Origin of the sequence: Minwuia thermotolerans (assembly GCF_002924445.1) — a bacterium.
In the GTDB taxonomy this organism is placed as follows: domain Bacteria; phylum Pseudomonadota; class Alphaproteobacteria; order Minwuiales; family Minwuiaceae; genus Minwuia; species Minwuia thermotolerans.
In genome coordinates this window covers 54430-109581 of record NZ_PIGG01000068.1, presented here as the reverse complement: position 1 = coordinate 109581, position 55152 = coordinate 54430, and the positions used below count along the sequence as shown (strand labels likewise).

Genomic DNA, 55152 nt, shown 5'->3' with positions numbered 1-55152 from the left:
GCCATCGCCATCGGCGGCGGCGGGCTGATTTCCGGCGTCGCCACCGCGTTGAAGGCCCGCAACCCGAGTATCCGCATCATCGGCGTCGAGGCCGAAGGCGCGCCGACCCTGAAGCGTTCGCGCGACGCCGGCGAACTGATCACCCTGGAGAAGATCACCACCCGCGTCGCCACGCTCGCGCCGCGGCGGTCGGCCCAGATCAATCTCGACATCGTCTCGCGCCTGGTCGACGACATCGTCCTGGTGTCCGACGAGGAGATGATCGACGCCGCGCGCTGGCTCTGGTCGCAATGCGCCATCGCCGCGGAGATGGCTGGCGCCGCCGGACTCGCCGCCGTGCTGCAGCGCCGCTTTCCGTGCCGCGCCGACGAGAAGGTCGGCGTCCTGGTCTGCGGCGCCGGCACCGACGGGATGCCGCGCTAGATCAGGACCAGAGCGAGCCCGAGCAAGGCGGATATTCCCAGCACCGCCAGCATCCCGAGGCGCGCGCCGAACAGCAGCGCCGCGCTGAGCGCCGCCAGCGCGATCACGCGCCAGTCGACGCTCGCCAGGTCGGGAGTCCACAGGCGCAGGGCCCCGTGCTCGACGGCCTCGACGTCGGCGAAGGCGATGTGCAGGAAGAACCACAGCGCCAGGTTCAGGATCACGCCCACGACCGCCGCCGTAATCGCCGAGAGCGCGCCGCGCAGCCGGGGCTGGTCCGAGATCCAGTCGATGAAGGGCGCGCCGGCGAATATCCACAGGAAACACGGCGCGAAGGTCACCCAGAGCGTCACCGCCGCGCCGGCGACGCCGAGCCAAAGCCCGCCTTCGCGCCAGGCGGCAAGAAAGCCCACGAACTCGGTCACCAGGATCAGCGGACCCGGTGTCGTCTCCGCCAGTCCGAGCCCGTGCAGCGTCTCCTCGGGCGTCAGCCAGCCGAAGGCGACGACCACATCCTGCGCCATGTAGGCCAGCACCGCATAGGCGCCGCCGAAGGTCACGACGGCCAGCCGCGAAAAGAACGCGCCGATGTCGGTGAGGATTGGCTGGGCGCCGAAGGCGTGAAGCAGCGCGAAGGGCGCGAACCATATCAGCAGCCAGATCGTCACCGTGCCCGCCAGACGCCGCACCGCCCCGGGCCGTGCGGCGGGCGGCGGCTCGTGGACTTCGCCCGAGCGATCCCCCCGCAGCCAGCCGAATGCAGCCGCCGCGAGCACGATCAGCGGATAGGGCAGGTCCAGGAAGAAGATCGCGACGAAGGACGCGAGCGCGACAGCCCAGCTCGCCGCACCGGCCAGCGCCCTGCGGCTGATGCGGACCAGCGCCTGCACAATGACAACGGCGACCGCGGCGCCGACGCCCAGAAACAGCGCGGCCACAAGCCGGAGATCGCCCCATTCCGCGTAGATCATGGCCAATGCCAGCACCACCGCCGCGCCGGGCAGCACGAAGGAAAGGCCCGCCGCCAGACCGCCGGCGACGCCATGCAGCCGCCAGCCGGCATAGGTGGCGAGCTGCATCGCCTCGGGCCCCGGCAGCAGCATGCAGAAGTTGAGGCCGTTGAGGAACGGCCGCTCGCCGAGCCAGCCGCGCTGCTCGACGATCTCGCGGTGGATAAGTGCGATCTGGGCCGCCGGTCCGCCGAAGGAGAGAAGCCCGATCCGGAGCCAGACGCCGAGCGCCTCGGCGAAGCCCGGTCCGGTCGCGCGTTCGCTCGGCATTGGTTCGGCTCCCCGGGGACGCGCGATCGAGAGCTGACTGCTACCCAATTCCCGTGACAGCGGCAAGGCAATGACTTCCGTCGCCAGCCGATCAGGCTTACATGGCTCGAAGCCGCCATGGAGAAGAACCGATGAACCGGACCGACGAACCCGCCGTGGTCGAAAGCTGGAACGAGTGGGATCCGCTCCGTCACGTCATCGTCGGCCGCGCCGACGGCGGCTGCATTCCCCCGCCCGAACCGGCGCTGGACGCCAAGGTGCCCGAGGACAGCGACATGCGCGGCCAGTGGGGACCGCGCTCGCAGGAGACGGTCGACCGCGCCAACGAGCGGCTCGACGCCTTCGCGAGGCTGCTGGAAAAGCGCGGCGTCCGCGTCGACCGCCCGACGCCGATCGACTTCAACCAGCCCATCGCCACGCCGGACTGGCGCACCGAGAGCATGTTCGGCTGCATGCCGCCGCGCGACGTGCTGCTGACCGTCGGCAAGGAGATGCTGGAAGCCACCATGTCCTACCGCTGCCGCTGGTTCGAATATCTCTGCTATCGCCCCCTGCTGCAGCGCTACTGTGAGGACGATCCGGCGATGCGCCACGAGGCGGCGCCCAAGCCCCGGCTCACCGACGCCGACTATCGGTCGGACTATCTGTCGGAGCGGATAGGCGTCGAGAAGCGGCTGAAATGGACGGCGGAGAAACACTTCGTCACCACCGAGGAAGAGCCGCTGTTCGATGCGGCGGACGTGCTCCGCTTCGGCCGCGACCTGGTGGTCCAGCATGGCTTCACCACCAATCTGAAGGGCATCGACTGGCTCCGCCGGCACTTCCCCGATCACCGGGTCCATGCGGTGAACTTCCCCGGGGACCCCTACCCGATCCACATCGATGCGACCTTCACACCGATCCGCCCGGGGCTGATCCTGAACAACCCTGACCGCCGCCTGCCCGATGACCAGCGCGGCCTGTTCGAGCGCAATGGCTGGGAGATCGTCGACGCCGCGCGGCCGGCCCACAACAGCCCGCCGCCGCTCTGTTATTCATCCGTGTGGCTGTCGATGAACGTACTCGTGCTCGACCCGAAGACGGTCTGCGTCGAGGCCACCGAGGTCCACCAGATGGAGCAGCTCGACCGGCTGGGCATGGAAGTGGTCCCGGTCGATCTGCGCGACGCCTACGCCTTCGGCGGCGGCCTGCACTGCGCCACGGCCGATGTCCGACGCGAGGGCGCCCGCGAGGACTACTTCCCGAAGGGATGACGCCGGCAGAAAATACGCGTTCGACCTTACGTGGCGGTAAACCGTTTGCCTTGAAGACACCGCAGGAATGGGCAACATTGCCCTCACAGAACAACACCCGGGAGACGCCGTCATGGACCTCAATTTCGCCGCCGAAGACGAGGCTTTCCGCCAGGAAGTCCGCGACTTCCTCGACAAGGCCTTCGACGACGAACTCCGCGCGGCGATGAAGAAGACCCGCGCCGGCTACATGCCCAAGCACCTGCACATCCGCTGGCAGAAGGCGCTGCACGAGAAGGGCTGGGCCACGCCGCACTGGCCGGTCGAGTATGGCGGCTGCGGCTGGACGCCGACGCAGAAGTACATCTTCGACGCCGAGATGTCGGCCGCCGGTGCGCCGATCACCATCCCCTTTGGCCCGCGCATGCTGGCGCCCGTGCTGATGAAGTTCGGCTCCCAGAAGCAAAAGGACGAGTTCCTGCCGAAGATCCAGTCCTCCGACATCATCTTCTGCCAGGGCTACTCCGAGCCCGGGTCCGGCTCCGACCTCGCCAGCCTGAAGATGAAGTGCGAGGACAAGGGCGATCACTGGCTGCTGAACGGCTCCAAGATCTGGACGTCGGTCGCCCAGTACGCCGACTGGATCTTCTGCCTGGTGCGCACCTCCAACGAGGGCAAGCCGCAGGAGGGCATCTCCTTCGTGCTGGTGCCGATGGACGCCGACGGCGTGACCGTCGACCCGATCATCACCGCCGACCTGCCCGAGAAGGGCTATCAGGAGGTCAACCAGGTCTTCTTCGAGGACGTGAAGATCCCGAAGGAGAACATGGTGGGCGAGCCCAACAAGGGCTGGACCTACGCCAAGTACCTGCTGGAGTTCGAGCGCGGCGGCACCTACAGCCAGGGGCTCAAGCGCGGCATGGAGAAGGTGCGCCAGATCGCCTCGGAAGAGCGCGAGTTCGGCGAGCGCGTGATCGACGACCCGGTCTTCCGGAAGAAGATGGCGGACGCGCAGTCGCTGATCCACGCCATGGAGTTTACCGAGCTGCGGGTGCTCGGCCGGCTGTCGCAAGGCCAGAACCCGGGCCCGGAGAGCTCCATGATCAAGTGCCGCGGCTCGGAACTGCAGCAGCTCGTCTCCGAGCTCGCCTTCGAGGCCGCCGGCATCAAGCAGGCGCCGTTCCAGCCGCTGAAATGGGGCTCCAACGAGCCGCCGATCGGCCCCGAATGGGCCTCAGGCGTCGGCCCGCGGATGTACAACTACCGCAAGGTCTCGATCTACGCCGGCTCCAACGAGATCCAGCGCAACATCATGGCGAAGCTGGTCCTGGGACTCTGATTTCCCGTGCTTGAGGGAACCGGGAAGTAATGGAATCACTTCGGCGTCCCGGGACTTGACCCCGGGACCCAGTTCTTCGGTTCGCTCGGCGCCGGGATCAGGTCCCGGCGCGGGCAATGAGGGGCGGGCACGTTTCTGACGCTCAGCCGCCGGTCCACTTCCGGGCTTCGGCGAGAATGGTGTCGTTGAGCGGGATCGGCCCGTTGGCATCGAGAAAGACAACCGTGCCGGTCGCCGTGGCGACGCAGACGCCGTCCTTGAAGATGCCCTGGCCCACGGTCATCGAGGTCCGGCCGATCCGCGCGATGCGGGTGCCGATCTCGACCTCGCCGGGATAGTGCGTCTCGCGCAGGAAGTTCACCGTCACCGAGGCCGCGATGAAGCGCTCGCCCGGCCCGCAGAGCGGATGGATATGCCGGCGCATCAGGTCCAGCCGGCCGGTCTCGGCATAGGCCGCATAGGCCACATTGTTGACGTGGTTGGCCATGTCGGTGTCCGAGAACCGGATCCGGTCGGTCATCCAGTGCGGATAGCCGGCCCGGTCGGTCAGGTCCGGCAACCCCTCGGGACGGTTCATCAGACCGTCCAGGTGGAACCGGAGTTCAGCAGTTCCTCGATCGAGTTGATCTTCGCCGAGGATTTCGCCACCTGGAGCTGCTCGCTCACCGCGGCGTCGTAGGTCTTGTCGGCCGGATTGTCGTAGAGCACGCCGATGGCCACGGGGAAGTCCGGGCGGTCCATCGCCGCCAGCATCTGCGCCAGCATGTGGTTGGTCTGGTCGTGCACCAGGATGTCGTCCTCGGTGACGCCGTCCTTGCCGAGCTCCGCGACGGAGAGCTTCAGCGTCTTCGGATCGAGGCGCAGGCCCTTGTCGTTGTCCTTGCCGAACAGCAGCGGTTCGCCGTGGCGGACATGGATCTGGGCGTCGCCGGCAATCGCCTTGTCGGTGATGTCGCCGAAGACCTCGTCGTTGTAGACGATGCAGTTCTGCAGGATCTCCACGAAGGACGTGCCCTTGTGGGCATGGGCCTGCTGCAGGATGCCGGGCAGCTCCTTCTGGCCGCGGTCGATACCGCGGGCGACGAAGCGCGCGCCGACGCCCAGCGCCATGACGCAGGCTGACAGCGGCGCGTCGATGGAACCCGCCGGCGTCGAGGGCGAGCGGGTGCCCAGCCGCGAGGTCGGCGAGGCCTGCCCCTTGGTCAGGCCGTAGATCTCGTTGTTGAACAGCAGGAAGTTCACGTCGACGTTCCGCCTGAGCATGTGCATGACGTGATTGCCGCCGATCGAGAGCGCGTCGCCGTCACCGGAGACGATCCAGACGTCCAGTTCCGGATTGGACAGCTTGATGCCCGTCGCGAAGGCCGGCGCGCGGCCGTGGATGGTGTGGAAGCCGTAGGTCTCGATGTAATAGGGGAAGCGCGCGGCGCAGCCGATCCCGGAGACGAAGACGGTCTTCTCCCGCGGCGTGCCGATGTCGGCCAGCGCCTTCTGGACGCCCTTGAGGATGGCGTAGTCGCCGCAGCCCGGACACCAGCGCACTTCCTGGTCGGTCGCGAAGTCCTTGGGCGTTAGCTTGATGGCTGTCTGCTCGTTCATCTTCTTACGCTCCTTCGCCATCGAGCGCGCGGCGGATGGCGGCTTCGATCTCGCGGATCTTGAAGGGCTGGCCCTGCACCTTGGTCAGAGGCTCCACGTCGAGCACGTACTCGGCGCGCAGCACGGTGGAGAGCTGCCCGGTGTTCAGTTCGGGACAGATGACCTTGTCGAAACCGCGCAGCAGGTCGCCCAGATTGCGCGGCAACGGCCAGATGTGGCGCAGATGGGCGTGCGCCACCTTGTAGCCCTGTTCGCGCATGTTGCTGACCGCGCGGGAGATGGCCCCGAAGGTCGAACCCCAACCGATGATCACCAGATCGTCGTCCGCCTCGCCCTGCTCCAGCGCCTGTTCGGGAATGAAGTCGGCGACACGGGCGATCTTGTCGTGGCGCACGTCGGTCATGCGCTGATGGTTCATCGCATCGTAGGAGATGTGGCCCGAATCGTAGTCCTTCTCGATGCCGCCGATGCGGTGCATCAGCTCGGGCGTCCCGGGCACGGCCCAGGCGCGCGCCAGGGTCTCCTTGTCGCGCAGATAGGGCGAAAAGCCTTCGGCCTTCTCGTGGAACTTCACCGGAAACTTCTCGTAGGTGGAGAAGTCCGGAATCTGCCAGGGTTCGGCCGCGTTGGCGATGTAGCCGTCGGTCAGCAGCATGACGGGTGTCATGAACTTCACCGCCAGCCGGCAGGCCTCGATCGCGGCGTCGAAACAGTCGCCCGGGCCGTGCGCCGCCACCACCACCAGCGGACTGTCGGCGTTGCGGCCGTAGACGGCCTGATAGAGATCGGACTGCTCGGTCTTGGTCGGCATGCCGGTCGAGGGGCCCGCGCGCTGCGAGTTCACGACGACCAGCGGCAGTTCGACCATGATGGCGAGGCCGATGGCTTCGGTCTTCAGCGCGATGCCGGGCCCGGAGCTGGAGGTGATGCCGAGCTGTCCGGCATAGGAGGCGCCGATGGCCGAACAGACGGCCGCGATCTCGTCCTCCGCCTGGAAGGTGGTGATGCCGAACTGCTTCAGCCGCGAGAGCGTGTGCAGCAGCGACGACGCCGGCGTGATCGGATAGGAGCCGAAGAACATCGGCAGTTCGGCGAGCTGCGCGCCGGCGACCAGGCCCCAGGCCAGCGCCTCGGCGCCGGCGACGTTGCGGTACCGGCCCGGCTCGATCTTCGCCTGGGGCACCTGATAGCCCAGGATCTCGCCCGGCAGTTCCACGGTCTCGCCATAGGCGTGCCCGGCGTTGAGCGCGGCGATGTTGGCCGCCGCGGTCTCGGGCTTGGACTTGAACTTGTCCTCGAGCCAGTCGATCGACGGCTGGCGGTCGCGGCCGTAGAGCCAGTAGATCAGCCCCAGCAGCCACATGTTCTTGCAGCGCAGGCCGTCCTTGTTGCCCAGACCGAATTCCTTCACCGCCTCCAGCACCAGCCGTGAGACGTCGATCTCGATGACCTCGTAGCCGTCGAGGGAACCGTCTTCCAGCGGATTGCTGTCATAACCGGCCTTGCGCAGGTCGCGGTCCTTGAAGGTGCCGGCGTCGACGATGACCAGCCCGCCATCGCGCAGGCCGTCCAGGTTCACCTTCAGCGCCGCCGGGTTCATCGCCACCAGCACGTCGGGCTGGTCGCCGGCTGTCAGGATCTCCCGGCCGCCGAAATTGATCTGGAATGCCGAGACGCCGAAGGTGGTGCCGGCCGGAGCGCGAATCTCTGCCGGAAAATCCGGAAACGTCGCAAGGTCGTTGCCCGTCAGTGCCGTCGAATGGGTGAACTGCGAGCCTGTGAGCTGCATGCCGTCACCGGAGTCGCCGGCGAAACGCACGACGACCGATTCCAGTACCTCGCGCTTACCGCCGCGCGGCTCGATGATCTCTGCCGTATTGGACATGAAGACTGTCTGCCTGGTTCCTGATGATCACTCGCGTCCTCCCCGACGCGATTAGCGGCACCGAACATGTCGTGGCTCGGCCCGGACCGCAAACATAAGGCTATGGGGTTCGTGCGGCAACGGTTGCGGTCAACAAACGGCCGTGCGCGTCCCGCATGGCGCCGGTCCGGGCAAATTGCCGCTGGGAAGTGCGCCCGTTCGGACATAGGGTCCGGCCCATGGATGACAAGGAGCGGATCGCCAAGCGTCTGGCCCGGGCGGGCATCGCCAGCCGCCGGGAGGCCGAGCGCATGATCGAAGCAGGCCGGGTGAAACTGAATGGCCAGGTGCTGAAGTCGCCCGCGGTCAATGTGGGCCCGGACGACACGATCGAGGTCGACGGCAAGGCGGTCGGCGAACCCGATTCGATTCGTCTCTGGCGTTATCACAAGCCCGCGGGCCTGCTGACGACGGCGCGCGACGACCTGGGACGGGCCACGATCTACGATCACCTTCCGAAACGCCTGCCCCGGGTGGTGCCGGTGGGCCGGCTGGACCTGAATTCGGAGGGGCTGCTGCTGCTCACCAATGACGGCGGCCTGAAGCGCGGTCTGGAACTGCCCGGCAATGCCTGGACGCGCACCTACCGGGTGCGCGCCTACGGCGCGGTGAAACCGGAACTGCTGGAAGACCTGAAACGGGGCATCACCGTCGACGGCGAGAAGTTCGGCACCATCGAGGTCACGGCGGAGCGCAGCGGCGGACGCAACACGTGGCTCACGGTCTCCCTCAACGAAGGCCGCAACCGGGAAGTCCGCCGCGCGCTGGACGCCGTAGGCCTGACGGTGAACCGGCTGATACGCACCGCCTATGGCCCCTTCCGTCTGGGCGAACTGGGGAGCGGCCAGGTGGTCGAGGTGCCGGGCAACGAACTGCGCCGGGCCGCGCGCGGTCTGGTCGACATACCGAGGACGCGGGATGCGGATCGTCGGCGGTAGTTTCCGCGGGCTGACACTGGCGGAGGTGCATGCCGGCGGCATCCGTCCGACCTCCGACCGCAGCCGGGAGGGACTGTTCAACATCCTGGCGCACAACCCCGCCTATGCGGGCGATGACGGCCCCGCTCCGGCCGGGATGGACGTGCTCGACGTCTTCGCCGGCACCGGCGCGCTGGGCCTGGAGGCGCTTTCGCGCGGCGCGGCCAGCGTCGCCTTCATGGAAAAGGCGCCCGCGGCGCTGAAAATCCTGCGAGCCAACATCGCCCGCGCCGGCGCCAGCGCCGCAACCCGCGTGCTGGAGGCCGACGCCACCCGGCCCGGCCGGGCGCGCGGGACGTTCGGCCTGGTGCTGATGGACCCGCCCTATGGCGAAGGTCTGGCGGAAAGGGCGCTCGCGGCGTTGCAGGACGGCTGCTGGCTGGCGGAAGCCGCGCTGGCGGTCATCGAGACGGACCGGCGCGAGGAGCTGGCATTGCCCGGCGGTTTCGAGAAGCTCGACGAGCGCATCTACGGCCGCGCCCGCCTGCATTTCGCCCGGCGCGGATAAGTCGCATCAACCACATCGCTCCCGGACCCCACCTGTCGGATCAAGCCGCCACGCACGCACGGTGTATCGACAAGAACAAGGGAGTAGTCCAATGAGCGACGCAGTCTATCGCCGGATCGAGGTCGTCGGATCGTCCACCAGGAGCGTCGAGGACGCCATCCAGGGCGCCGTCGCCCGCGCCAATGAAACGCTGCGCCATGTCGACTGGTTCGAGGTCGCGGAAACCCGCGGCCATGTCGAGAACGGCAAGATCGCGCACTATCAGGTGGTGGTGAAGGTCGGCTTCCGGATGGACGACTGACCCGCGAAAGCGGGGCGGGTTCATCCACTCGACGCTGTCGCCCTTGGACTCGATCCAAGGGCCCAGAATGACAAACGAACTGGGTCCTGGGGTCAAACCCCAGGACGCCAGGCGATCCAATCACTTCGAAAAACGATCAACTGAAGTCCGGCCGGGGATCGCCTTCCAGGATCGCGAACAGCAGGTGGTCGCGCCAGCGGCCGTCGATCCTGAGATACTGCCGCGCATAGCCTTCCTCGGAGAATCCGCACTTGCGCAGCAGGTCGCTGCTCGGCTCGTTCTCGGGCAGGCAGGCCGCCTCGACGCGGTGAAGCCCCATCTCGCCGAAGGCCCAGTCGACGACAAGCGTGAGCGCCGCGGCCATATAGCCCCGGCGAGCGAAGCGCCGGCCCATCCAGTAGCCGGCGGAGGCCGACTGGGTAACGCCACGGCGCACGTTCGACAGCGTCAACCCGCCCAGAAGCTGGTCGTCGTCCAGGGAAAAGATGAAGAAGGCATAGGCCTGATCGGCCCGCGCATCGCGCTGATAGAGCCGGACGCGGCGGCGGAAGCTGAGACGCGAGAGCGCGTCGGCGGGCCATGTCGGTTCCCACGGCTCCAGGAACGCGCGGCTCTCGGCGCGGACCTCGGCCCACATGCGCCAGTCGTTCGCTATGGGCGGCCGCATGTAGATACGCGGCCCCTTCAGGACCGGTCGCGCGTCCTCGCTCGACATGCCCGCGAACATCGGTCCGCCGCCTCCTCCGTCAAGTGCGGTATCGTACCACAAACGGTGCGGACTGAACCTGCAATGCGGGTCTACCGGAACCGCGCCCTGAGCCGGTCATGGTCTTCCGGCCGGGCCGGGCCGATGGCCGCGACCGCCGGATCGGGCGCATGCTCGAACAGGCGGTGCGCCACACGGCGCACGGTGGCGGCGTCGACCGCATCGACGCGGGCCAGCCAATCGCCGACGTCCTGCGGCGCGCCATAGATCAGCACCTGGCGGGCGAGTTGCTCCAGCCGCGCCGCCGAGCTTTCCAGCGACATCACCATGCCGGCCTTGATCTGAGCGCGGGACCGGGCGGTTTCCTCCTCGGCGGCGTCGTGGGCCACGCGGCGGATCTCCTCGGCCAGCACCGGCACCAGCTCGCCGAGTTGCTCGGGATCGGTGGCGGCGTAGACGCCGATCATGCCGCCGTCGACCATGGAACCTGCGAAACTGAACACCGAATAGGCGAGGCCGCGGCGTTCACGCACCTCCTGGAAGAGACGCGAGGACATGCCCCCGCCCAGCAGATTCGACATCACCTGCACGGCCGTGAAGTCGGCGTCGTGATAGTCCACGCCGTCGATGCCGAGCGCCAGATGGACCTGCTCGATCCTGCGCTCGTCGATCACCGAGCCGCCGTGCCAGCGGGCGGGCTCCGGCGGTGCCATCGCCCGGGCCGGCACATGCCCGAAGCGCGCCTCGGCCAGTTTGAGGAAATCGTCGGGATCGACCGCGCCCGCGGCGGCGACCACCAGGCGGGAGGCATCGTAGCCCCGGTCCATGAATGTCTGCAGTTCATCGCGGCGGAACGCGCCGACGCGCTCGGGCCGGCCCAGGATGGAACGGCCCACGGCCTGGCCGGGAAAGGCGGCCGCCTGCAGGTTGTCGAAGATCACGTCGTCGGGCGTATCGTTGACCTGTGCGATCTCCTGGCGGATCACGTCGCGCTCGCGGCGGAGTTCGTCCTCGGGGAAGGTGGAAGCCAGCACGATGTCGGCGATCAGATCGACCGCGAGTTCCAGGTCGTCCTTCAGCACCCGGGCGTAATAGGCGGTCTGTTCCCGGCTGGTATAGGCGTTGATGTAGCCGCCCGCGCCCTCGATCTCCTCGGCGATCTGCAGCGCCGAGCGCCGGGCCGTACCCTTGAAGGCCATGTGTTCCAGCATGTGGGCGAGGCCGTTCTCCTCCTCGCGCTCGTGGCGGGCGCCGATATCGACCCAGACGCCGACGGACGTGGTCTCGACATGCGGCATGGGCGCGACGGCGACGCGCAGCCCGTTCGAAAGCGTGTGCATCGTCTCTTCGGTCATGCGGCGATCCGCGCCCGCTCGCCGATGAACTTCTGCAATGCGGCCAGATCGTTGGGCAGATCGGCGGCCCGCTCGGGCCGCTCCATCAGGTCACCGAGCCGCTCCGGCAGGGCCGGCCGGAAGCCGACGGCGCGCTCGACGGCGTCGGGGAACTTCGCCGGATGCGCGGTCGCCAGGCTGATCAGCGGCGTCTCTGCAGGCACGTCCCCGGCGGCGCGGGCCTTGCGTGCTGCCGCGGTGCCTACGGCGGTGTGCGGGTCGAGGACCTCGCCGGTCTCGGCGTGCATGCGCCGCATCTCGGCCAGTGTCTCCTCCTCGTCGATGCGGGCGGAGGCGAAGCCCGCCTGCACCTGCGCCAGGGCCGCGGGCGGAATCTCGAAGCCGCCCGACTGCCTCAGGCTGTCCATCATGGCGCGGACGCGGATCCCGTCGCGGCCGGTGATCTCGTAGAGCAGCCGCTCGAAATTGGAAGCGACCTGGATGTCCATGGACGGGCTCATCGTCGGAACCACGCCCTGCCGGCGATAGGCGCCGGTCTCGAAGAAACGATGCAGGATGTCGTTGACGTTCGCGCCCACGACCAGGCGGTCCACCGGCAGACCCATGCGCCGGGCGATATGGCCGGCGAAGACGTTGCCGAAATTGCCTGACGGCACCGAGAACGCGACGGGCCGCCGCCCCGCCCCCAGCGCCATGACGCCGTGGACGTAGTAGACGACCTGCGCGGCGACGCGGGCCCAGTTGATCGAGTTCACCGCCGAGAGGTTCATGCGGTCGCGGAAGGCGAGATCGCCGAAGGCCGCCTTGACCAGGGCCTGGCAGTCGTCGAAGTCGCCGTCGACAGCGATGGCGTGAACGTTCGCGTCCTCGACGGTCGTCATCTGCCGGCGCTGCACGTCGGACACCCGCCCCTTCGGGAACAGGATGAAGATGTCGACGGCGTCGCGGCCGCGGCAGCCCTCGATCGCCGCCGAGCCGGTATCGCCGGAGGTTGCGCCGAGGATGGTGACGCGCTCGCCGCGGCGCTTCAGGGCATGGTCGAACAGCCGGCCCAGCGCCTGCAGGGCGAAATCCTTGAACGCCAGCGTCGGCCCGTGGAACAGCTCCATCAGCCAGTCATTGGGGCCGATCTGCTTCAGCGGCGCGATCGCCGCGTGATCGAAGACGCCATAGGTGTCGCGCGTCAGGCGTTCGAGATCGCCGCGCGGCATGGCGTCGTCGACGAAGGGCGCCAGCACCGCCGCCGCGAGGCCCGCGTAGTCCAGGCCGGCCAGCCCGTCCGTGCTCAGCGCCGGCGCGGATTGGGGCACGTAGAGACCGCCGTCCCGCGCCAGGCCCGTCAGCAGGACATCCTCGAAATTCAGATCGGGGGCTTCGCCCCGCGTGCTCACATAGTTCAAGACGCTCTCACTCCGTCGCCGCCGCGTCCTTCTAGTGCAATTGCGCCGCGGGCGAAACCACGCGCGAGCGGCGCGTGCGTCGCCGCCGTGCGGCTGATAGTCTGCGGCGCTGTATCGACGAACAACGACAACAATGGGGAGTGGTTCCGATGACCTACCAGCCGTCCGTTCCCAACGATCTGGACGCCTTCTGGCTGCCCTTCACGCCCAACCGGCAATTCAAGAAGGAGCCCCGCCTGGTGGTGTCGGCGAAGGACATGCACTACACCTCCGCTGACGGTCGCCGGATCCTGGACGGCTCCGCCGGTCTCTGGTGCGTCAACGCCGGCCACGCCCGCGAGAGGATCGTGGACGCCATCAAGCGCAGCGCCGAGACGCTCGATTTCGCGCCGTCCTTCATGTACGCGAACCCGATGGCGTTCGAACTGGCGACGAAGATCGCCGAGCTCACGCCGGACCCGCTGAACCGCATCTTCTTCACCAATTCCGGCTCCGAGGCCGTCGACACGGCGCTGAAGATCGCGCTGGCGTATCACCGCGCCCGCGGCGAAGGCCAGCGCACCCGGCTGATCGGGCGGGAGCGCGGCTATCACGGCGTCGGCTTCGGCGGCATCTCGGTCGGCGGCATCGTCAAGAACCGCAATGTCTTCGGCTCCCTGCTGACCGGCGTCGATCACCTGCCCCATACCCATCTGCCGGCGAAGAACGCCTTCACGAAGGGCGAGCCGGAGCACGGCGCCGAACTGGCCGACGAATTGGAGCGGATCGTGCAGCTTCACGACCCGTCCACCGTCGCCGCGGTGATCGTCGAGCCCATGGCCGGCTCCACCGGCGTGCTGGTGCCGCCGAAGGGCTATCTGAAGCGCCTCCGGGAGATCTGCGACGCCCACGGCATCCTGCTGATCTTCGACGAGGTAATCACCGGGTTCGGCCGTCTCGGCACCGCCTTCGCAGCGCAGCGTTTCGGCGTCACGCCGGACCTGATGACCATGGCCAAGGGCCTGACCAACGCCGCCGTGCCGATGGGCGCGGTCGCCGCGCGCGACGACATCTACGAGACCTTCATGACCGGGCCGGAGCACGTGATCGAGCTGTTCCACGGCTATACCTACTCCGCCCATCCGATGGCCTGCGCCGCCGGCATCGCCGCCCTCGACCTCTACAAGGAGGAGAAGCTGTTCGACCGGGTCGCCGGACTGGAGGACTACTGGCAGGAAGCCGTCCATGGCCTGGCCGACGCGCCCAACGTCATCGACATCCGCAATATCGGCCTGGTCGGGGCCATCGAGCTGAAGGCGAAGGAGGGCGCGCCGGGCAAGCGCGGCTTCGATGCCATGGTGCGCGCCTTCGAGAAGGGCGCGATGATCCGGGTGACCGCCGATATCATCGCACTGTCGCCGCCGTTCATCATCTCGAAGGATCAGATCGACGAACTGATGGCGACCGTCCGCGAGGTGCTGGAGGACGTCGAGTAGTACGTCTGCCCGCCCCGGGACTCGATCCCGGGGCCCAGCCCCTTTGAACTCGCGTACTGGGTACCGGGGTCAAGCCCCGGTACGGGCCGGCAGTTCACAGGCGGGCATGACTACGAAGATCACGGATCGAGAGACGGGCGGCTGTTCAGCGTCTCCACGTCGAAGCCGGCTGTCATCTTGTATTGCCTGGCCGTATCGGCCAGTTCGCCCTCGCCGATGACGTCGTGTACGTCGGCGAAGCCTTCCGGCGCGCGTTCCTCGACAAGCTGCATCACCTGCTCCGGCCCGTTGCCGCGGTTCGCCAGCACGATGGCCGAGGTCGGCGGACGGCGCTCGGCGTCATAGGCCGCCAACGCGGCCGCCGGGTCGTCACGGCGCGCCAGTTCCAGCGCCAGCACGCGGCCGTCGATGATGGCCTGCGACGCGCCGTTGGAGCCGATGGGATACATCGGATGCGCGGCGTCGCCCAGCAGCGTCACCCGCCCGAAGCTCCATTGCGGGACGGGATCGCGGTCGACCATTGGGTATTCGTATATCGCCCGCGCGCCGCGGATTATCTCCGGCACGTCGAGCCAGCCGAAGTCCCAGCTCTCGAAGGCGGGCAGGAACTCCTCGATCCGGCCCGGCCGGTTCCAGTCTTCGCGCCGCCAGGGCGGGTCGGTGGGATAACGGATCTCGGCGATCCAGTTGATCAGCGCACGGCCCTCGTCCAGATGCCTGCGCGAGATCGGGTAGCAGACGAACTTCTGGTTGGCATGGCCCGCCATGACCATGGAGCGGCCCGTCAGATAGGCCGGCCCCTCCGTGGTCGCCCGCCAGAGCACACAGCCATTCCAGATCGGCGCGCCCTCATCCGGATAGAAGCCGGCGCGGACGGTCGAATGGATGCCGTCGGCGCCGATCAGGACGTCGCCCTGCACCTCGTCGCGCGCCGCGCCGCCCGAGCGGCTGCGGAAATGCGCGGTGACGCCGGCGCCGTCCTGCTCGAAGCCCGTCAGTTCGTGATCGGTCTTCAGCCGCGCCGCGCCAAGACGTTCGATCACCGCGTCGCGCAGGATCACCTGCAGTTCACCCCGGGCGATCGAGAACTGCGGCCAGTTGTAGCCGGCGTCCCGCCCGCGCGGCTCGCGCCAGATGCGCTGGCCGTGACGGTTGGCGTAGATCAGTTCGGCTGTCGGAATTGCGACTGTCTCGAGCCTTTCCGCCAGACCGAGTTCGGTCAGTTCGCGCACCGCGTGCGGCAACAGGTTGATGCCGACGCCCAGCGCCTGGATCTCGGGCACCGCCTCGAACACCGTGCACTCGATACCGGCCCTGTGCAGGCTGAGCGCCGTGACCAGGCCGCCGATGCCGCCGCCCGCGATCAGTACCTTCATTCCCTGACCCCTCCCGCCGCTTCGCCCTCGTTCTCGCCGCCATAGATCGCCGCCGCCGGCATCCAGCCGGCACGGCCGTCGATGCTGAGGCGGCACCAGCCGGCGCGGCACAGTTCCAGCGTGCCGATGATGCGCCGCTCAGCATAGAGCACGATTTCGGCCGCCGGCGACGGCTCCCGTTTCAGCGGCGTCAGATCCTGCATTACCATCGCCGTGCGCCGGCCCGACAGCAGGCTCTTGTGCAGCCAGCCCTCCCCGCCCCAGGGATCGCGCACGGCGCGCCAGTGGCCCCATTCGTCGACGATCTGCACCGGCAGGTGCTCGCGGCGGTAGACCCAGCGTACGGGGTAGTCGGTGCCCGGGCCCGCGCGCAGGTTCGCCCTGTCCGCCTTCACGGAGACGAAACGGGGCAGCGACAGACCGGTTTCCGATCCGGTCTCGGCCGCCGGGGCGGCAACCGGAAGCAGGCCGACTAGAAGAAGGAAAGCGAACCGGACGCGCAGCATCAGCCTAGATGGTCCGATTCGGGCGCCCGGTCAAAATGCGGCGTCAGTCCTTCGGCTCCCGCATGCGCTCCAGCACGCGCCGGGCGATGCGCCCGGCCTTCTCGGTCCGGGGCGTCTCGGGTGCGGCCGTGATCTCGACGAAGTCGATGTCGGCGCGCAACGCCTCCGACTGGCGGCGTACCGTCTCCCCGGTCCGGCGGGCAGCGCCGCGGGCCGCGGGAAGTACATGGTCGCGCGTCACTTCCGCCGCCTTCGCGCGGATGGCCGGATCGCTGGCGATCCGTCTCGCGGCGTGAAACAGCAGACTTCGAACGAAAGGCATCACTCCACTCCGAATCGATGCTGATCCTGGAACGGCATTATAACGTCCGTCATGTCAACGGCGAAGACTCACCGAACTCTCTGTCACACAAGGCAATCCGCGCTTCAATCCGCAAGGTTCATCGCTATATATGCCAGTCGAGGGGAGCGCATCGCGCAGCGCCGATCGCCAGAAAATTGGACCGGGAAGCCAGCAACGCATGATGTATCTGATGGTGGCCGCGGGCCTGATCCTGCTCCTGCTGGGTGGCGAGGCGCTGGTTCGCGCCGCCGTGACGCTGGCCGACCGTCTGGGAGTTTCGAAGCTGATCATCGGGCTGACCGTGGTCGCTTTCGGCACCTCGGCGCCGGAACTTCTGGTCTGCGTCCAGGCAGTGCTGGAGGACGCCCCGGCCATCGCCATCGGCAATATCGTCGGCTCCAACATCGCCAACATCCTGCTGGTCGTCGGCGCCCCGGCGCTGATCGCGCCGTTCTACTGCGCAAAGAGCACGATGAAGCGGGAAGGCACCGCGATGCTGGGCGCGACGCTAATCCTGATCGCCTTCATGGCGCTCGACTCCCTGCGCGTCTGGTCGGGCGCGCTGCTTTTCGCCCTGCTTCTGCTCTTCCTCTACACCGCTTATCGAAGCGCCCGCCGCAGCAGTGCCGGCAGCTACGCCGAGGAGGTCGAGGAACTCAGCGAGGGGGTCCCGCGCTCGGGCGTGGCCATCGCCGCCCTGCTCGTCCTCGGGCTGGCCGGTCTGGTCGCCGGCTCCGGTCTGCTGGTCGACGGCGCGCGCGAAATCGCGCTGGCCGCCGGACTGTCGGAGACGGTCATCGGCATCACACTGGTCGCCCTCGGCACTTCCCTGCCGGAACTGGCGACATCCATCGTCGCCGCCATGCGCCGCCACGGCGACGTCGCAATCGGCAATGTCATAGGCTCCAACCTGTTCAACATCCTGGGCATCCTGGGGATCACCGCCATGGTCGCGCCCATTCCGGTGCCGCCCCAGATCATGCTGTTCGACGTCTGGGTTATGCTGGCCTGCGCAGTAGTGCTGTTCCCGCTGGCCTTCGCGCGGCTACCGGTCGGACGGGCCGCGGGCGCGGTCTTCCTCCTCGGCTACGGCGCCTATGTCTGGGCGCAGTTCGCCGGCCTCTCCGGCATGCCGATCGACAAGATGGCGGGGGGCTGATGACGGCGGCGGGCGCGGCCCTGGTCACCGGCGCCGCGAAACGAATCGGCCGCGCCATCGCCCTCGCTCTGGCCGGGGACGGCCGCCCCGTCGCGATCCACTACAACGGCTCGCAGGCGGAGGCCGAGGCCACGGTGCGCGAGATCGAGGCCGCCGGGGGCCGCGCGGCGGCGCTGCAGGCCGATCTGGCGGATCACGACGCAGTATTGGGCCTCGCGGCGGCCGCGGCGGCAAGGCTCGGCTGTCCGGTCGAGGTGCTGGTCAACAACGCCTCGCTGTTCGAAAACGACAACATTCGCAGCGTCAGCCGGGAAAGCTTCGATCGCCACATGGCGGTCAACCTGCGCGCGCCGCTGTTCCTGGCCCAGGGCTTCGCGGCGGCCCTGCCGGAAGACCGCAGGGGCAATATCATCAACCTGATCGACATGCGGGTCTGGAAGCCAACCCCGGGCTTCATGTCCTATACTCTCAGCAAGGCCGGCCTGGAGATGCTGACCCGCACCCTGGCCATGGGCCTGGCGCCCGGGATCAGGGTGAACGCCATCGGGCCGGGTCCCGTACTGGCCAACGAACGCCAGACCGATGAGCAGTTCGCGCGGCAATGGCGTTCGACCCTGCTCCGCCGCGGCGCCGAGCCTGAGGAAATCGCCGAGGGCGTCCGGTTCATCCTCTCGGCGCCCTCGCTGACGGGACAGATGATCGCGCTCGACGGCGGCCAGCACATTCCGTGGCCGCCGGCGCGGGCCGGCGACGACAGCCTGGACGGCTGAAGCGCGCCTGCGCGGCGAATGTGACAGCAGTGAAAACTTTGTCTTTTCGCGGAAGGTTCCGGTTGACACGGGCGGAATTCTTTCACACCGGCGTCGCCCTCCTCGCCAAACCCGCAGAATCCCGGCGATCACGCCGCAATCGCGTCACATTCATCATTCTCGATAAATTTTATCTAATAATATCAATATGTTGAATTGACTGCATATTTTTTGTGCAACGTAAGGAAAGCGCAATAAAATCGGTGTGATAGTCGTGCGTCCCGAAAACCGCCAACAGAGTTATCCACAGAATTGGTGGATACCGGCGGGTCGCTTTTTCTGTTGCATGCCTGTCATACTGGCATCCGGCGCGGCGGTCAGCGGATCTCCCGCAGCCAACCGGCCAGCGCCTGGCCGATCTCGTCGGGGCTGTCTTCCTGGACGAAATGGCTGCCCCTGACGGTGACTTCCGTCTGGTTCTTCCAGCTTCGGCAGAACTCGCGCTGCGCCCCGATCAGGATCGCTCCGGGCTCCGCGTTGACGAAAAGTTTCGGCAGCTCGTTCTCCGCCATCCAGTCCGCATAGTCGCCGACGATGGCGACCACGTCCTCGGGTTCGCCGTCGAGCGGAATCTGCCGCGGCCAGGTCAGCGTCGGCCGCCGACCCTCGCCGGGCTCTGCGAAGGGCCGGCGATAGACGGCCATTTCGTCCTCCGTCAGGCCGCGCAGCACCGACCCCGGCAGCACGCGTTCGACGAAGGTGTTCTTGTCCAGCACCATCTTCTCGCCGGCCTCCGAACGGAAACCTTCGAAGACCGGACGGGCGTCCTGGTTGAACTCGTCCCAGTCCATGGGGCGCACGATGGCCTCCATGTAGCAGATGCCCTGCACCGCCCCGCGATGGCGGTTGGCCCAGTCGAAACCCAGCGCCGAACCCCAGTCGTGAATGACGAAGACCGCGTTGCGCTCAACACCTACGGCCTCGAGGAAGCCATCCAGATACCGCCGATGCTCCACGAAGCGGTAACGGTCGGGTCCGGAATCAGGCAGCTTCTCGGAATCGCCCATGCCGATCAGGTCCGGCGCGATGCAGCGGCCCAGCCCGGCGGCGTGGGGCATGATGTTGCGCCAGAGATAGGAGGAGGTCGGGTTGCCGTGCAGGAAGACGACCGGATCGCCTTCGCCCATCTCCACATAGGCCATCTTGCGGCCATGGACAGTGACCGTCTGCTTCGGATGCTCGTCTGCCGATGGCGCCATGATCTCGTCCCTCCTGAGTGTGCGATCTGACAACTCGTGCGTCCTGCGCCGGAGGTCAAGCCGAACCGCGGCGGACAGTCGGAAAAAAGGGCGGATGCCAGGGTTCGGAGGGAGGGATGGCATCCGCCCAGTTCCGGAACGGATTCAATCGCGTTCCGGCAGGGGACCGGTGATCGGGAACAGGCTACATGGCGCCGACGGCCAACGCCGGCCGGTAGCCGATGAACTGGCCGGTGGGGTCCTGGACCATGGTCTGGGCGGCGCGCGGGGTCATGACCCGCTCCTTCGCCGAGGCCGTGCCCGCGGTGTCGTCGCAGGCGGAAGCGACGCCGAGACCGGCGAACATGACGCCGGCGATCAGCCACAGACCCAGATGTTCAGCAACGATGCGCTTCATTCTACCCTCGCTCGCGGGCCTTCGAACCCGCTGGTTAATACGTCGATAACCGCGATATGGGTGGCTGAAATAGCAAATCAATATATATCGAAACGATATAGAGACACATTTTTGTGAGCAGGCCGCAAGCCCGCTCCGAGGCGCCTGAACGGATCAGCCGCGGCCTGTCCGGAGGACGTGGGCGTGATTGGCGTCGTAGAGCGCGGAATCCCTGAAGCCGTGGGCTGCGAGCGCCGGCCCGACCAGGATCAGCGCCGTGCGCGTGATCTTGGCCGCCCGTACCCTGGCGCGGATATCGGCCAGGGTGCCGTGGATGAACTGCTGATCCGGCCAGCCCACGCGATAGGCGACGACGACGGGGCAGTCGGCGCCGTAATGCGGCGTCAATCGCGCTTCGACCTCGCGCAGATTGCGCACCGAAAGATGGATGGCCAGCGTCGCGCCGGTGCGGCCGATGGTGTCCAGATCCTCGCCGGGCGGCATCGCCGAGGCCTTCATCGATGTCCGGGTCAGCACCACCGTCTGGGCGATCTCCGGCACCGTCAGCTCCTTGCCGATGGCGGCGGCGGCGGCGGCAAAGGCCGGCACCCCCGGAATCACCTGCCAATCGATGCCGAGTGCATCGAGACGGCGAATCTGCTCGGCGATGGCGCCGTAGAGCGACGGGTCGCCGGAATGCACGCGGGCGACGTCCTGCCCCCTTTCATCGGCCGCCTGCAGCTCGGCGACGATCCGGTCCAGTGTCATGGGCGCAGTGTCCATCACCGCCGCCCCCTCGGGCGCAGCCTCGACCACGGCCGCCGGCACCAGCGAACCGGCATAGAGGCAGACGGGACAGGACCGAATCAGCCGCAGACCCTTGACGGTGATGAGTTCAGGGTCCCCGGGGCCGGCGCCGATGAAATAGACGGTCATGCGCTTTCCTCCTTGGCGGCGTAGCCGCGCGGTGTGTAGACGCGCGTCCGGCCGGCGGCGCGATAGGTCCGGCTGGCCGTCGAGCCGACAAGCACGACGGTCAGCATGTCGACCTCGTCGACGCTCAGCGCCCCCAGCGTGGTGACGCGGACAGCCTCCGCCGGACGCCCCAGGTCGGTCGCCAGAACAACCGGCGTTTCCGGCGGGCGGCGGATCAGCAGGATGTCGCGCGCCTCGGCGAGCTGATGGCGGCGGCGGCGGGAGACGGGATTGTAGAAGGCGACGACGAAGTCGCCGGCGGCGGCGGCCTCGACGCGGGCGCGGATCGTCTCCCAGGGCGTCAGCAGGTCCGACAGGGAGACGGTGCAGAAGTCATGGCCCAGCGGCGCGCCGATCCGGGCGGCCGCGGCCTGCAGCGCCGAGATGCCCGGGCTGACATTGACGGCAACCCGGCGGGCGGCGTCGGAGACCTTCCCCTCGGCGACCAGTTCCTCCACCAGCGCCGCCATGGCGTAGATGCCGGCATCGCCCGACGAGACCAGCGCCACCCGCCGGCCCTTCCCCGCCTGTTCCAGGGCCCAAGCGCAGCGCGCCGTCTCCTCGCCCAGAGGGAAGGCGGTGATACGGGCGCGCGGCGCAATGTCGGCTATCAGGTCAAGATAGAGGCCGTAGCCGACGATCTCCTCGGCGGCGGCGATCAGGCGGGCGGCCTCCGGCGTGCGCCAGGCCGGCGTCCCCGGCCCGATGCCCACGACGTCGAGCCGGCCCGGCGCGCGGCCGATCCGGTTGGCGTCCAGCACCGCCGGCGCACGAGCGACCGCGACCGTGGCGTTCGCCGATTTCCGCTTCTCGACCACCAGAATACCCTCGGGTCCCGCGCCAGCCAGGGCCGCGGCCTCGGCAACGCCGTGACAGCCGACCTCGGCGAACACGACGTCGGAGGGGTTGGCGAGGCGCGGCGTCTCGGCCTCCAGCGTGGCCGCGTCGAAAAGCCGGAATGGCAGGTCGAGTTCGGCCGCCAGCGCCAGGATCGCCGACTCGTCGGCCTTGATGTCGATCGAGGCAATGCAGGCCGCCGCCCCCGAGGCGACCTCCGCGACTGCCAGGGCCGACACCACCAGATCGCGCAGTTCCTCTGGCGGGCAGTCCCGGGCGCAGCCGACGCCGATCACATGCCCCTGCGGATGGTAGACCAGCGTCCGCTCGTCGCCGGCCGCCGGGGCGTGGGTCCCGATCAGCCGCACGTCATCGCCAGCGGGGATGGCGTCGGCCGGCCAGGGCAGTTCGCCCTCGGTCGCCGCGCCGCCGCCGGCCACCAGCGCCGCCATCACGCTTTTCGCGTTTGCCGGATTGGCCAGCCGCCAGCCCGCAGGCGGCGCGTCCAGCGCCAGGCCGAAGGCCGCCTCCCCCGCCGTGGTCAGCGCCGCGTGACCTCCGACCGACTCGGCGATCCGCCGGGCCAGTTCGTTCGCGCCGCGGTGACCGCCAAGCAATGGGACGACGCTTGCCCCGTCACCGGAGACGGCCAGCACCGGCGGCTCCGCGCGTTTGTCCGTGAGGTGCGGCCCGAGGGCGCGGATCAGGATGCCGGCGGCACAGACTCCGATCACGGGCCGGCCGGCGAGAAAGAGCGCAGCGACGTGTTCGGCCACGCGGTCGAACCTGTGATCGGTCTCACTGACGCGCGCCCCAAGTCCGTGGATCTCGGCCCCTAGCGGGGCCGCAAGCCGGCGGGCCAGAGCCGCGCCTTTCTCATCCAGAACGATGATCGCAGGAGTCATTTCAGGCTGCTCCGGTGCGCGACGATCAATGCGAAATACGGCAAGGTCTCATCCGTCCACGCCGCCAGCGGGACGATCTTTTCGGCCGGCATCGACGCCTCCAGCACCGCCACTGCGTCCGCCAGCATGCCTGCTTCGGACAGCGCGCGGCGCACCTTGTCCAGATGACGGCCGGTCTTGAGGATCGCGGCGCAGTCCGCCACCGCCAGCCGTGCGGCCAGTTCGGGTTCGGTCAGGGTCGCAGGGATCAACGTCAGAACCTCGTCGCGGCGCACCAGCGGCAGCCGCGCGGCGGCGGCCGCCGCCACGACCGAAGGCAAGCCCGGCACGATCTCGATCTCGCAGTGCCCGGCGAGCCGCTCCATGAGCTGGATGAATGAGCCGTAGAGCAGCGGATCGCCCTCGCAGAGCACCGCAACGTCCATCTCCCGGGCCAGGCAGCATTCGATGCGCGCCGCCGCGGCGTCATAGGCGTCACCCGCCAATTCCGGGTCGGGCCGCATGGGCAGCGCAATGGGCAATTCCTCGACGCCGACGGGGACCGCCGGATCGGCGGTCCGGCGCGCCCGCGAGGGCCGGCCATCCGCCTCTATGAAGGCCACTGCCCGGCACGCGGCAATGACATGGTGCGCGCGGAAGGTCATGAGGTCCGGGTCGCCCGGGCCGACGCCGACACCGTAGAGCCGCCCCGTCACCGTTTCACCGCCGACCACTGCATGACCGGCATGGCCGGCCGCCAGCCGGTCATGGTCCCGACCGGCGCGGCGCGCTCGACGGCGATGCGCACCAGCTCGCCGCCATGATCGCGGTAGGCCCGCTGCAGCTCGGCCTGCCCTTCCAGCGTGACCGCGTTGGCCACGATCCGCCCGCCCGCCGCCAGCGCCGCCCGGCAGGCCGGGATCACTGCGGGGTCCGAGACCCCGCCGCCCACGAATATCGCGTCGGGCCGCGGCAGACCCGCCAGCGCAGCAGGCGCGCGGCCGTCGATCAGTTCGAGTTCGGGCACGCCCAGCGCGATGGCGTTGTCCGCGGCCATGGCGCGGCGGCCGGCATCGGGCTCCAGCGCGACCGCTCGCGCTTCCGGCGCGGCGCGCATCCATTCGATTGCGACCGAGCCGCAGCCGGCGCCGACGTCCCAGAGCAACGCATCCCGATGCGGCGCGAGCTTCGCCAGCGTGATCGCGCGGACCTCCCGCTTGGTCATCTTGCCGTCGTGACGGAACAGATCGTCGGCGAGACCCGGCGTGCGCGGCACGGGCGCGAGGCCCGGATCGGCCACGCATTCGACCGCCATGGTGTTGAGGTCCGGGATCGCCGGTCCCCAGTCGGCGGCGAGCGCCTCGCTGCGGCTCTCCTTCGGCCCGCCGACATGTCCGAAGACGGTCATGCGGCTCTGGCCATAGCCCGTCTCGGCCAGCATCTTCGCGACCTGCGGCGGCGTCTCCGCATCGCCCGAGAGCGCAATGATCCTGAGCCCCGGGGCGGGCCAGGCCCGGAAACGGTCGGCCGGGCGGCCATGCAGGCTGATGCACTCGACGTCCGGCAGCGACCAGCCCATGCGCGCCGCGATCAGGCTGAAGGCCGACGGCGCCGGCGCGATCACCATCTCCTCGATCGGCACATGCCGAAGCAGCTTGGCGGCGACGCCGAAGTTGAGCGGATCGCCCGTGGCCAGCACGGCCACGCGGCGGCCGCGAAACTCGCCGATGCGTTCGGCCAGATGCTTCAGCGGCCGGGTCCAGGTGAGGCGCTCGCGGCCGTCCTCGGGGAACATGGCCAGATGCCGTTCGCCGCCGATCAGCACCTCGGCATCATCGACCAGGCGTCGCGACGACGGCGGCAGCGCGGCCGCGCCTTCCTCGGTGACGCCGACGACGGAAAGCCAGGGCCCGGTCATGGCCGCGCCGCCAGGATGGCGAGCGCGTTGACCGCCGCCGAGGCCATGGCGCTGCCGCCGCGCCTGCCCTGCAGCGTCAGGAACGGCACACAGCGGGAGTGGCGCGCCAGCTCGGCCTTCGATTCGGCCGCGCCGACGAAGCCGACCGGAAAGCCCAGGATCGCGGCCGGCCGCGGCCAGCCTTCGTCCAGAAGTTCCAGCAGGTGGAACAGCGCCGTCGGCGCGTTACCGATGGCGACGACTGCGCCATCGAGCCGGGGCCGCCACAACTCAACCGCCGCAGCCGAGCGGGTATTGGCGATTTCCTTCGCCCGCGCAGGGGTTTCGGGCGCAGCGATCGACGTCAGCACCTCGTTCTCCGCCGGCAGCAGGCGTCGAATGACGCCGGCGCGGACCATCTCGCAATCGCAGAGCACCGGCGCGCCGCGGCGGAGCGCCGCCGTGGCCCGCTCCACCAGGTCATCGGAGCCCTCGATATCGGGCGCGATCTCGACCATGCCAGAGGCGTGGATCAGACGCACCGCGACCGGCCAGAGCGCCGCCGGCAGCCCCGAGAGATCGGCCTCGGCCTCCACGGTGGCGAAGGAGCGGTCGTAGATCGCCTGCGGATCCCGCTCGTAATCGAGCGCCACGATGCTCACCCCGTCTTCTTCATGCTGCGCGGCCCGAGCGGGTGATCGGCATGTGGATAGGGGTGATGATGGCCATGGCCATGAGAATGGCCGTGATCGTGGCCATGATCATGGTCGTGTTCGTGGTGGTGGTGATGTCCGCCGCCGTCGCCGGAACCGATTCCCTCGACATGGTGGTGGTGGCTTTCCTGCGGCAGGCCGACCTCCGCCTCGAAACCCAGCACCTGCGCGCGGTACTTGCACATCTGACAGTTCATGAGGTTGGCGCCGTCGACGATCTCGTGGACACGATCGACGAAGGTGTCGATCACCTTCGGATGGTCGTTGAGATAGCCCGCCTTGATGAACTCGATGCCGGGATGGCACGCCGCGACCTGGTCGGTGTAGCCGTAGATCCGCTCCACCAGGATGCCCGTGAACAGGAAATACGGAAAGACGACGATCCGGCGATAGCCGAGCTTCACGGCGTGCTCCAGGGCCGGTTCGACCAGCGGGAAGGTAACGCCCGAATAGGCCACCTCGCACCAGCCGAAGCCCATGCCTTCCCAGAGCATCCGGGCCATCTTGGCGACGTTGGAGTTGGCGTCCGGATCGGAGGCGCCTCGGCCGACCACGACCAGCAGCGTCTCCTCGCGCGGGACGTCGCCGCCCGCCGCCGCCAGCGCTTCGGCCACGCGGTCGCCGGCAGCCTGCAGCATCTTCAGGTCGACCGCGAGTTCCCGCCCATAGGCAATCTCCAGCCCGTTCTGCGCGGCATAGGTGTTCAGGACCGACGGGATGTCGTTCTTGGCGTGACCGGCCGCGAACAGCATGCCGGGCACGGCCAGCACCCTTTCGACGCCGCGTCCGCGCAAGGCGTCCAGACCGTCACGGATCACCGGCGTGGCGAACTCCAGATAGCCATAGTCCACGGGGGTGCCGGGAAACCGCTCCCGCAGGCGATGGGACAGCTGGGCGAACTCGTCGACGGCGCGCTGATCGCGGCTGCCATGGCCGCAGATCATGATCCCGGTCTTGTCCGGCAGAGTGCTGGTCATGGCAATCGTCCCCTTCCCGCGGTTCACGGACGCCACGGGCGGGGACCGGCCCGTTTCACGGGGCCAGCTGAAAGCTGGACGGTTCCGGACTTGGCCCCCTGATTGGGTCGACCGCACCGGAGTCGTTTCCAGCCCCTGCCGGGGCGCCATCCGAGCGCCCCTCATAACGGAGCCGGCCCCGTGCTGGCAAATGCAATCCGGGCGGCGGCGGCGATTGTCGAAGATATCGCATTGACCGGAACCGGCCGTGCGCGCTTCAAGACAGTCATGGGCAGGCGGGAACATGGCGGGGACCTTGCGGCGGCGATGGCGCGCTTCGGCGGCGACCGGGCCGACTGGCTTGACCTGTCGACCGGCATCAACCCGAATCCCTGGCCAATGCCCGAGATCCCGCAGCGCTTTCTCACGGCCTTGCCCGAACGGGCCGATGTCGAGACGCTGATCGCTGCGGCGCGCGGGGCCTATGGCGTCCACTCCGGCAACTACATTGTCCCTGCCGGCGGCGCGCAGGCACTGATCCAGCTCATGCCGGCCCTGGCGGAAGGCGGCGACGTCCGCGTTCTCGCGCCGACCTACAACGAACATGCGGGCCGCTTCGCCGACAGCGGCCGGGCGCCGCGGGACATCGCGGAAGTGGCGGACCTGGTGGGCGCCGACGCCGCCGTGCTGGTCAATCCCAACAACCCGGACGGCCGGCGGACGGAACCGGCTCGGCTGCTGGACCTCGCCGGCAAGGTCGGCTTCCTGGTGGTCGACGAATCCTTCTGCGACGTCACGCCGGCGCTGTCGCTCTGTCCGGAGAAACTGCCGGAGAACGTCATTGTGCTCCGTTCCTTCGGCAAATTCTTCGGCCTCGCCGGGCTCAGGCTCGGCTTCGCCGTCGCGGCGGAAGACCTCGCCGAGCGGCTGGCGCGCACGCTGGGGCCCTGGGCGGTCTCCGGCCCGGCACTGTTCGCGGGCGCCGCCGCCCTGGCCGACACCACCTGGATCGAGGCAACCCGGCGTGATCTCGCGGCGGCGATGGCGCGGTTCCGGAACCTGCTGGAGGAGGCGGGCTTCGGAATCGTCGGGGGCACCGACCTGTTCGTCACCGCAAGGTCCGGCGACACCGGCGGATGGCTGACCCGCTTCGCCGCGCATCATGTCCATGTCCGCCCCTTCGGCTACGCGCCCGACTGGCTCCGCTTTGGCCTGCCGCCCGACGAGGCCGGCTGGCGTCAGCTCGAGACGGCTCTTGGTTCATGATCGATCCCGGCCATATCCTGCTGCTGCTCGCCATCGCGCTGGCCCTGGACGCCGCGCTGGGCGAACCGGAATGGCTGTGGTCACGGATCATGCACCCCATCGTGGCCGCCGGGCGGGTCATCGGCTGGCTCGACTGGCGGCTGAACCGCCCGTCGGATGCGCCGCGCCAGCAGAAGATCGCCGGGATCATGGCGACGGCGCTGATCGTCGCCGGCAGCGTCATGCTGGGTCTTGCGCTCGAAGCCCTGCCGCTCGCGGACATCATCGCCGCCGTGTCCGCCGCGATCCTGATTTCCCATCGCTCGCTCATGAACCATGTCGGCGATGTCGCGCGTGGCCTCGACCGGGGGCTGGACGAAGGACGCGCCGCAGTCGGCCGCATTGTCGGGCGCAATCCCCAGAGCCTGGACGAAGCCGGTGTCGCGCGTGCCGCGGTCGAGAGCGGCGCGGAGAACTTTTCCGACGGCGTCATCGCGCCCGCCTTCTGGTTCATCGTCGGCGGCCTGCCCGGCCTGATCGCCTACAAGGCCGTGAACACAGCCGACAGCATGATCGGCCACCGCAACACCAGGTACCGGGATTTCGGATGGGCCGCGGCGCGGCTGGACGACGCCATGAACTACATACCAGCGCGGCTGACGGCGGCGCTGTTCGCGCTGGCCGACCTGAAACTGCGGGGATTGAAGGCCGCCATCCGCGACGCGCGCGGCCACCGCTCCCCCAATGCCGGCTGGCCGGAGGCAGCGGCGGCGAAGATTCTGGGTCTCGCCCTGGCCGGACCGCGCACCTATGCGGGGCAGTTCATCGACGATCCATGGATGAACCCGGAGGGCCGCCAGGCAGCCACGCCCCGCGATATCCGGGAAAGCCTCGACCTCTACTGGCGCGCCTGGGCGATCCTGCTGGCCTTCGCGATCCTTGGGGCGTTGGTGCTTTAAAGTCCCTTCGGAGCCTCGACGCCGCTCTTCGACAGCTGCTCGACCAGCAGCGCCTTGAGGCGGCCCAGACCGTCCTCGCTGGACGCCTCGCAGCGGGCGACAAGGACAGGCTGGGTATTGGAGGCGCGGATCAGCCACCAGCCGTCTTCGGTCATCACCCGCGCGCCATCGACATCGGAGAACTTCACGCCGCCCTGCCGCAGGCGGTCGACGATCTCCTCGACCACGGTGAACTTGCGCACGTCATCGCAGTCGAAGCGGAGTTCCGGCGTGTTCACGGTGGCCGGCATGGCGCGGCGAAGGTCGGCCAGCGTCGTCTGCTGCTTCGCCAGCACGGCGAGGAACCGCACGCCCGCATAGAGCGCGTCATCGAAACCGTACCAGCGGTCGGCGAAGAAGATGTGACCCGACATCTCGCCGGCCAGCGGGCTTTTCAGCTCGGCCATCTTGGCCTTGATGAGCGAATGGCCGGTCCGGTACATCAGCGGCTTGCCGCCGGCCTCGGCAATGCCGTCGAACAACACCTGGCTGGCCTTCACGTCGGCGATGATCGTGGCTCCCGGCCGCTCGGCCAGCACGTCGCGCGCCAGCAGCAGCAGGATCTGGTCGCCCCACAGCACCTCGCCCTCGTTGTCGATCACGCCAATGCGGTCGCCGTCGCCGTCGAAGGCGATGCCGAGATCCGCGCCGACGCCGCGCACGGTCGATCGAAGCTGCGTCAGGTTTTCCGCCACCGTCGGGTCGGGATGGTGGTTCGGGAAGGTACCGTCGACCTCGCCATAGAGGACCACATGGCGGCCCGGCAGACGGCGCACGATCTCGTCGATCACCGCACCGGCGGCCCCGTTGCCGCAGTCCCAGACGACCGAAAGCTGGCGTTCGCCGGCGTAGGCGGCCACGACTTCCTCGACATAGGCGGCCGAGACATCGCGCGCGCCGACCGCGCCGGCGCCCGTTTCCCAGTCGGCAGCCACCGCGAGTTCGCCCAGCTTCTGGATGTCGGCGCCGAAGAAGGGTTTGCCGGCCATCATCATCTTGAAGCCGTTCATGTTCGGCGGGTTGTGGGAGCCGGTGACCATCACCCCGGCGTCCGCGGGCAGGTGGAAGGGCGCGAAATAGAGCATCGGCGTCGGGCCCAACCCGATGTCCGTGACATCGCAGCCGGTGGAGGCCAGCCCTTCGATCAGCGCCGCGGCGAGAGCCGGCGAACTCATGCGTCCGTCCCGGCCAACGGCGACGTGGCCGCCCCCGCCGCGCCGCACCAGGGTGCCGAAGGAGCGGCCCAGCGCCCGGGCGTCCGCCTCGGTCAGGCTATCGCCCCAGGTTCCGCGGACATCGTATTCGCGAAGGGTCGTGGGATTGAAACGATGCCCCGCGGCCATGGCTCAGTCCTCCGCCCGGATTTCGGATCGGCCGATGCTGACATAGCGGAAACCCGCCGCGCGCATCTCGTCCAGGGTGTAGATGTTGCGCAGGTCGACCATCACCGGGCGCTTCAGCAGTTTCTTCACCCTGTCGAGATCGAGGGCGCGGAAAATATTCCACTCGGTCAGGATGGCGACCGCGTCGGCGCCCTCCATCGCGTCATAGGCGTCCTCGCACCAGGTCACGCCATCCAGCAGCTTCGCTGCCTCCTCCATGCCTTCGGGATCGTAGGCGCGGATCGCCGCCCCGGCCCGCTGCAGGGCAGGTACGATGGCCAGGCTGGGGCTTTCGCGCATGTCATCCGTGTTCGGCTTGAAGGTGACGCCCAGGATCGCGACGGTCCGCCCCGCCAGGTCGTCGTCCAGCGCCCGGGCGATCTTGTCGGCCATCGCCTTCTTGCGGCTCTCATTGACGTCGTTGACGGCGTCGACGATGCGCAGGGGCGCACCATGGTTCTCGGCCGTGGCCGCCAGCGCGCGAATGTCCTTCGGAAAGCAGGAGCCGCCGAAGCCCGGTCCGGGATGCAGGAACAGGTTGCCGATCCGCTTGTCGAGTCCGATGCCGCGGGCGACGGCCTGGACGTCGGCGCCGACCTTCTCGCAGAGGTCCGCCATCTCGTTGATGAAGGTGATCTTCGTCGCCAGGAAGCAATTGGCGGCGTACTTGATCAGTTCCGACGATTCGAGGGTCGTGAAGACAATGGGCGTCTCGTTGAGAAACAGCGGACGGTAGAGTTCGCGCATGATCTGCCGCGCATGCTCGCTGTCGACGCCGCAGACGACACGGTTGGGCCGCATGAAGTCCTCGATCGCCGCGCCCTCGCGCAGGAACTCAGGGTTCGAGACGACGTGGAACTCCACCGCCGGATTGGCCTCGGCCAGAATGCGTCTCACCGCCGCGCCGGTGCCGACGGGCACCGTCGATTTGGTCACCACCACCTTGCGACCGCCCGATGCGGCGGCGATATCGCGGGCGGCCTGGTGGACATAGCTCAGATCCGCCTCTCCGCCGCCCCGGCGGCTGGGCGTGCCGACGGCGATGAAGACAGCCTCCGCCGGCCCCACGGCAGCGGCGAGATCGGTGGTGAAGGACAGCCGCCCCGCCTGCACGTTCTTCTCCACCAGTTGCTCCAACCCCGGTTCGAAGATCGGGATATCGCCCTTCTCCAGCCGGCCGATCTTCGAGGGATCCACGTCGACGCAGATCACCTCGTGGCCGAACTCCGAGAAACAGGCGCCGGAGACCAGGCCGACATAGCCCGCGCCGATCATTGCGACTTTCATGTAATTTCAGTCCCGTCGGTCTAGAGAGTGGCGGCCAGTTCGCCAAGATGGGTCTTCAGACCATCGCCGATCTCCCGATGGGCCAGACCGAAGGCGATCGTGGCCTGCAGGAAACCCAGCTTGTCGCCGCAGTCGAAGCGCCGGCCCTCGAAGGCGATGGCGAAGAAGGGCTGACGGCCGATCAGGGCGGCCATGGAATCGGTAAGCTGGATCTCGTTGCCGGCCCCCGGCCCCTGGCGCTCAAGCACCTCGAAGACCTCGGGCTGCAGGATGTAGCGTCCGATGATCGCGCGGTTCGACGGCGCCTGATCCGGCTTCGGCTTCTCCACCAGCGCCGTCACCTCGATCAGGTTGCCGTGCTGGAAGCCCGGCGAGATGATGCCGTAGCGGTCCGTATGCGCCGCAGGCACGTCCATCGCCGCGATCATGTTGCCGCCCTGGCGCGCCTGGGCATCGACCATCTGTTTCAGACAGGGGGTACGGGCCTGGATCAGATCATCGGCCAGAAGCACGGCGAACGGCTCGTCGCCGACCAGATTGCGCGCGCACCACACCGCATGACCCAGGCCGAGCGGCTCCTGCTGGCGGGTATAGGCGATAGTGCCGGCCCTGGGCATCATGGAGGTCGCGATCTCCAGCATGTCCTGCTTGCCGCGCTCCTCCAGCATCGACTGCAGTTCGAAGCTGTGATCGAAATGGTCCTCGATCGCCGTCTTGCCGCGGCCGGTGACAAAGATGAACTCCTCGATCCCGGCGGCGATCGCCTCCTCGACGGCGTACTGGATCAGCGGCTTGTCGACGACGGGCAGCATCTCCTTGGGCAGGGCCTTGGTCGCCGGCAGGAACCGCGTGCCCATGCCGCCGACCGGAAATACGGCCTTTCTCACTCTTCTGCCCATGTCACCGCTTCCGTTTTTTCCAACTTGTTATCGCGGGTTTTCTGCCACGCGGCGGCGGGCGCGACAAGCGCGGGCCTCACCGGTCCAGCAGCGCGTCCTTGGCCTCATTCAGCTTCGCGGCGTACCACGCCGAGCCGCCCTGGTCGGGATGGTACTTCTTCATCAGGCGCCGATAAGCCTCGCGCACGTCGTCATCCGAGGCGTCGTCGGGCAGTTCCAGGATCTCCAGCGCCTCGTGAACCGGCATGGCGCCGCGCCGGCCCGCGCCCGGTCCCCGGCGCTCGCCGCCCGACGATGCGGTTTCTTCCCTGCCGCCGGCCTCCCCCGGATGGGCGCGGGCGATATAGGCCTCCACCAGACGGGCCGAATCGTCGTCCTCCACCCGGCAGGTCCGCAACAGATCGTCGAGTTCTCCGAAACCGAGCTCCGACAGCCGCCGGCCTTCGAATTGTCCCTCGCGCACCAGGCCATCCATCTCGCCGGTGCTGTGGTCCAGCGTCATGTCGAGAAACCGCGTGCGCACGTCCGATGCGCCCTGGCCGGAGGCGGAGCCGCTGCCGAGACCGGGAATGCCCAGACCCGGCATGCCCTGCCAGCCCAGTCCCCGCGCCAGCAGCATCAGGCCGAACAGCCCCACCGGACCGCCGACGACGAACAGGCCGCGCAGCGTCAGCAACAGGCCGACGACGCCCAGCACCACACCGCCGCCCAGGCGGATCGCCTGAGCGATGGTCTTCGGGTCCGCCCTCAACAGCGCCTTGCCCGCCAGCGCCAAGGCCAGCAGCACGCAGAATCCCAATACAAGCCAACTCACCTGCGGCCCTCCGCGAACGGCTTCGCCTGTCGGCCCAAGACTGACAAGTCTTCCATCTCCCGTATATAGGATGCGGCGAACGGGATTGGGAGTTGAGGTTGACGGGGGGGCCGGAGGACCTGACGGCGCTGAAGAAGCGCCTGCGCGCGGATCTGCTGCGCCGCCGGGAGCACCGCGGCGGCGAGGGGCGCGCGCGGGCGGCGCTGAACCGCTGCCTGGCCCTCCGTGCCAGTTGGGCCGGCGTCCGCGTCGGCGTCTATCTCGGCTTCGGCCACGAACTGGATCCCCTGCCACTGGTGCGGGCGCTGGTCCACCGCGGCGCGGTGGTCGGCCTGCCGGTCGTGGTGCGCAACCGCCATCCACTTGTCTTTCGCCGCTACTTGCCCAATGTGCTGATGCAGCAATCGGGGTTCGGGATCTCCGAGCCCGGCGTCAGGGCCCGTCCGATCCGGCCGGATCTGGTGCTGGCGCCCCTGGTCGGGGTGGACCGGACCGGCACGCGGCTGGGCTATGGCGGCGGCTTCTACGACCGCACGATCGAGCGGTGGCGGCGGCGCGGCCATCATCCCGAGATCATCGGGCTGGCCTTCGAGGCCCAGTTCGTGCCAAGGCTGCCGGCCGGCCGCCATGACGTCAGACTGCACGGCCTGATCACAGAGGCCGCATTCAGGAGATTCACGTGAAGGTCCTTTATCTGGGAGATCTCGTCGGACGCCAGGGACGCGACGCGGCGGTCGCGCGGATCCCCGAGCTCCGCAAACGGCTCGGACTCGATTTCGTGGTCGTCAACGGCGAGAACGCCGCCGGCGGCTTCGGCATCACACCGCCAATCTGCGACGAGCTGTTCGCCGCCGGAACCGACGTCATCGTCACCGGCAACCACGTCTGGGACAACCGTGACATCCTTCCCCATTTCCAGCGGGAGAACCGTCTGCTGCGGCCGGCGAACTTTCCCGAAGGCGCCCCGGGCCGCGGCGTCGGCGTCTATGATGCGCCCGGGGGCCGGCGCGTCGCCGTCGTCCAGGTGATGGGCCGGGTGTTCATGGATCCGCTCGACTGCCCCTTCCGCGCCGCCGACAAGGCCATCGAGGCCCATCCGCTGGGCCGCGCCGTCAGTTTCACACTGGTCGACATCCACGCCGAGGCGACCAGCGAGAAGATGGCCATGGGCCACCACATGGACGGCCGCGCCTCGCTGGTGGCGGGCACCCACAGCCACGTGCCGACCGCGGATCACCAGATCCTGCCGGGCGGCACCGCCTACATGACCGATGTCGGCATGTGCGGCGACTACAATTCCGTGATCGGCATGGACAAGCAGGAGCCGCTCCGCCGCTTCATGCAGAAGACGCCCGGCGGCCGCTTCTCCCCCGCAAGCGGCGAGGCCACGGTCTGCGGCGTCTATGTCGAGAGCGACGACCGCACGGGCCTCGCCCGCCGTGTCGAACCACTCCGCATTGGCGGCCGTCTGGCCGAGGTCGTACCCGCCATCGCGTAGGCGCCACAGCCCGCCATGTTAAATGGTCCGTTAACCTGACCGGCCGTAATCTCCGGACGGCGGCAGCTCCCGTCGGGCTGGTGGAACGGGCAATGAAGGCGAACAACGTCCACTACGAAATTCTCGGACAGCGCGGCACCACCTGGACCATCCTGGCGGTCGCGGACGACCAGGAAGAGGCGATTGCGAAGGCCAAGGAGGTCCGGGCCTCCTATCGGGCCGTCAAGGTCATGCGGGAGCGTTTCGACAAGGCGAGCAACACCTATCGCGCCGGCCAGATATTCTTCTCGGGCGCCCAGGCCAAGCCATCGAAGTACAATTCCGAAGAAGTGCCCAGCGTCTGCTGGAAGGTCGAGGACTTCTATTCCTACGAAGGCCGCCGCGCGATCAACCGCCTGCTCCGCACCGAACTGGTCGAATGGGGTATCACGGCGACCGAACTGATCCACTCACTCGACCATGTCGAGAAGCTGCAGGACAACGGCACGTCGCTGCAGCGCGCGGTCCAGCAGACCGCCATCGCCCAGATCCGCGAAACCGGCCAGGGCGTGCAGGAGCGAATCAAGCAGATCTACGAACTGATCGACAAGGGCGTGAAGATCCTGCGGCGCGAAGCCCCCGCCTTCCCGGAGATCGGGCCGGACGGCCTGGACGGCGTGATCGAGCGGGTCCGGAATCAGGAAAGCCGCTCGTTCATGCTGCACGCTGCCCTGGTCCGCCATCTGACCAGCGCCACGACCTATGCCGAGAAGATGACCCGGCTGCTGGGCATGCTGCGCACCGACCACCCCGCCTGGGTTCACGAGGTCGCGGACAGCTTCGTCGCCGAACTGCTGTCGCTCGGCCGGGTGATCCACCTGCTGGTCGGGGAACGGAAGAACCTGAAGGAAGAACTCGCCGCCGCGGCGTCTCTTGTCATCGGCAGGGCCGATCCGGACGACACGCTCTACACCGCCGAGGCGCGCATGGTGAGCCGGCTGATCGCCGCCGGCAAGCTGCCGAACACGCAGCAGTCCCTGACCCGCTACCTGATCGAGAACCTGAAGGGCAAGAAACGCCTGGTCGACGGCGACGTGGCCCAGGAAAGCACGGCCGTGCGTGAACTGGTCGGCACGCTGAAGAAGCCCGACGGCAGCTGGATCGGCGAAGTGCCGATGATGGAAGCCGCGGGACAGCGCTGCGCACGCTGGCTGCATCCGGAAGCGGTCTCGGAATACCTCGCGCCGGCGGAAACGCCCGATGACAAGGCGGAGCTGCTGCTGCAGCTGGAAGGCAACATCGTCGGCAACGCCAACCGCCGCAAGCTGGCCGAGTTCCTGGTGCCCATCATCATTTCGCCCCAGGGCGAGCTGTTCCTCACCCGCGAAGGCGGCTCGGTGACCGAGCGGCTCGTCAGGCTGCGCGCGTTGCAGGTACAGGTGCTGCACAGCACCCTGCAGGACATGCACCGCCGCAAGCTGGCCGAAAAGCTGGACGACTACGCCTGCAAGGTGATCCGCAACGCCAAACTGATCGAGCGCGTGACGTCGGGCGACGGCCCGATCGTGGAGAAGTGCTTCCGCCTGCTCCGGATGCTGGTGGAGAACTACTTCACCCTGGGCAAGGCGACGGTCCTCGTGCGCGACGCCATCCGCCGCTGCCTCGCCACGCCCGATTTCGTGAGCGACTTCCTAGCCTCGACCCCGTCGAAGCAGGAGAAACTGGTCAAGCTCGAGGCGCTGCAGAAACTGTTGCGGCAGGCCGGCATCGACGACATGGAGCCGGGCGGACCAGCGCCGCCCCCGGAAACCGAGAACGACGGCGAAGCCGGGGAACCGGACGCCGAGAGCGCCGCCGCCGGCGGCTGAGGCACACGGCCTGTCAGTTCCGGACGGCTTCCTTCGCCACCCTTTCGGCGACCAGACGCGCCGCGGCGAGATCCTCCAGCGCCGCGCCCACGGACTTGAACAGGGTGATCTGTTCGGCGCTGTCGCGGCCCGGATGACTCCCGCCGCACAGATCATAGAGGTCGGCGACGATGTCCTCGATCCTGAAAACGCCGTCGGCGACGGGGCGGACGATGTCGCCGCCCTCCTTGGTGGCGCCGGGGCGGGTGTCGACGAAAACGCTGGCGCGCCGCAGCGCCTCGTCGTCGCTCTCCCGCATGTCCGGGCGGAAAGCGCCCACCAGGTCCAGGTGCGCGCCGGGCTTCAGCCATGCGCCCCGGATGATCGGCTCGGTCGACAGCGTCGCGCAGGAGATCAGGTCCGCGCTTCGCGCCGCCTGCTCCAGATTTTCAGCCGCCTCGGCCGCGACGCCTTGCCGCGAAAGTTCCTCCACCAGTGCCGCGGCCTTGTCCCGGTTGCGATTCCAGATGCGCACCCGCTCCAGCGAAGGCCGCGCCGCACGGTGCGCGCGGATCAGCATGGGCGCCAGCGCGCCGGCGCCGACCATCAGCATCTCGGCGGCGTCCTGCCGCGCCAGGTAGCGCGCCGCCAGCGCCGAAGCGGCGGCGGTGCGCCAGACGGTCAGCCGCGTGCCGTCAATGATCGCCTGCGGCCGGCCCGTGCCGGCATCCAGCAACAGGTACTGCGCCATCACCGCCGGCAGGCCACGGTCGTTGTTGCCGGGAAAGACAGTCGCGACCTTGACGCCCAGCGCATCGCCCGGACGCCAGGCTGGCATCAGCAACAGTGTGGCATTGGCCTCGCCCGGCACGGCGACGTCGTGATGATGGCGCACGGGCTGCTCGCAGCCGTCCCGGAACATCGCCTCCAGCGCGTCGGCGACCGCGGCCTCGTCCAGCACACGGTCCACCGCCGCCGCGTCGATGACCTCCATCAGGCCGCCTTCGGCTTCTGCAGCGCCGGTCGGTCCGCCCGCTCGCCATCACCGCTCTGCCGGACCTCGCGCTCCAGGTCCTGGGCGCGGTGCTCGGCCTGGCGGGCCCGCCGCCGCACGCGGCCATCGCGCAACCACATCGCCAGCGCGCCGATCAGAAGGCCGGCGAACATGGCCGCGAAGATCACGACGAACAGCGGCAGGTCGATGGCGTAGGGCACGGGCTCCAGGCGCAGTTCGACGGCCTGGCGATTGGAAAGCCCGATGGAGACGCCGATCACCAGAATCGCGAGAAAAAGCAGAATTTTCAGAAACTTCAAGACGATACGCTCCACTGCCGGGCCGGGGGCTCAGTCGGTGTTCAGGCGTTCCCGGAGTTCCTTGCCGGTCTTGAAGAAGGGCACGTACTTCTCCTGCACCTCGACCGATTCGCCGGTGCGCGGATTGCGCCCGACGCGCGCCGGCCGCCGCTTGACCGAGAACGCGCCAAAGCCACGCAGTTCCACCCGATCCCCGCGCGACAGCGCGGCGGTAATCTCGTCGAAGACGGTCGATACGACGCGTTCGAAATCCCGATGGCTGAGCTGCCTCTCCGGATCCTCGTCGACATGGCGACGCCGGTGACGTTCAGCAATGCGATTGATCAGTTCCGACTTGATCATGCGCGGCCCGATCCAGGTTGTTCAGCCCAATTCCGAAGCATGCCAAAGACCGCGCGAAACCGTCAAGCGACGGTCTCGCCGCGCATACCCGGAAAATCCAGTCTGCCACTACTAGCCTTCTCCGAAGCCCGCAGCCACATTTTTCGCATCCGGAACATGGATCGCCGGGCGCGCCAGAACGATTCCAGCCGGTCCGGATTTGCTCTAGTCTCGCGCCATGAACGGCGACATGTCACGGGAACGGCGGCCCTCGATCCGAAACAGCCTGTCGTCGCGGCTGCTGATCCTGACCGTCATCTTCGTCATGCTGGCGGAAGTGATGATCTTCGTGCCCTCGGTGGCGCGCTACCGCGTCAGCTATCTGGAACAGATGCTGGCGGAGGCCAATCTGGCGGCGCTCTCGGTGCTGGCGGCCCCCGGCAACACGATCTCCAGGGATCTGGAACACCGCCTGTTGCGTGCGGTCGGGGTCAACGGCGTGGTCATGAAGCTTCCCCAGCGGCGCATGCTGCTGCTCGCCGAAGAAATGCCGCCGGCCGTCGACGCGACCTACGACCTGCGCGGGGCGGAACCGATGGAACTGATCGGCGACGCGCTCCGGACCATGATCATGGCCGACGGGCGGACGCTCAGGATCATCGGCGACGCCCGCAACGCCGAGGACGCCTATGTCGAGATCATCATGCCGGAGGCGTCGCTGCGCGCGGCATTGCTGGACTATGGCTGGAACATCTTCAGCCTGAGCCTGTTCATCTCCATCGTCAGCGCCACGCTGCTGTTCCTGACGCTGCGCTGGATGCTGGTGCGGCCGATGCGCCGGCTGACGGCGAACATCCTGGCCTTCCGCCGCAACCCGGAAGCGGCGCATCTGCCCGAACTGCCGACCGGGCGCGGCGACGAGATCTCGCTGGCCGCGCATGAACTGGCGGAGATGGAGCGCGACCTGCGTCAGGCCCTGGTGCAGAAGAACCACCTCGCCGCCCTGGGCGCCGCGGTCAGCAAGATCAGCCACGACCTGCGCAACATCCTGGCGACCTCGCAGGTGATTTCCGAACTGCTCTCCGATTCCCTCGACCCGACCGTCAGACGCCTGGCGCCGCGGCTGATCCAGTCCCTGGACCGCGCCATCGAACTCTGCCAGCGGTCGCTGAAATACGGCAGCGCCGACGAACCGCCGCCCCGGCCGACCCGGTTCCGGCTGCGGAGCCTGGTTGCGGAGGTCGGCGACACGCTGACCCTGGACGCCAGCCAGTCGCCGGCGTGGAAGAACCTCGTGGCCGACGAACTGGAGGTCCATGCCGACCGCGACCAGCTCTACCGGGTGCTGATGAACCTGGGCCGCAACGCCGCCGAAGCCGCCGGTGAGGAGGGCGAGGTCCGCGTCAGCGCCAATGAGCATGACGGCCATATCGCCATCCGCGTCTCCGACAACGGTTCCGGCGTGCCGGAAAAGGCCCGCGAGAACCTGTTCCGTCCCTTCGTCGGCTCGGCGCGGGAAGGCGGCACCGGCCTTGGCCTCACCATCGCCCGCGACCTGGTGCAGGCCCATGGCGGGACTCTGGAACTGGAGAGGACCGGCCCTTCGGGCACCTGCTTCCGGATATTGCTGCCGCTCTAGGTTTACGAATTCTCAGCCTTTGAGGCGTTAGCTGTCGGCATGTCGAAGACGCTCGCCATCGCCATCATCGGATTCGCCCTCGCGGCCTGCGAGGCGCGGCTGTTCGACGAGCCGCCGCCCATTACCGCGACCGACTACGTGGCCGATGTCTGCGAGAGCGCCGGAACCGACTCCCAGTCCTGCCGCGACGCCGGTCAGTTGCTGGCGCTGCGCTGCTTCCGGACCATCGGGACGGTCGACTGCTACCTGTCGGAGAATCCCTTCGCCACCAGCACTTCAGGGCGTTTCTTCGTCACGCCAATCGACAGGCGTCAGCCGACACCCTCCCCCGGCTGATTCGCAATTGCCGGAATCGCGCCCGGGCCTCTAAGCTCCCTCCTCCGGTCAGGAGGGTGGACAAAGGCATGGACGGCGCGATTCTCGCCATCGCCCAGCAAAAGGGCGGCGCGGGCAAGACCACGCTCACGATTCAGCTCGGTGTGGCCCTCGCCACACTTGGCCGCCGCGTCGCGCTGGTCGACATCGATCCGCAGCAGAGTCTGACCGCCTGGCACGCATTGCGCGCCCGCCGCGACGATGTCGCCGCCATCGAGATGCGGCAGGTCTCCGGCTGGCGCGCAGGCAGCGAGGTCGGCCGGCTGCGCCGCGATTTCGACGTCGTGCTGATCGACAGCCCGCCGCATGGCGAAACCGACACAAAGTCGGCGGTCCGCGCCGCCGACCGCGTGCTGATGCCGGTCCAGCCCAGCCCCATGGACTACTGGGCGGCGAAGAACACCGTCGACCTGGCCGAGCGGGAAAAGCGCGACTTCCTGCTGGTGCTCAATCGCGTGCCCGCCCGCAGCCGCCTTTCGGACCGGATCCGCGCCATGATCGCCGCAGACGGTCTGGCCGTCGCCGAAACCACACTGGGCAACCGTCAGCCATTCGCTTCGACAATCCTGGAGGGCCGCGGCGTCGCCGAGGCTCGGCCGAACAGCCAGGCGGCGCAGGAGATCATTTCACTGGCGCGGGAGGTAGCGCATGTCTGATGGTTCCAGGCCCCGGCCGATGGAGGGCCTGACCGTGGTCGACTTCACGGCCTTCGTCGCGGGTCCCTATGCCACGCGGCTGATGGCCGACATGGGCGCCAACGTGATCAAGGTGGAACCGCCCGAAGGCGAGACCCTGCGCGGCACGCCGCCCCAGGTGAACGGCATGAGCGGCTTCTTCTCCCAGCTCAACTGCGGCAAGAAGAGCGTGACGCTCAACCTGAAGTCGGCGAAGGGGCGCGAACTGGCCGCCGACCTGGCGGCGAAGGCGGACGTGCTGATCGAGAACTTCCGTCCCGGCGTCATGCAGCGGCTGAATCTGGACTATGAGAGCCTGTCGGCGCGCAATCCGCGGCTGATCTACTGTTCGATCTCGGGCTACGGACAGACCGGACCCGACGCGCAACGCCCGGCCTTTGCGCCGATCATCAACGCGGCCAGCGGCTACACCATGGCGGAGTTCCGCTATCAGCGCGCGACCGACAAGCCTGAAAGCTCGCGCACCCTGGCGGCCGACGTGCTGGGCGCGAACCATGCGCTGATCGCGATCACCACCGCGCTCTACCGCCGCGAGATCACGGGCGAGGGCGACCGTATCGACGTCGAGTTGCTCGCCGGGCTGATGAACATGATCCCGTTCGAACTGCAGGAGGCGCAGTTCCCGATCGAGAAGCTGAACATTCCGGTCTTCGACCCGATCAAGGCGCAGGACGGCTATTTCGTCGTCGCCCCGGTGACCGTGAAGAACTTCGCCGCCCTGGCGGAGGCCTGCGGCCATCCGGAATGGCTGACCGATCCGCGGTTTTCCACCACCGGCGAGCGCATGGCGCACTGGATGGAACTGTTCGGCGAGGTCGAGAAATGGGCCGCCGACAAGAGCGCCCAGGACGCGGCGCGAACCATCGAGGCGGCCGGCTGCCCGGCGCGGCGCTATCTGACGCCGAAGCAGGCGCTGGAAAATCCGCACATGCTCGAACGCGGCAGCATCGTCGAGGTCAACGATCAGATGGGTCGCCACAAGGTCGTCAACACGCCCTTCCGTTTCGCGCGGGCCGAGGCCGGCGTCAGCGCCGGCGCGCCGAGCCTGGGGGCGCAGACCGATGGCGTGCTCGCTGAAGTCCTCGATCTGGACCGGGCGGAGATCGAAAGGCTGCGCGGCGACGGCGCTCTCGGATAGTGCGCCCCCGCCGGGCTACTCCAGCAGTTTGATGCGGACCGCATCCATGCCATGGCGGCCGTTGGCGTTGACCATACGGAAACCGTCGAAGGGGTCGCGGAACCCATTGTCGATCAGGTTGAACTTCTCGACGCCATCCACCCAGACCTGCATGCGCCCGTTCTCGGACCGCCGCCAGCGCACATCGTAGGGCTCGGGGCGGGTCGAACCGGCCACGGCGGCGGGGAACGTGAAGTCCGCCTGACGCAGCGTCGCGATAGAGCTGCCGACCCGGACCAGGCGCATCCAGCCCTCCTCCGAGAACTGCAGCCGGTATCCATTGCGGCCATCGCCGCCCTGATAAACGCCGATCTCCAGCAAGCCCTCGGCGCCGCTGAAGAGCCGCGTCTCCAGATCGAAGGCGTTGGAGATGTCGTGCGTCAGGAAGATCGAGGACGCGACGTTGACGGCGCGGCCACCCTCGCGCCCCTCCCGGCCCCGGTTGTTGCCCAGCAGCCCCTCGAAGAGACGCTTTATGCCCTCTTCCGGCGTCACCTCGCGCGAGACGTCCACATGAGAGGCAAGTTGATTGTCCCCGGTCACGAACCATTCGCCCTGGGCGACGGTCCAGGCCGGATCGGCGGTGAAGTTTCCGTCCGAGAAGTCGTCGGCGATTTCCGGACGGGACGCGGTCCCGCCATTGCGGCCTGTCCCTTGCTCCAGGCTCTCTTCCGCCGTCTCGTGACGCCGCAGGGCCTCGCGCAGATCCTGCAGGAAGCCCGGACTCGCCGCCCGGTCGCGCTCGGCCTGGCGGATCAGGTCATTCAGCTGTTCGACCAGACGTTCCGTGTGCTGGGGCGTCTCATAGCCGCCGCGCCAGCGCTCATAGCGCCGGCCGTCGTCATCCTGGGCGAATGCGGGAAGACCGAGACTGAGCACGGCCATGGACACCGCGGCGATTATCAGGCGTTTCATCGGGCTACCCTCTCGTTGTTCTTGTTCCCAACGATATGGGTAGCGTCCGGATACCGACAATGGCGGCGGACGCGTCGCGGTCAGGCCCGGACCCGGCTCAGATCCACTTCACCTCGAGAATTTCGTAGGACTTCTCGCCGCGCGGGGTCTGGACGTCGACGACATCGCCCTCGGATTTGCCGATCAGCGCCCGCGCAATGGGGGAGGTGATGGAGACCAGGCCGCTGTCGATGTCCGCCTCGTCCACACCCACGATCTGGTAGGTGCTTTCCTCGTCATTGTCGACATCGGCCAGCATGACGGTCGCGCCGAAGCGCACGATATCCCCGGACATCTTTGAGGAATCGATTACCTCCGCCCGGCCCAGCGCACTCTCGAGCTCCATCACGCGGCTTTCGATGAACCCCTGCTTCTCCTTGGCGGCGTGATACTCGGCGTTTTCCGACAGGTCACCGTGAGCGCGCGCCTCGGCGATCGCCTGGATCACCGCCGGGCGCTCGACGGACTTCAGATTCTTCAGTTCGGCCTCGAGCCGCTTGTGGCCCCGAAGCGTCATTGGCACGCGTTCCATAGCGCTCACCCCGTTTGTTTCCGGCAAATGGCTGGAAATAGCTGCGCCGGTCGCTTTCAGAGCAACCGGCGCTTGGTGTCCATCAATAGTAGGACTGCAGCGGGGCGACTTCAAGACGCCCCGTTTTCAGGGCGTGCAACGCCGCAACAGCTGCCTTGGCGCCAGCGGCGGTGGTGTAGTAGGGGATGTGGAACTGCAGCGCCGTACGCCGGAGCGAGAAGCTGTCGTGGATCGCCTTCTCGCCGTCGGTGGTGTTGAAGACGAGCTGAACTTCGCCGTTCTTGAGCGCGTCGACGATGTGCGGGCGGCCTTCCAGCACCTTGTTGATCGCCCGGCATTCGATGCCGTTGTCATTCAGGTACCGCGCGGTGCCGTGGGTCGCCACGATCGAGAAACCGAGCGCCCGGAGCTGGCTCGCCATCGCCACAGCCAGCGGCTTGTCGCTGTCGCGCAGCGAGATGAAGACCGCTCCGCCCGTCGGCAGGCGGGCGCCGGCGCCGAGCTGCGATTTCAGGAAGGCCATCTCGTAGTCTCTGGCGATGCCCATGACCTCGCCGGTGGAACGCATCTCCGGGCCGAGAATGATGTCGACGCCGGGGAACCGCGCGAAGGGGAACACCGCTTCCTTCACCGCGGTATAGGGCAGCTTCGTGACATCCCAGTCGAGGCCGAAGGTGGCGAGCTTCTCGCCGGCCATCAGCCGCGCCGCGATCTTGGCGATCGGCTTGCCGATGGTCTTGGCGACGAACGGCACGGTCCGCGAGGCCCGCGGATTGACCTCCAGGATGTAGACCAGGCCGTCCTGCACGGCGAACTGCACGTTCATCAGGCCGATGACGTTCAGCTCCCGCGCCAGCACTGCGGCCTGCCGCTTGATCTCGTCGATGATCTCGCCGTTGAGCGAGAACGGCGGCAGGGCGCACGCGCTGTCGCCCGAATGCACGCCGGCCTCCTCGATGTGCTCCATGATGCCGGCGACGAACACGTCCTCGCCGTCGGAGAGCACGTCGGCGTCGACCTCGATGGCGTTGGCCAGGTAGGAATCGACCAGCACCGGATTGGCGCCGGAAACCTTCACCGCCTCGCGGATGTAGCGGTCGAGGCCGGCGATGTCGTGGACGATCTCCATGGCCCGCCCGCCCAGCACGTAGGAGGGCCGGAGCAGCACGGGGAAGCCCAGCCGCTGGGCCACGGCCTGCGCCTCGGCGTGGCTGCGCGCAATGCCGTTGGGGGGCTGGCGCAGACCCAGCTTGCTCAGCATCTGCTGAAACAGGTCGCGGTCCTCGGCGCGGTCGATCGCCTCGACCGAAGTGCCCAGGATCGGCACGCCCGCATCCAGCAGCCCCTGCGCCAGGCGGAGCGGCGTCTGCCCCCCGAACTGCACAATGGCGCCGACCACCTCGCCCGACTGCTCCTCGGCGCGGACGATCTCCAGCACCGTCTCGATCGTCAGCGGCTCGAAATAGAGCCGGTCGGAGGTGTCGTAGTCGGTCGAGACCGTCTCCGGATTGCAGTTGACCATGATGGTCTCGTATCCCGCCTCCTTCAGGGCGAAGGCGGCATGGACACAGCAATAGTCGAACTCGATGCCCTGCCCGATGCGGTTCGGACCGCCGCCCAGAATGATGATCTTGCGGCGGTCGGTGGGCCGGGATTCGCATTCGGCCGGCTGGATCGAGCCGTCCGGGGCGGGCCACCCCTCATAGGTCGAGTACATGTAGGGCGTTTCGGATTCGAACTCGGCGGCGCAGGTGTCGATCCGCTTGTAGACCGGCCGGATTCCGGCCATGCGCCGCGCCGCGGCGGCCTTGGATTCCGAGGTCCCGGTCAGCTTCCCGATGCGCCGGTCGCCGAAGCCGAGCTTCTTCACCGCCAGCCAGCCCGCCGGTGTCCGCGGCAGGCCCTCGAGCCTGAGCGTCTCCTCGGCGGTGACGATCTCGTCGAGGCGGTCGATGTACCACGGGTCGTAGCCCGTGATCCGCGCGATGCGCTCCTTGTCCAGACCGAAGCGGAGCGCCTCGGCCGTCAGCAGCAGCCGGTCCGGCGTCGGCCGGCCCAGGGCCGCGATCAGCGCGTCCTCGTCATCGCTGTCGAGAGGCATGTCGTCCAGGCCGTCGAGCCCGGTTTCCATCGAGCGGAGCGCCTTCTGCAGGCTTTCGTGGAAGCTGCGGCCGACGGCCATGACCTCGCCCACCGATTTCATCGCCGTGGTCAGGACCGGCTCGGCGCCGGGGAACTTCTCGAAGGTGAAACGCGGAATCTTGGTCACGACATAGTCGATCGTCGGCTCGAAACTGGCCGGCGTGACCTTCGTGATGTCGTTCTGCAGTTCGTCCAGCGTGTAGCCCACCGCCAGCTTGGCGGCGACCTTGGCGATGGGAAAGCCCGTCGCCTTGGACGCCAGGGCCGAGGAGCGGCTGACGCGTGGGTTCATCTCGATCACCACCAGACGGCCTGACTGGGGATCGACGGCGAACTGCACGTTGGAGCCGCCCGTGTCGACGCCGATCTCACGCAGCACCGCGATCGAGGCGTCGCGCATGATCTGGTATTCCTTGTCCGTCAGCGTCAGCGCAGGCGCGACGGTGATGGAATCGCCGGTATGCACGCCCATCGGATCGACGTTCTCGATGGAGCAGATGATGATGCAGTTGTCCGCGTGGTCGCGGACCACCTCCATCTCGTATTCCTTCCAGCCGAGCACCGATTCCTCGATCAGGATCTGCTTGGCCGGCGAGGCGTCGAGGCCGCTGGTGACGATGGCGTCGAACTCGTCGCGGTTATAGGCGATGCCGCCGCCCTGGCCGCCCAGGGTGAAGGACGGCCGCACGATCGTCGGCAGGCCGACGATCTCCAGCGCCGCCCGTGCTTCCTCCAGCGTCGTCGCGATCTCCGAACGCGGCATCTCGAGGCCGATCCGGTTCATCGCGGCGCGGAACAGATCGCGGTCCTCCGCCATGGCGATGGCTTCCCGGTCGGCGCCGATCAGTTCCACGCCGAGGCGCTCCAGCGTGCCGTCCGCAGCCAGCGCCAGCGCCGTGTTCAGCGCCGTCTGACCGCCCATGGTGGGCAGGATCGCGTCCGGGCGCTCCTTCTCAAGAATGCGCGCCACGACCTCCGGGGTGACCGGCTCCACATAGGTCGCGTCGGCGAACTCGGGATCGGTCATGATCGTCGCCGGGTTCGAGTTGACCAGGATGATGCGGTAACCCTCGTCGCGCAGCGCCTTGCACGCCTGGGTGCCGGAATAGTCGAACTCGCAGGCCTGGCCGATGATGATCGGACCCGCGCCGATGATCATGATCGATTCGATGTCGGTGCGTTTGGGCATCGGCGGTCAGCCTTCCTTTCCGTCGATGAAGTCCGTGAAGCGGCGGAACAGGTAGTGACTGTCCTTCGGTCCCGGGCTCGCCTCCGGGTGGTACTGGACGGAGAAGACCGGCCGATCCTTCAGCCGGATGCCCTCCAGCGTGCCGTCGAACAGCGACCGATGCGTCTCCTCGACATTCTCGGGCAGGCTTTCGCGGATCACACGGAAACCGTGGTTCTGGCTGGTGATCTCGACCTTGCCGGTGGTGAAGTCCTTGACCGGCTGGTTGGCGCCGCGGTGGCCGAGCTTCATCTTCTCGGTCTCGCAGCCAAGCGCCAGGGCCAGCAGCTGATGGCCGAAGCAGATGCCGAAGACCGGCTTGCCCGCATCCACGATCTTCCTGATTTCCGGCACCGCGTAACCGGCGCTGGCCGCCGGATCGCCCGGTCCGTTGGACAGGAAGACGCCGTCGGGCTCGTGCCCCAGCACCTCCTCCGCCGTGGCGGTGGCGGGCACGACGGTGACCTCGCAGCCGAGATCGGTCAGGCAGCGCAGGATGTTGCGCTTGGTGCCGTAGTCGATGGCGACGACCTTGCGCGTGGCGGGCGCCGACTTCGCGTAGCCCCGGCCCAGCGTCCAGCCGCCCTCTTCCCAGCGATAGGTCTGGTGACAGGTGACGTCGCGGGCGAGGTCCATGCCCTTCAGGCCCGGGAACCCGCGCGCCTGTTCGACCAGCGCGTCGATGTCGAACTTCCCGTCCGGGCTGTGCGCGACGACGCCGTTGGGCGGGCCGCCGTCGCGGATCCGGCGGGTGAGCGCACGCACGTCGACGCCGGCGATGCCGGGCAGGTCGTAGGATTTCAGCCACTGGTCCAGATGGCGCGTCGCGCGCCAGTTGGACGGCTCGGTGATGTCCATGCGCAGGATCACGCCGCGGGCCGCAGGCGTGGTGCTTTCCAGATCCTCCTCATTCGCGCCCACATTGCCGATGTGGGGGAAGGTGAAGGCGATGATCTGGCCGGCATAGGAAGGATCGGTGACGATCTCCTGGTAACCGGTCATGGAGGTGTTGAAGCAGAGCTCCCCCACCGCCGTGCGCGCGGCGCCGATTCCGATGCCGTACGTCACGGTGCCGTCGGCCAGCACCAGCGCAGCCGTGCTGGACGACGCCCCGCCGGTCGGTGTCGGCGGCGCGGTCATTTTTTCATTGTCTGCCATGAGTCTACGGCTTGATAAGTCGGAGGTAAGGCGCGCCCGCAGAGGGTCCGCCGACGCGCAAATTGCCGGGAACTTAATGTTTCGCGGCAAAGGGGTCAAGCCGCGCCCCGAATGTAAAAATATTTTAAAATCAATAACTTAGTTCTTGGATTTACTTTTTGCCACACCCCCGTATTTCGATTATGTTGCGCGCCCTCACATTGGGCGTGGGTGGCAGGAATGCTGAAACAGAAGCTGAATGACGATCTGAAGGACGCAATGCGCGCCAGGGATTCGCGCCGCGTCGCGACGCTCCGCCTGATCGCCGCCGCGATCAAGGAGCAGGAAATCAGCAACCGCGGCGAGGCCGACAGCCAGGGCCTGTCCGACGAGGCCATCATCCAGATCCTGTCGAAGATGGTGAAACAGCGCCGCGAGTCGATCCGCCTCTACGAGGAGGGCGGCCGCGTCGACCTGGCCCAGCAGGAACAGGGCGAGATCGCCATCATCGAGGGCTATCTGCCGAAACAGATGGACGCCGCCGAGATCCGGCAGGTCTGCAGCCAGGTGAAGTCGGAACTCAACGCCTCGGGGCTGAAGGACATGGGCCGCTGCATGGGCGTCATCAAGGACCGCTATGCCGGCCGCATCGACATGGGCGAGGCCAGCAAGACCATGAAGTCGGAGCTGAGCTAGATCGTTGTACGAAGGGACTGAATCACCCGGCGTCCTGCGCGGCGCGCCGGCCGGTCATCCCCGCATCGCCTCGAACTGACCGCCATAGCCCGACGGGTCGATCCTGATATCGATCAGCTTCGGCAGATCGTAGGTCGCCAGCAGATCCAGCGCCGGCTGCAGCCTGTCCAGCCGGTCGACCGTCGCCGCGGCCCAGCCGAAGGCGCGGGCCATCGCCGCGAAATCGAATGTCTCCGAAGCGACGCCCGAGCGCGGGCGCTGCTGATTGCGCTGCTTGACGTCGATCAGCGACAGCGCGGAATCGTTCAGGATCACATAGGTGATGTCGGCGTTCAGTTCGGCGGCGGTGGCGAGTTCGCCCAGGCACATCATCGCGCCGCCATCGCCGGTGATCGCGACCACCGGCCGGTCCGGTTCGGCGCAGGCGCTGCCGATCGCCGCCGGCAGGGCGTAGCCCATCGTGGACAGCCCGTTCGACTTGAGCACGCCTGCGGGCTCGCGGGCGATCCACTGCGCCAGGGTCGGGATCATGTGCGCGCCCGCATCGACCGTCAGCCGGGCCGAAGTGTCGGAAGCGGCCTGGATCATGCGGACCGCATCGTCGGGGGAGACGCCTTCGACCGCCGGATAGGCGACGCGCGCCCGATAGGCCGCGCGATGACCGGCAATGGCCTCGTCCCAGTCCGCGCCGCGCGCCGTCCGCGCAAGCTCCGCGGCCATCCGGCCGATGTCGCCGACGGCCATGACTTCCGGCGCCGGATGCCCGCCGGCCGCGGCCCAGTCCCAGGCCGAGAGCGCCAGCACCGGCGCGTCGTACATCCAGCGGCCGGGAATGGCCTCGACCGGGTCGTGGCCCACCAGCAGGATCAGGTCGGCGTCGTTCAGCACCGCCGCCTCCGCCGTGCCGCCGGTGAAAGTGGCGACGAAATGGCTGTCGTCGTCGGCGATGACGCCCTTGGCCTTGTAGGTGGTCAGGCAGGCTGCGTTCAGCGCCCGGGCCAGCGCGCGCACCGGCTCGCCCGCATGGCGCGCCTGCAGGCCGACGATCATCGCCACCCTGCACGATCCGTCGAGGCGTTCGGCGATGCGGGCGAGTTCCGGCGGCGGCGCGGCATCCTGCTCCGCCGGCCCCGGCACCGCGTCTTCGAAGGGCAGGCCGGCCTCGGCCGCCGTCATGTCGACATGGACCGGCCCCCGTGGATCGGCGGTCATAATGTCCATCAGAGCCGCGATCTCCGCCCCCGGCGTCGACGGGGTCAGCCAGGCCGCCGCCCTGGCGACGGGGCGGAACATCGCCGGCTGGTCGAATTTCTGGTGCCAGCTCGGCCGGTTCGGATCCTCGGGCACCCGGTCCGTGAACAGCATCACCGGCGCGCGCTCCAGCGCGCAGTAGGCCATGCCGTTGACGGCGCTCGCCGCCCCCGGCCCGACGCCGGCGAGCGCCGCGCCCGGTGCGCCGGTGATCTCCGCGGTCGCCGCCGCGGCCAGCATCGCCGCCGTCTCGGTCCGCGTCAGCACGAAGCGCACGCCCAGCTTCCCGCAGGCCTCGATCAGGTCCAGGCTGGAGCCGCCGCCGGGGACCCCGAACAGGTGCCGCGTCCCCCGCGCCCGCAGCGCGCCCACCAGCGCCTCGGCGAATGTCGTCATGTCTGCCCCTCCCCCGAATGAAGAAGGGGGCCGAAGCCCCCTTCCCCGTCATCCGGCATGATGCGTCAGATCGGGCCGTCCGTCACCACAGGGCGACGGGGTTGATGATCATCTGGACCGCGCCCTTCACGCGCGCCTGACCGAGCACGAACATGAACTCCTGCACGCCCTGGGACACCAGCGGACCGGTGTTCATGGTCTCCAGGATGTAGATGCCGTTCTCCTTCAGGAAGGTGACATGGCCGTAGAAGATCTTGTCGCCCTTCGCCGGCGGCACGGCTTCCACGCCCCAGGTGTCGGCGCCGACCGCGACCGGGTTCTTGTCCGCCAGCCAGACGGCGGCAGCGTTGTTCAGGCCCGGCTCACCGCTGACCCAGGCCTTGGGATCGCTTTCCAGCTTGGCGTCGGTCCAGCCGGTGTGCACAAGGATGATGTCGCCATCCTTGAAGGTGACGCCCTGCGCCTTGGAGGCGGCCTCGAGATCCTCCGGCGTGATCGCCTCGCCGGCGGCCATCGTTTCGACGCCCTTGTGCTTGGCCATGTCGATGATCACGCCACGGCCCACCAGCGGCGGGACGTTGTGGATACCCAGCTTCTTCAGGCCGGTGACGAAGGCGATATCCGCAGGCGAGTTGCAGTTGTAGTAGGTGCCCTCGCCCAGATGGCCGAGGCCGTCCAGCTGCGGGCCGATACCGAACCAGAGCTGGGCCACGTCGTCGTTGTAGATCGAGCTCCAGCCGAAGTCCTGCGCCAGATCGCGGCCGCCCTGTTGTCCGGGCGAGACGACCTGCAGCATCATCCCGCGCGGCGGGAAGGCCGGCATGTTGGGATCGATGACGATGCCCAGCGGATGGGTCATGCCCTGTTTGACCAGGCCCGCGGCGGCCTTCACCCGCTCCGTCGTGATCAGGTTGGCGGCGCCGATCTCGTCGTCCGCGCCGTACTTCGACGGCTGGCATTCCTGCGCCAGCACCGGGCCGGCGGCGAGCGCGAGCCCAAGTGTCGCGCCAATCAGCAGTCTCTTCATGGTGACGTCTCCTCCTTGTCTTCTTGCGACGCCGCCCGATAGCCGGCGCCAGCCCCCCTTGTTGGGAAGGTCACGGGAGGAATGATCGGAAGTCACTCGCCAACATTGCAAGGAATTTCTTGCGTCACGTAACTCTGTTACATGGAGAGCGTGATATTATTACGTTGTATATGTAATGATATTACATGAACCGCGATATCGGGTTCACGTCCGTGGCGGTTTCAGCCCGGCCAGCGAACAGACATGGTCGAGCAATGCTGAGAAATCCCGGCCCGCGAAGGCCGCGTCGCCCTTGGCCAGCGCCAGCGATTCACGCACCGCCGCGCCCGCGAACATGGGGATGCCGGCCTCCCGCGCCGCCTCCAGCGCCAGGCTGACGTCCTTGTGGGCCAGCGCAATGCGGAAGCCGGGCTCGGTGTCGCCCTTCAGCACCTTGTTGGGCCAGGCGCTGACCAGATGGCCGTTGGTGGCCGTGGTGCCGTTGATCACGTCCAGCGTGGTGGCGATGTCTAGCCCGAAGGCCTGAGCCAGGGAAATCGCCTCCGCATCGATCTGGCAGACCGCGATCGCAATCAGGTTGTTGACCAGCTTGGTGCGGATGCCGGCGCCGGGACCGCCGCAATGGTGGATGGTCGATCCCATCGCTTCCAGCAGAGGCTTCACGCGGCCGAAGTCGTTGCCCGAAGCGCCCACCATGAAGAGCGACTCGCCGGCGATGGCATGGGCGACCAGGCGGCCGACCGGTGCGTCGACGAAGCCGATGCCGGCCTCGTTGAGTTCCCGGCAGAGCCGGTCGGTCGTTGCCGGCGCGATGGTCGACATGTCCATCAGAAGCTGGTCGGGCCGCCCGTGGGCGCGCACCCCCGCGGCGCCCAGCGCCACTTCCTCCACGTCCGGCGAATCCGGCAGCATGGTGACGATGATGTCGGCCTTCCCGGCCACCTCGGCGACGGAACCGGCCACCGCGGCCCCCAGTTCCGCGACCTCGATTTCCTTCGAGCGGTCCGCGTCGAAGACCACAAGATTGTGGCCGGCGCGCGCCAGGTTCGCCGCCATAGGGCCGCCCATGGCGCCCAGGCCGATGAAACCGATCGTTTCCGTCATGGCTCAGTCTCCCGCTTCGAGGACAGGCAGGTTGCGCAGCACTTCGCGCGCCTGCGCCGCATCGGCGGCGATCTGCGCCTTCAACGCTTCCAGCCCGTCGAACTTCCGTTCCGGCCTGAGGAAGTCGATGAAGCGCACCTCGGCGCGCTTGCCGTAGAGGTCGCCCGAATAGTCGAAGACATGCACTTCCAGCAGCACGTCGGATTTCTCGAAGGTCGGCCGCCGGCCCAGGTTGGCGACGCCGTCGCGCCAGACCACCCGGCCGTTCTCGGGCCAGCCGATCTGGACCGCGTAGACGCCGAACTGCGGCTCCAGATAGCCGCCGAGCGAGATGTTGGCCGTCGGGAAGCCGATGGTGCGGCCGCGCTGGTCGCCCCGGCGAACGCGGCCGTGGACCTCCCACCAGTGGCCCAGCAGTTCGGCCGCGCGGCGGGGCTCGCCCTGCCAGAGCGCATCGCGGATACGTGTCGACGAAATCACTTCCTGGCCCTCATGCACCGGCTCGACGACACTGACGCCGAAGCCCCGCTCGACCGCCGCATGACGGAGCAGCGCGACATTTCCCGCGCGCTTGTGCCCGAAGGCGAAATCGTAGCCGACGACGATGTGGCCGACACCCAGACGGCGGCAGAGCACATCCTCGATGAAGTCCGTCGCCGACATGCGCGCGACCGCTTCGTCGAAACGCGACACGGCCATCATGTCGATGCCGGTCTCGCAGAGCCCGACGACGCGGGCGCGGAAATTGGTCAGGCGGAAGGGCGGCGCCTTGGGCGCGAAGTATTCCCGCGGGTGAGGCTCGAACGTGAGCACGCCCGACGGCGCGCCACGCGCCCGGGCGTGATCGCGGGCCATGCCGATGAGCACCCGGTGGCCGCGGTGGACGCCGTCGAAATTGCCGATGGCGACGGTGGCGCCGCGGAGACTCTGCGGGGCCGGGGTGTTGAGCCGTACGAGCCGCATGGACCGCCGGGTCACTTGCCGCGGCGCGGCGGCATGATCCAGGCATCGCCGACGATGACGTTCTTGCCGCCGACAGTGCAGGTGCAGGTGAAGTGCACCCGGCCCTTGTCGGCCAGCACCTCGTCGACCTCGGCGCGGGCGGTGACCACATCGCCGATGCGCACGGGCGCCACGAACTTCAGATTCTGACCGAGATAGATGCCACCCGGCCCCGGGAATATGGTGCCGAAGATGGTCGACAGGAAGCTGCCCGAGAGCATGCCGTGGGCGATGCGGCCCTTGAACATGGTTGTCTTCGCGTAGTCCTCGTCCAGGTGCAGCGGGTTGTCGTCGCCGGAAGCGTCGGCGAAGGACTGGATCAGATCCCCGGTGACCTCGCGGGTGTACTCCGCGGCCATGCCGACGGAGATGTCCTCCAGATAGTAGGTCGTGCCCTTTTCGGTGATTGCCGGCATCGCTTCCCCTTTCCCCTGCGCCGTTGCCCGCCGGCGCGCGCGGACTATAGGCGCGCGTCCCGGAGGCGACAAGACGGCCGGCGCACGGCCCGGTTTACGCAAAATTCAGGAAAACCGGCGATGGTGGGGGCCGGCCTCTGCATCCCCCGTGCGGTGAGTAATGCGTATCGACCAGAACATGCCGATCCTGATCGTGGACGATTACCTGCAGATGCTGCGGATCATCGGCAACCTGCTCCGCCAGATCGGCTTCACCAACATCGACACCGCGATGGACGGCGCCGCCGCCCTGCGCAAGCTGCGCGAGAACGACTACGGCCTGATCATCTCCGACTGGAACATGGAGCCGATCACCGGCTACCAGCTGCTGGAGGAGATCCGCGCCGACGAGGAACTGCACGATCTGCCGTTCATCATGGTCACCGCGGAGAGCAAGACCGAACACGTCATCGCCGCCAAGCAGGCGGGCGTGAACAACTACATCGTCAAGCCCTTCACGGCCCAGACGCTCAAGGAGAAGATGGAGCTGGTCTTCTCCGATTATTGAACGCTGCCGCACCGCCGCTGCGGTGTGGACAACCGGCTTCCAGATACCGACATGGCCTTTTCAGGCGGTTCCTGCGGGAACCGCTGGCGCAGAAGAACCGATCTGGAGAACAAGAACGATGCGCAATCGAATGACCGCAATCGCCGCCGCCCTCGCCCTCGGAGCCGGCGTCACCGCAGCCGGCGCCCAGCCTGCCGGCGAAAGCCACATGGAACTCGAGGGCGCCAACGTCCTCAGCGTTGGCGGCGAGGAGATCGGCGAGATCGAGGAAGCCATCATCGACGGCACCGGCCGCGTGGTCGGCGTCGTGGTCGAGTTCGGCGATTTCTTCGACCTGGACGACCGCGAGGTGCTGATGACGCTCGACGAACTGGACTACAGCCCCGACGGCTTCGTCACCGACATCACCGAAGCGGAGGCCGAGGCGCTGATCGAATGGGACCGCGAGATCGATGACATGGACGTCGTCGACGTCAACGGCCACGAGATCGGCGAGATCGAGAGAGCGCTGGTCGACCGCTCCGGCCAGGTATCCGCGCTGGTCGTCGAGGTCGGCGGCTTTCTCGGCATGGGCGACCGTGAGGTAATCATGTCTCTGGAGAAGCTCGAATACGCCAGGGGCGACTACATGACCCGCCTGCCGAAGGCCGAGATCGAGAACCTGCCCGAATGGGAGGGCTGAAACGCCCCATCCGGCCGGC

General features: G+C 67.9%; 55 protein-coding genes (1 of these 55 only partly in view). 21 read left to right on the top strand and 34 right to left on the bottom strand.

The annotated features are described in order from the left end of the window. Positions 1-423 carry the 3' end of a threonine ammonia-lyase gene (locus CWC60_RS19885; RefSeq protein ID WP_109795669.1) on the top strand. Its footprint begins 525 nt before the window's first position, so the window shows 423 of its 948 coding nt (coding positions 526-948); its start codon lies beyond the left edge, outside the window; its stop codon occupies positions 421-423. Here the strand turns inward: CWC60_RS19885 and chrA are convergent. Beyond that, complete coding sequence (chrA, locus tag CWC60_RS19880) at positions 420-1703, bottom strand: chromate efflux transporter (RefSeq protein ID WP_109795668.1); 1284 nt, start codon at positions 1701-1703, stop codon at positions 420-422. The genes CWC60_RS19885 and chrA overlap by 4 nt on opposite strands. 131 nt (positions 1704-1834) lie before the next feature. Between chrA and CWC60_RS19875 the strand changes: the two genes are divergently transcribed. Together CWC60_RS19875 and CWC60_RS19870 are read left to right on the top strand one after the other, a co-directional pair. Then, complete coding sequence (locus tag CWC60_RS19875; RefSeq protein ID WP_109795667.1) at positions 1835-2956, top strand: serine/threonine protein kinase; 1122 nt, start codon at positions 1835-1837, stop codon at positions 2954-2956. Positions 2957-3068: 112 nt separating this feature from the next. Beyond that, complete coding sequence (locus tag CWC60_RS19870; RefSeq protein ID WP_109795666.1) at positions 3069-4274, top strand: acyl-CoA dehydrogenase family protein; 1206 nt, start codon at positions 3069-3071, stop codon at positions 4272-4274. Between the two features lie 142 nt (positions 4275-4416). Here the strand turns inward: CWC60_RS19870 and CWC60_RS19865 are convergent, their stop codons facing one another. Genes CWC60_RS19865 through CWC60_RS19855 form a run of 3 tightly spaced genes read right to left on the bottom strand, consistent with a single transcriptional unit; the run spans position 4417 to position 7758 of the window. Further along, positions 4417-4851: an acyl-CoA thioesterase gene (locus tag CWC60_RS19865; RefSeq protein WP_109795665.1), complete on the bottom strand. Its 435-nt coding sequence runs from the start codon at positions 4849-4851 to the stop codon at positions 4417-4419. After that, on the bottom strand, positions 4851-5873 hold the full coding sequence (locus CWC60_RS19860; protein ID WP_109795708.1) for a 2-oxoacid:ferredoxin oxidoreductase subunit beta: 1023 nt from the start codon (positions 5871-5873) through the stop codon (positions 4851-4853). Before CWC60_RS19860 ends, CWC60_RS19865 begins: the two co-directional genes overlap by 1 nt. 4 nt (positions 5874-5877) lie before the next feature. Then, on the bottom strand, positions 5878-7758 hold the full coding sequence (locus CWC60_RS19855) for a 2-oxoacid:acceptor oxidoreductase subunit alpha (RefSeq protein WP_109795664.1): 1881 nt from the start codon (positions 7756-7758) through the stop codon (positions 5878-5880). Positions 7759-7976: 218 nt separating this feature from the next. On the opposite strand from CWC60_RS19855, the gene CWC60_RS19850 reads away from it, so the two are divergent. From CWC60_RS19850 to CWC60_RS19840, 3 genes are all read left to right on the top strand, one after another. After that, complete coding sequence (locus CWC60_RS19850) at positions 7977-8735, top strand: pseudouridine synthase (RefSeq protein ID WP_109795663.1); 759 nt, start codon at positions 7977-7979, stop codon at positions 8733-8735. Next, positions 8716-9282 (top strand): 16S rRNA (guanine(966)-N(2))-methyltransferase RsmD, encoded by a 567-nt coding sequence (rsmD, locus tag CWC60_RS19845; RefSeq protein ID WP_109795662.1) that lies wholly within the window; start codon positions 8716-8718, stop codon positions 9280-9282. The genes CWC60_RS19850 and rsmD overlap by 20 nt, the downstream gene beginning before the upstream one ends. 91 nt (positions 9283-9373) lie before the next feature. Further along, a complete protein-coding gene (locus CWC60_RS19840) occupies positions 9374-9583 on the top strand; it encodes a dodecin (protein ID WP_109795661.1) in 210 nt (69 codons plus the stop codon). A 136-nt stretch (positions 9584-9719) separates the two neighbouring features. Here the strand turns inward: CWC60_RS19840 and CWC60_RS19835 are convergent, their stop codons facing one another. The 3 genes from CWC60_RS19835 to thrC form a co-directional block, all read right to left on the bottom strand. Beyond that, entirely contained in the window at positions 9720-10310 is a 591-nt protein-coding gene (locus CWC60_RS19835; protein WP_109795660.1) for a GNAT family N-acetyltransferase, read from the bottom strand. A gap of 71 nt (positions 10311-10381) precedes the next feature. Further along, positions 10382-11644, bottom strand: coding sequence for a M16 family metallopeptidase (locus CWC60_RS19830; RefSeq protein WP_109795659.1), 1263 nt, complete (start codon positions 11642-11644; stop codon positions 10382-10384). Further along, positions 11641-13044, bottom strand: coding sequence for a threonine synthase (gene thrC / locus CWC60_RS19825; RefSeq protein WP_109795658.1), 1404 nt, complete (start codon positions 13042-13044; stop codon positions 11641-11643). The genes CWC60_RS19830 and thrC overlap by 4 nt, the downstream gene beginning before the upstream one ends. 149 nt (positions 13045-13193) lie before the next feature. Here thrC and aptA point away from each other — a divergent pair, with 149 nt between their 5' ends. Continuing rightward, on the top strand, positions 13194-14519 hold the full coding sequence (gene aptA / locus CWC60_RS19820) for an omega-aminotransferase AptA (RefSeq protein ID WP_109795657.1): 1326 nt from the start codon (positions 13194-13196) through the stop codon (positions 14517-14519). Positions 14520-14638: 119 nt separating this feature from the next. Here the strand turns inward: aptA and CWC60_RS19815 are convergent, their stop codons facing one another. From CWC60_RS19815 to CWC60_RS19805, 3 genes are read right to left on the bottom strand one after another with little or no spacing between them, the layout of a single operon-like run. After that, positions 14639-15895 carry a flavin-dependent oxidoreductase gene (locus CWC60_RS19815; RefSeq protein WP_109795656.1) on the bottom strand — a complete coding sequence of 419 codons (1257 nt, stop codon included), beginning with the start codon at positions 15893-15895 and terminating at the stop codon, positions 14639-14641. Then, the gene (locus CWC60_RS23765) at positions 15892-16401 is read right to left on the bottom strand and encodes an SH3 domain-containing protein (protein WP_164516652.1); all 510 of its coding nucleotides are present in this window, start codon (positions 16399-16401) and stop codon (positions 15892-15894) included. Before CWC60_RS23765 ends, CWC60_RS19815 begins: the two co-directional genes overlap by 4 nt. Positions 16402-16444: 43 nt before the next feature. Next, complete coding sequence (locus CWC60_RS19805; RefSeq protein ID WP_109795655.1) at positions 16445-16723, bottom strand: hypothetical protein; 279 nt, start codon at positions 16721-16723, stop codon at positions 16445-16447. Positions 16724-16922: 199 nt separating this feature from the next. Between CWC60_RS19805 and CWC60_RS19800 the strand changes: the two genes are divergently transcribed. Together CWC60_RS19800 and CWC60_RS19795 are read left to right on the top strand one after the other, a co-directional pair. Next, complete coding sequence (locus CWC60_RS19800) at positions 16923-17903, top strand: calcium/sodium antiporter (protein ID WP_109795654.1); 981 nt, start codon at positions 16923-16925, stop codon at positions 17901-17903. Continuing rightward, entirely contained in the window at positions 17903-18673 is a 771-nt protein-coding gene (locus tag CWC60_RS19795; RefSeq protein ID WP_109795653.1) for an SDR family oxidoreductase, read from the top strand. The genes CWC60_RS19800 and CWC60_RS19795 overlap by 1 nt, the downstream gene beginning before the upstream one ends. A 356-nt stretch (positions 18674-19029) precedes the next feature. Here CWC60_RS19795 and CWC60_RS19790 read toward each other — a convergent pair whose 3' ends face one another. The 8 genes from CWC60_RS19790 to CWC60_RS19755 form a co-directional block, all read right to left on the bottom strand. Beyond that, positions 19030-19911: a haloalkane dehalogenase gene (locus tag CWC60_RS19790; protein ID WP_109795652.1), complete on the bottom strand. Its 882-nt coding sequence runs from the start codon at positions 19909-19911 to the stop codon at positions 19030-19032. A 184-nt stretch (positions 19912-20095) separates the two neighbouring features. Next, on the bottom strand, positions 20096-20308 hold the full coding sequence (locus CWC60_RS19785; protein ID WP_109795651.1) for a hypothetical protein: 213 nt from the start codon (positions 20306-20308) through the stop codon (positions 20096-20098). A gap of 153 nt (positions 20309-20461) precedes the next feature. Continuing rightward, positions 20462-21223 carry a precorrin-4 C(11)-methyltransferase gene (cobM, locus tag CWC60_RS19780; RefSeq protein ID WP_109795650.1) on the bottom strand — a complete coding sequence of 254 codons (762 nt, stop codon included), beginning with the start codon at positions 21221-21223 and terminating at the stop codon, positions 20462-20464. After that, a complete protein-coding gene (gene cobJ, locus CWC60_RS19775; protein ID WP_109795649.1) occupies positions 21220-23004 on the bottom strand; it encodes a precorrin-3B C(17)-methyltransferase in 1785 nt (594 codons plus the stop codon). Before cobJ ends, cobM begins: the two co-directional genes overlap by 4 nt. Continuing rightward, positions 23001-23699 (bottom strand): precorrin-2 C(20)-methyltransferase, encoded by a 699-nt coding sequence (gene cobI / locus CWC60_RS19770; protein WP_125182832.1) that lies wholly within the window; start codon positions 23697-23699, stop codon positions 23001-23003. The genes cobJ and cobI overlap by 4 nt, the downstream gene beginning before the upstream one ends. Next, positions 23696-24901 (bottom strand): precorrin-6y C5,15-methyltransferase (decarboxylating) subunit CbiE, encoded by a 1206-nt coding sequence (gene cbiE / locus CWC60_RS19765; protein WP_109795647.1) that lies wholly within the window; start codon positions 24899-24901, stop codon positions 23696-23698. The genes cobI and cbiE overlap by 4 nt, the downstream gene beginning before the upstream one ends. Then, positions 24898-25533: a precorrin-8X methylmutase gene (locus CWC60_RS19760; RefSeq protein ID WP_109795707.1), complete on the bottom strand. Its 636-nt coding sequence runs from the start codon at positions 25531-25533 to the stop codon at positions 24898-24900. The genes cbiE and CWC60_RS19760 overlap by 4 nt, the downstream gene beginning before the upstream one ends. A gap of 5 nt (positions 25534-25538) precedes the next feature. Then, a complete protein-coding gene (locus CWC60_RS19755) occupies positions 25539-26570 on the bottom strand; it encodes a sirohydrochlorin chelatase (RefSeq protein ID WP_109795706.1) in 1032 nt (343 codons plus the stop codon). Positions 26571-26837: 267 nt separating this feature from the next. Here CWC60_RS19755 and cobD point away from each other — a divergent pair, with 267 nt between their 5' ends. Continuing rightward, positions 26838-27815, top strand: coding sequence for a threonine-phosphate decarboxylase CobD (cobD, locus tag CWC60_RS19750; protein WP_109795705.1), 978 nt, complete (start codon positions 26838-26840; stop codon positions 27813-27815). Further along, a complete protein-coding gene (gene cbiB / locus CWC60_RS19745; RefSeq protein ID WP_109795646.1) occupies positions 27812-28753 on the top strand; it encodes an adenosylcobinamide-phosphate synthase CbiB in 942 nt (313 codons plus the stop codon). The genes cobD and cbiB overlap by 4 nt, the downstream gene beginning before the upstream one ends. On the opposite strand, the gene pgmG is transcribed toward cbiB, so the two are convergent. From pgmG to CWC60_RS19725, 4 genes are all read right to left on the bottom strand, one after another. Further along, positions 28750-30135 (bottom strand): phosphoglucomutase/phosphomannomutase PgmG, encoded by a 1386-nt coding sequence (gene pgmG / locus CWC60_RS19740; protein WP_109795645.1) that lies wholly within the window; start codon positions 30133-30135, stop codon positions 28750-28752. The genes cbiB and pgmG overlap by 4 nt on opposite strands. 3 nt (positions 30136-30138) lie before the next feature. Continuing rightward, positions 30139-31461: a UDP-glucose dehydrogenase family protein gene (locus CWC60_RS19735; protein ID WP_109795644.1), complete on the bottom strand. Its 1323-nt coding sequence runs from the start codon at positions 31459-31461 to the stop codon at positions 30139-30141. A 20-nt stretch (positions 31462-31481) separates the two neighbouring features. After that, the gene (gene galU, locus CWC60_RS19730; RefSeq protein WP_109795643.1) at positions 31482-32360 is read right to left on the bottom strand and encodes a UTP--glucose-1-phosphate uridylyltransferase GalU; all 879 of its coding nucleotides are present in this window, start codon (positions 32358-32360) and stop codon (positions 31482-31484) included. A 76-nt stretch (positions 32361-32436) separates the two neighbouring features. Continuing rightward, a complete protein-coding gene (locus CWC60_RS19725; protein WP_125182831.1) occupies positions 32437-33174 on the bottom strand; it encodes a DnaJ domain-containing protein in 738 nt (245 codons plus the stop codon). 98 nt (positions 33175-33272) lie between these two features. On the opposite strand from CWC60_RS19725, the gene CWC60_RS19720 reads away from it, so the two are divergent. The 3 genes from CWC60_RS19720 to CWC60_RS19710 all read left to right on the top strand — a co-directional run bounded on the left by CWC60_RS19720 (position 33273) and on the right by CWC60_RS19710 (position 36519). Beyond that, the gene (locus CWC60_RS19720; RefSeq protein WP_164516651.1) at positions 33273-33857 is read left to right on the top strand and encodes a 5-formyltetrahydrofolate cyclo-ligase; all 585 of its coding nucleotides are present in this window, start codon (positions 33273-33275) and stop codon (positions 33855-33857) included. Then, positions 33854-34672, top strand: coding sequence for a TIGR00282 family metallophosphoesterase (locus CWC60_RS19715; RefSeq protein ID WP_109795640.1), 819 nt, complete (start codon positions 33854-33856; stop codon positions 34670-34672). Before CWC60_RS19720 ends, CWC60_RS19715 begins: the two co-directional genes overlap by 4 nt. A gap of 92 nt (positions 34673-34764) precedes the next feature. Beyond that, entirely contained in the window at positions 34765-36519 is a 1755-nt protein-coding gene (locus tag CWC60_RS19710) for a hypothetical protein (protein WP_109796421.1), read from the top strand. Between the two features lie 13 nt (positions 36520-36532). On the opposite strand, the gene lhpI is transcribed toward CWC60_RS19710, so the two are convergent. Genes lhpI through CWC60_RS19695 form a run of 3 tightly spaced genes read right to left on the bottom strand, consistent with a single transcriptional unit; the run spans position 36533 to position 38154 of the window. Then, positions 36533-37492 carry a bifunctional Delta(1)-pyrroline-2-carboxylate/Delta(1)-piperideine-2-carboxylate reductase gene (lhpI, locus tag CWC60_RS19705; protein ID WP_109795638.1) on the bottom strand — a complete coding sequence of 320 codons (960 nt, stop codon included), beginning with the start codon at positions 37490-37492 and terminating at the stop codon, positions 36533-36535. Next, positions 37492-37812 carry a lipopolysaccharide assembly protein LapA domain-containing protein gene (locus CWC60_RS19700; protein ID WP_164516650.1) on the bottom strand — a complete coding sequence of 107 codons (321 nt, stop codon included), beginning with the start codon at positions 37810-37812 and terminating at the stop codon, positions 37492-37494. The genes lhpI and CWC60_RS19700 overlap by 1 nt, the downstream gene beginning before the upstream one ends. Before the next feature lie 30 nt (positions 37813-37842). Further along, positions 37843-38154, bottom strand: a complete 312-nt coding sequence (locus tag CWC60_RS19695) for an integration host factor subunit beta (RefSeq protein WP_109795636.1) — start codon at positions 38152-38154, stop codon at positions 37843-37845. A 229-nt stretch (positions 38155-38383) separates the two neighbouring features. Here CWC60_RS19695 and CWC60_RS19690 point away from each other — a divergent pair, with 229 nt between their 5' ends. From CWC60_RS19690 to CWC60_RS19675, 4 genes are all read left to right on the top strand, one after another. Beyond that, positions 38384-39772 (top strand): sensor histidine kinase, encoded by a 1389-nt coding sequence (locus CWC60_RS19690; protein WP_164516649.1) that lies wholly within the window; start codon positions 38384-38386, stop codon positions 39770-39772. Between the two features lie 39 nt (positions 39773-39811). Continuing rightward, positions 39812-40108 carry a hypothetical protein gene (locus tag CWC60_RS19685; RefSeq protein WP_109795634.1) on the top strand — a complete coding sequence of 99 codons (297 nt, stop codon included), beginning with the start codon at positions 39812-39814 and terminating at the stop codon, positions 40106-40108. 68 nt (positions 40109-40176) lie between these two features. Continuing rightward, positions 40177-40803, top strand: a complete 627-nt coding sequence (parA, locus tag CWC60_RS19680; protein ID WP_109795633.1) for a ParA family partition ATPase — start codon at positions 40177-40179, stop codon at positions 40801-40803. Beyond that, positions 40796-41980, top strand: coding sequence for a CaiB/BaiF CoA transferase family protein (locus CWC60_RS19675; RefSeq protein WP_109795632.1), 1185 nt, complete (start codon positions 40796-40798; stop codon positions 41978-41980). Before parA ends, CWC60_RS19675 begins: the two co-directional genes overlap by 8 nt. 15 nt (positions 41981-41995) lie before the next feature. Here CWC60_RS19675 and CWC60_RS19670 read toward each other — a convergent pair whose 3' ends face one another. The 4 genes from CWC60_RS19670 to carA form a co-directional block, all read right to left on the bottom strand. Continuing rightward, entirely contained in the window at positions 41996-42934 is a 939-nt protein-coding gene (locus tag CWC60_RS19670; RefSeq protein ID WP_109795631.1) for a hypothetical protein, read from the bottom strand. Positions 42935-43031: 97 nt separating this feature from the next. Then, the gene (gene greA / locus CWC60_RS19665) at positions 43032-43505 is read right to left on the bottom strand and encodes a transcription elongation factor GreA (protein ID WP_109795630.1); all 474 of its coding nucleotides are present in this window, start codon (positions 43503-43505) and stop codon (positions 43032-43034) included. Between the two features lie 82 nt (positions 43506-43587). Next, the gene (gene carB / locus CWC60_RS19660) at positions 43588-46836 is read right to left on the bottom strand and encodes a carbamoyl-phosphate synthase large subunit (protein WP_109795629.1); all 3249 of its coding nucleotides are present in this window, start codon (positions 46834-46836) and stop codon (positions 43588-43590) included. 6 nt (positions 46837-46842) lie between these two features. Then, positions 46843-48015, bottom strand: a complete 1173-nt coding sequence (gene carA, locus CWC60_RS19655) for a glutamine-hydrolyzing carbamoyl-phosphate synthase small subunit (protein ID WP_206420054.1) — start codon at positions 48013-48015, stop codon at positions 46843-46845. 237 nt (positions 48016-48252) lie between these two features. On the opposite strand from carA, the gene CWC60_RS19650 reads away from it, so the two are divergent. Next, complete coding sequence (locus CWC60_RS19650; protein WP_109795627.1) at positions 48253-48708, top strand: GatB/YqeY domain-containing protein; 456 nt, start codon at positions 48253-48255, stop codon at positions 48706-48708. 54 nt (positions 48709-48762) lie between these two features. Here CWC60_RS19650 and CWC60_RS19645 read toward each other — a convergent pair whose 3' ends face one another. The 5 genes from CWC60_RS19645 to CWC60_RS19625 all read right to left on the bottom strand — a co-directional run bounded on the left by CWC60_RS19645 (position 48763) and on the right by CWC60_RS19625 (position 53904). Next, the gene (locus CWC60_RS19645) at positions 48763-50355 is read right to left on the bottom strand and encodes a thiamine pyrophosphate-binding protein (RefSeq protein ID WP_109795626.1); all 1593 of its coding nucleotides are present in this window, start codon (positions 50353-50355) and stop codon (positions 48763-48765) included. 82 nt (positions 50356-50437) lie between these two features. Next, positions 50438-51382 carry a cyclase family protein gene (locus CWC60_RS19640; RefSeq protein ID WP_109795625.1) on the bottom strand — a complete coding sequence of 315 codons (945 nt, stop codon included), beginning with the start codon at positions 51380-51382 and terminating at the stop codon, positions 50438-50440. Positions 51383-51586: 204 nt separating this feature from the next. Then, on the bottom strand, positions 51587-52486 hold the full coding sequence (locus CWC60_RS19635) for an NAD(P)-dependent oxidoreductase (RefSeq protein WP_109795624.1): 900 nt from the start codon (positions 52484-52486) through the stop codon (positions 51587-51589). 3 nt (positions 52487-52489) lie between these two features. After that, the gene (locus tag CWC60_RS19630) at positions 52490-53449 is read right to left on the bottom strand and encodes a bifunctional riboflavin kinase/FAD synthetase (RefSeq protein ID WP_109795623.1); all 960 of its coding nucleotides are present in this window, start codon (positions 53447-53449) and stop codon (positions 52490-52492) included. Between the two features lie 11 nt (positions 53450-53460). Beyond that, positions 53461-53904 (bottom strand): MaoC family dehydratase, encoded by a 444-nt coding sequence (locus CWC60_RS19625; protein ID WP_109795622.1) that lies wholly within the window; start codon positions 53902-53904, stop codon positions 53461-53463. 160 nt (positions 53905-54064) lie between these two features. Between CWC60_RS19625 and CWC60_RS19620 the strand changes: the two genes are divergently transcribed. Both CWC60_RS19620 and CWC60_RS19615 read left to right on the top strand, forming a co-directional pair. Further along, entirely contained in the window at positions 54065-54451 is a 387-nt protein-coding gene (locus CWC60_RS19620; protein ID WP_109795621.1) for a response regulator, read from the top strand. Between the two features lie 130 nt (positions 54452-54581). Further along, entirely contained in the window at positions 54582-55133 is a 552-nt protein-coding gene (locus CWC60_RS19615; RefSeq protein WP_164516648.1) for a PRC-barrel domain-containing protein, read from the top strand. Positions 55134-55152: the final 19 nt, after the last annotated feature.

Excerpts from the sequence above, each read along its gene's own strand:
- CWC60_RS19630 (WP_109795623.1), bottom strand. The coding sequence starts at position 53,449 with ATGCGGCTCGTACGGCTCAACACCCCGGCCCCGCAGAGTCTCCGCGGC.
- CWC60_RS19625 (WP_109795622.1), bottom strand. The coding sequence starts at position 53,904 with ATGCCGGCAATCACCGAAAAGGGCACGACCTACTATCTGGAGGACATC.
- CWC60_RS19785 (WP_109795651.1), bottom strand. The coding sequence starts at position 20,308 with ATGAAGCGCATCGTTGCTGAACATCTGGGTCTGTGGCTGATCGCCGGC.
- pgmG (WP_109795645.1), bottom strand. The coding sequence starts at position 30,135 with ATGGCCGCGGGGCATCGTTTCAATCCCACGACCCTTCGCGAATACGAT.
- cbiB (WP_109795646.1), top strand. The coding sequence starts at position 27,812 with ATGATCGATCCCGGCCATATCCTGCTGCTGCTCGCCATCGCGCTGGCC.
- CWC60_RS19860 (WP_109795708.1), bottom strand. The coding sequence starts at position 5,873 with ATGAACGAGCAGACAGCCATCAAGCTAACGCCCAAGGACTTCGCGACC.
- CWC60_RS19870 (WP_109795666.1), top strand. The coding sequence starts at position 3,069 with ATGGACCTCAATTTCGCCGCCGAAGACGAGGCTTTCCGCCAGGAAGTC.
- CWC60_RS19685 (WP_109795634.1), top strand. The coding sequence starts at position 39,812 with ATGTCGAAGACGCTCGCCATCGCCATCATCGGATTCGCCCTCGCGGCC.
- CWC60_RS19815 (WP_109795656.1), bottom strand. The coding sequence starts at position 15,895 with ATGAAGGTACTGATCGCGGGCGGCGGCATCGGCGGCCTGGTCACGGCG.
- aptA (WP_109795657.1), top strand. The coding sequence starts at position 13,194 with ATGACCTACCAGCCGTCCGTTCCCAACGATCTGGACGCCTTCTGGCTG.
- CWC60_RS19670 (WP_109795631.1), bottom strand. The coding sequence starts at position 42,934 with ATGAAACGCCTGATAATCGCCGCGGTGTCCATGGCCGTGCTCAGTCTC.
- CWC60_RS19695 (WP_109795636.1), bottom strand. The coding sequence starts at position 38,154 with ATGATCAAGTCGGAACTGATCAATCGCATTGCTGAACGTCACCGGCGT.
- parA (WP_109795633.1), top strand. The coding sequence starts at position 40,177 with ATGGACGGCGCGATTCTCGCCATCGCCCAGCAAAAGGGCGGCGCGGGC.
- CWC60_RS19620 (WP_109795621.1), top strand. The coding sequence starts at position 54,065 with ATGCGTATCGACCAGAACATGCCGATCCTGATCGTGGACGATTACCTG.
- CWC60_RS23765 (WP_164516652.1), bottom strand. The coding sequence starts at position 16,401 with ATGCTGCGCGTCCGGTTCGCTTTCCTTCTTCTAGTCGGCCTGCTTCCG.
- CWC60_RS19755 (WP_109795706.1), bottom strand. The coding sequence starts at position 26,570 with ATGACCAGCACTCTGCCGGACAAGACCGGGATCATGATCTGCGGCCAT.
- rsmD (WP_109795662.1), top strand. The coding sequence starts at position 8,716 with ATGCGGATCGTCGGCGGTAGTTTCCGCGGGCTGACACTGGCGGAGGTG.
- greA (WP_109795630.1), bottom strand. The coding sequence starts at position 43,505 with ATGGAACGCGTGCCAATGACGCTTCGGGGCCACAAGCGGCTCGAGGCC.
- CWC60_RS19805 (WP_109795655.1), bottom strand. The coding sequence starts at position 16,723 with ATGCCTTTCGTTCGAAGTCTGCTGTTTCACGCCGCGAGACGGATCGCC.
- CWC60_RS19830 (WP_109795659.1), bottom strand. The coding sequence starts at position 11,644 with ATGACCGAAGAGACGATGCACACGCTTTCGAACGGGCTGCGCGTCGCC.
- CWC60_RS19645 (WP_109795626.1), bottom strand. The coding sequence starts at position 50,355 with ATGACGACATTCGCCGAGGCGCTGGTGGGCGCGCTGCGGGCGCGGGGG.
- lhpI (WP_109795638.1), bottom strand. The coding sequence starts at position 37,492 with ATGGAGGTCATCGACGCGGCGGCGGTGGACCGTGTGCTGGACGAGGCC.
- CWC60_RS19615 (WP_164516648.1), top strand. The coding sequence starts at position 54,582 with ATGACCGCAATCGCCGCCGCCCTCGCCCTCGGAGCCGGCGTCACCGCA.
- CWC60_RS19650 (WP_109795627.1), top strand. The coding sequence starts at position 48,253 with ATGCTGAAACAGAAGCTGAATGACGATCTGAAGGACGCAATGCGCGCC.
- CWC60_RS19640 (WP_109795625.1), bottom strand. The coding sequence starts at position 51,382 with ATGAAGAGACTGCTGATTGGCGCGACACTTGGGCTCGCGCTCGCCGCC.
- CWC60_RS19790 (WP_109795652.1), bottom strand. The coding sequence starts at position 19,911 with ATGGCGCCATCGGCAGACGAGCATCCGAAGCAGACGGTCACTGTCCAT.
- CWC60_RS19865 (WP_109795665.1), bottom strand. The coding sequence starts at position 4,851 with ATGAACCGTCCCGAGGGGTTGCCGGACCTGACCGACCGGGCCGGCTAT.
- CWC60_RS19635 (WP_109795624.1), bottom strand. The coding sequence starts at position 52,486 with ATGACGGAAACGATCGGTTTCATCGGCCTGGGCGCCATGGGCGGCCCT.
- CWC60_RS19710 (WP_109796421.1), top strand. The coding sequence starts at position 34,765 with ATGAAGGCGAACAACGTCCACTACGAAATTCTCGGACAGCGCGGCACC.
- galU (WP_109795643.1), bottom strand. The coding sequence starts at position 32,360 with ATGGGCAGAAGAGTGAGAAAGGCCGTATTTCCGGTCGGCGGCATGGGC.
- cobD (WP_109795705.1), top strand. The coding sequence starts at position 26,838 with ATGGGCAGGCGGGAACATGGCGGGGACCTTGCGGCGGCGATGGCGCGC.
- CWC60_RS19840 (WP_109795661.1), top strand. The coding sequence starts at position 9,374 with ATGAGCGACGCAGTCTATCGCCGGATCGAGGTCGTCGGATCGTCCACC.
- carA (WP_206420054.1), bottom strand. The coding sequence starts at position 48,015 with ATGACCGCGCCGCCGACACCGACCGGCGGGGCGTCGTCCAGCACGGCT.
- chrA (WP_109795668.1), bottom strand. The coding sequence starts at position 1,703 with ATGCCGAGCGAACGCGCGACCGGACCGGGCTTCGCCGAGGCGCTCGGC.
- CWC60_RS19850 (WP_109795663.1), top strand. The coding sequence starts at position 7,977 with ATGGATGACAAGGAGCGGATCGCCAAGCGTCTGGCCCGGGCGGGCATC.
- CWC60_RS19675 (WP_109795632.1), top strand. The coding sequence starts at position 40,796 with ATGTCTGATGGTTCCAGGCCCCGGCCGATGGAGGGCCTGACCGTGGTC.
- cobJ (WP_109795649.1), bottom strand. The coding sequence starts at position 23,004 with ATGACTCCTGCGATCATCGTTCTGGATGAGAAAGGCGCGGCTCTGGCC.
- CWC60_RS19855 (WP_109795664.1), bottom strand. The coding sequence starts at position 7,758 with ATGTCCAATACGGCAGAGATCATCGAGCCGCGCGGCGGTAAGCGCGAG.
- cbiE (WP_109795647.1), bottom strand. The coding sequence starts at position 24,901 with ATGACCGGGCCCTGGCTTTCCGTCGTCGGCGTCACCGAGGAAGGCGCG.
- CWC60_RS19795 (WP_109795653.1), top strand. The coding sequence starts at position 17,903 with ATGACGGCGGCGGGCGCGGCCCTGGTCACCGGCGCCGCGAAACGAATC.
- CWC60_RS19875 (WP_109795667.1), top strand. The coding sequence starts at position 1,835 with ATGAACCGGACCGACGAACCCGCCGTGGTCGAAAGCTGGAACGAGTGG.
- CWC60_RS19800 (WP_109795654.1), top strand. The coding sequence starts at position 16,923 with ATGATGTATCTGATGGTGGCCGCGGGCCTGATCCTGCTCCTGCTGGGT.
- CWC60_RS19690 (WP_164516649.1), top strand. The coding sequence starts at position 38,384 with ATGTCACGGGAACGGCGGCCCTCGATCCGAAACAGCCTGTCGTCGCGG.
- CWC60_RS19835 (WP_109795660.1), bottom strand. The coding sequence starts at position 10,310 with ATGTTCGCGGGCATGTCGAGCGAGGACGCGCGACCGGTCCTGAAGGGG.
- cobM (WP_109795650.1), bottom strand. The coding sequence starts at position 21,223 with ATGACCGTCTATTTCATCGGCGCCGGCCCCGGGGACCCTGAACTCATC.
- CWC60_RS19735 (WP_109795644.1), bottom strand. The coding sequence starts at position 31,461 with ATGAAAGTCGCAATGATCGGCGCGGGCTATGTCGGCCTGGTCTCCGGC.
- carB (WP_109795629.1), bottom strand. The coding sequence starts at position 46,836 with ATGCCCAAACGCACCGACATCGAATCGATCATGATCATCGGCGCGGGT.